At 42.2% G+C, this 57,671-nt stretch carries 64 protein-coding genes and 1 tRNA gene (2 of these 65 cut by a window edge); 38 read left to right on the plus strand and 27 right to left on the minus strand.

From position 1 onward, the window contains the following. From PLF31_00305 to PLF31_00415, 23 genes are all read left to right on the plus strand, one after another. A protein-coding gene (locus PLF31_00305) for a hypothetical protein (GenBank protein ID HRH25905.1) crosses the window boundary here: on the plus strand, positions 1 to 427 show its final stretch. Its footprint begins 938 nt before the window's first position; 427 of the gene's 1,365 nt are visible here — the last part of the coding sequence; the start codon falls outside the window, past its left edge; it ends in the stop codon at positions 425 to 427. 46 nt (positions 428 to 473) lie between these two features. Beyond that, positions 474 to 845 carry a hypothetical protein gene (locus tag PLF31_00310; GenBank protein HRH25906.1) on the plus strand — a complete coding sequence of 124 codons (372 nt, stop codon included), beginning with the start codon at positions 474 to 476 and terminating at the stop codon, positions 843 to 845. Continuing rightward, the gene (locus PLF31_00315; GenBank protein ID HRH25907.1) at positions 842 to 1,894 is read left to right on the plus strand and encodes a formyltransferase family protein; all 1,053 of its coding nucleotides are present in this window, start codon (positions 842 to 844) and stop codon (positions 1,892 to 1,894) included. Before PLF31_00310 ends, PLF31_00315 begins: the two co-directional genes overlap by 4 nt. Continuing rightward, a complete protein-coding gene (locus PLF31_00320) occupies positions 1,891 to 3,633 on the plus strand; it encodes an ATP-binding protein (GenBank protein HRH25908.1) in 1,743 nt (580 codons plus the stop codon). The genes PLF31_00315 and PLF31_00320 overlap by 4 nt, the downstream gene beginning before the upstream one ends. Positions 3,634 to 3,892: 259 nt before the next feature. Further along, positions 3,893 to 4,186 (plus strand): hypothetical protein, encoded by a 294-nt coding sequence (locus tag PLF31_00325; protein ID HRH25909.1) that lies wholly within the window; start codon positions 3,893 to 3,895, stop codon positions 4,184 to 4,186. 111 nt (positions 4,187 to 4,297) lie between these two features. Continuing rightward, positions 4,298 to 5,740 (plus strand): ABC-F family ATP-binding cassette domain-containing protein, encoded by a 1,443-nt coding sequence (locus tag PLF31_00330; GenBank protein ID HRH25910.1) that lies wholly within the window; start codon positions 4,298 to 4,300, stop codon positions 5,738 to 5,740. Between the two features lie 2 nt (positions 5,741 to 5,742). Next, positions 5,743 to 6,246 carry an NUDIX hydrolase gene (locus tag PLF31_00335; protein HRH25911.1) on the plus strand — a complete coding sequence of 168 codons (504 nt, stop codon included), beginning with the start codon at positions 5,743 to 5,745 and terminating at the stop codon, positions 6,244 to 6,246. 9 nt (positions 6,247 to 6,255) lie between these two features. Then, positions 6,256 to 7,302, plus strand: coding sequence for an ATP-grasp domain-containing protein (locus PLF31_00340; protein HRH25912.1), 1,047 nt, complete (start codon positions 6,256 to 6,258; stop codon positions 7,300 to 7,302). Between the two features lie 67 nt (positions 7,303 to 7,369). Continuing rightward, complete coding sequence (locus PLF31_00345; GenBank protein HRH25913.1) at positions 7,370 to 7,630, plus strand: hypothetical protein; 261 nt, start codon at positions 7,370 to 7,372, stop codon at positions 7,628 to 7,630. Positions 7,631 to 7,701: 71 nt separating this feature from the next. Continuing rightward, positions 7,702 to 8,553 carry a hypothetical protein gene (locus PLF31_00350; protein HRH25914.1) on the plus strand — a complete coding sequence of 284 codons (852 nt, stop codon included), beginning with the start codon at positions 7,702 to 7,704 and terminating at the stop codon, positions 8,551 to 8,553. 410 nt (positions 8,554 to 8,963) lie between these two features. Continuing rightward, the gene (locus PLF31_00355; protein ID HRH25915.1) at positions 8,964 to 9,362 is read left to right on the plus strand and encodes a hypothetical protein; all 399 of its coding nucleotides are present in this window, start codon (positions 8,964 to 8,966) and stop codon (positions 9,360 to 9,362) included. A 78-nt stretch (positions 9,363 to 9,440) separates the two neighbouring features. Next, positions 9,441 to 10,397: a tryptophan--tRNA ligase gene (gene trpS, locus PLF31_00360; protein ID HRH25916.1), complete on the plus strand. Its 957-nt coding sequence runs from the start codon at positions 9,441 to 9,443 to the stop codon at positions 10,395 to 10,397. Positions 10,398 to 10,463: 66 nt separating this feature from the next. After that, positions 10,464 to 10,733, plus strand: a complete 270-nt coding sequence (locus PLF31_00365; GenBank protein HRH25917.1) for a hypothetical protein — start codon at positions 10,464 to 10,466, stop codon at positions 10,731 to 10,733. A gap of 85 nt (positions 10,734 to 10,818) precedes the next feature. Further along, the gene (locus PLF31_00370; GenBank protein ID HRH25918.1) at positions 10,819 to 11,589 is read left to right on the plus strand and encodes a segregation/condensation protein A; all 771 of its coding nucleotides are present in this window, start codon (positions 10,819 to 10,821) and stop codon (positions 11,587 to 11,589) included. Between the two features lies 1 nt (position 11,590). Then, on the plus strand, positions 11,591 to 12,160 hold the full coding sequence (locus PLF31_00375; GenBank protein ID HRH25919.1) for an SMC-Scp complex subunit ScpB: 570 nt from the start codon (positions 11,591 to 11,593) through the stop codon (positions 12,158 to 12,160). Beyond that, on the plus strand, positions 12,138 to 13,307 hold the full coding sequence (locus tag PLF31_00380) for a serine hydrolase (GenBank protein HRH25920.1): 1,170 nt from the start codon (positions 12,138 to 12,140) through the stop codon (positions 13,305 to 13,307). Before PLF31_00375 ends, PLF31_00380 begins: the two co-directional genes overlap by 23 nt. A 15-nt stretch (positions 13,308 to 13,322) precedes the next feature. Further along, on the plus strand, positions 13,323 to 13,658 hold the full coding sequence (locus PLF31_00385; GenBank protein ID HRH25921.1) for a hypothetical protein: 336 nt from the start codon (positions 13,323 to 13,325) through the stop codon (positions 13,656 to 13,658). Positions 13,659 to 13,668: 10 nt separating this feature from the next. After that, complete coding sequence (locus PLF31_00390) at positions 13,669 to 14,739, plus strand: hypothetical protein (GenBank protein HRH25922.1); 1,071 nt, start codon at positions 13,669 to 13,671, stop codon at positions 14,737 to 14,739. A 296-nt stretch (positions 14,740 to 15,035) separates the two neighbouring features. Further along, positions 15,036 to 15,257, plus strand: coding sequence for a hypothetical protein (locus tag PLF31_00395; GenBank protein HRH25923.1), 222 nt, complete (start codon positions 15,036 to 15,038; stop codon positions 15,255 to 15,257). A gap of 71 nt (positions 15,258 to 15,328) precedes the next feature. Further along, positions 15,329 to 15,829 carry an NUDIX domain-containing protein gene (locus tag PLF31_00400; protein HRH25924.1) on the plus strand — a complete coding sequence of 167 codons (501 nt, stop codon included), beginning with the start codon at positions 15,329 to 15,331 and terminating at the stop codon, positions 15,827 to 15,829. Positions 15,830 to 16,475: 646 nt separating this feature from the next. Next, complete coding sequence (locus tag PLF31_00405) at positions 16,476 to 17,402, plus strand: hypothetical protein (protein ID HRH25925.1); 927 nt, start codon at positions 16,476 to 16,478, stop codon at positions 17,400 to 17,402. A gap of 13 nt (positions 17,403 to 17,415) precedes the next feature. Further along, positions 17,416 to 17,913: a MauE/DoxX family redox-associated membrane protein gene (locus tag PLF31_00410; protein ID HRH25926.1), complete on the plus strand. Its 498-nt coding sequence runs from the start codon at positions 17,416 to 17,418 to the stop codon at positions 17,911 to 17,913. Beyond that, complete coding sequence (locus PLF31_00415) at positions 17,897 to 18,757, plus strand: prepilin-type N-terminal cleavage/methylation domain-containing protein (GenBank protein HRH25927.1); 861 nt, start codon at positions 17,897 to 17,899, stop codon at positions 18,755 to 18,757. The genes PLF31_00410 and PLF31_00415 overlap by 17 nt, the downstream gene beginning before the upstream one ends. Positions 18,758 to 18,952: 195 nt before the next feature. Here the strand turns inward: PLF31_00415 and PLF31_00420 are convergent, their stop codons facing one another. Then, complete coding sequence (locus tag PLF31_00420; protein HRH25928.1) at positions 18,953 to 19,243, minus strand: hypothetical protein; 291 nt, start codon at positions 19,241 to 19,243, stop codon at positions 18,953 to 18,955. Positions 19,244 to 19,375: 132 nt separating this feature from the next. Between PLF31_00420 and PLF31_00425 the strand changes: the two genes are divergently transcribed. The 6 genes from PLF31_00425 (at position 19,376) to PLF31_00450 (ending at position 25,912) form a co-directional block, all read left to right on the plus strand. Then, complete coding sequence (locus PLF31_00425; protein ID HRH25929.1) at positions 19,376 to 20,503, plus strand: FtsW/RodA/SpoVE family cell cycle protein; 1,128 nt, start codon at positions 19,376 to 19,378, stop codon at positions 20,501 to 20,503. 23 nt (positions 20,504 to 20,526) lie between these two features. Then, positions 20,527 to 21,657, plus strand: a complete 1,131-nt coding sequence (locus PLF31_00430) for a UDP-N-acetylglucosamine--N-acetylmuramyl-(pentapeptide) pyrophosphoryl-undecaprenol N-acetylglucosamine transferase (protein HRH25930.1) — start codon at positions 20,527 to 20,529, stop codon at positions 21,655 to 21,657. A 1-nt stretch (position 21,658) separates the two neighbouring features. Further along, complete coding sequence (locus tag PLF31_00435) at positions 21,659 to 23,029, plus strand: glutamate--tRNA ligase family protein (GenBank protein HRH25931.1); 1,371 nt, start codon at positions 21,659 to 21,661, stop codon at positions 23,027 to 23,029. Continuing rightward, positions 23,004 to 24,344 (plus strand): peptidoglycan DD-metalloendopeptidase family protein, encoded by a 1,341-nt coding sequence (locus tag PLF31_00440; GenBank protein ID HRH25932.1) that lies wholly within the window; start codon positions 23,004 to 23,006, stop codon positions 24,342 to 24,344. Before PLF31_00435 ends, PLF31_00440 begins: the two co-directional genes overlap by 26 nt. 3 nt (positions 24,345 to 24,347) lie before the next feature. Then, the gene (locus PLF31_00445; protein HRH25933.1) at positions 24,348 to 24,509 is read left to right on the plus strand and encodes a hypothetical protein; all 162 of its coding nucleotides are present in this window, start codon (positions 24,348 to 24,350) and stop codon (positions 24,507 to 24,509) included. Positions 24,510 to 24,571: 62 nt separating this feature from the next. Beyond that, a complete protein-coding gene (locus tag PLF31_00450; protein ID HRH25934.1) occupies positions 24,572 to 25,912 on the plus strand; it encodes a hypothetical protein in 1,341 nt (446 codons plus the stop codon). A gap of 398 nt (positions 25,913 to 26,310) precedes the next feature. Here PLF31_00450 and PLF31_00455 read toward each other — a convergent pair whose 3' ends face one another. Both PLF31_00455 and PLF31_00460 read right to left on the minus strand, forming a co-directional pair. Next, complete coding sequence (locus tag PLF31_00455) at positions 26,311 to 26,820, minus strand: hypothetical protein (GenBank protein ID HRH25935.1); 510 nt, start codon at positions 26,818 to 26,820, stop codon at positions 26,311 to 26,313. Positions 26,821 to 26,978: 158 nt separating this feature from the next. Next, positions 26,979 to 27,224 carry a hypothetical protein gene (locus tag PLF31_00460; GenBank protein HRH25936.1) on the minus strand — a complete coding sequence of 82 codons (246 nt, stop codon included), beginning with the start codon at positions 27,222 to 27,224 and terminating at the stop codon, positions 26,979 to 26,981. Positions 27,225 to 27,731: 507 nt separating this feature from the next. Here PLF31_00460 and rpmA point away from each other — a divergent pair. Then, positions 27,732 to 28,004, plus strand: coding sequence for a 50S ribosomal protein L27 (gene rpmA, locus PLF31_00465; protein HRH25937.1), 273 nt, complete (start codon positions 27,732 to 27,734; stop codon positions 28,002 to 28,004). A gap of 55 nt (positions 28,005 to 28,059) precedes the next feature. Here rpmA and rplI read toward each other — a convergent pair whose 3' ends face one another. Both rplI and PLF31_00475 read right to left on the minus strand, forming a co-directional pair. Continuing rightward, positions 28,060 to 28,503: a 50S ribosomal protein L9 gene (gene rplI / locus PLF31_00470; GenBank protein ID HRH25938.1), complete on the minus strand. Its 444-nt coding sequence runs from the start codon at positions 28,501 to 28,503 to the stop codon at positions 28,060 to 28,062. Between the two features lie 58 nt (positions 28,504 to 28,561). Continuing rightward, entirely contained in the window at positions 28,562 to 29,812 is a 1,251-nt protein-coding gene (locus PLF31_00475) for a S41 family peptidase (GenBank protein ID HRH25939.1), read from the minus strand. Between the two features lie 28 nt (positions 29,813 to 29,840). Between PLF31_00475 and PLF31_00480 the strand changes: the two genes are divergently transcribed. From PLF31_00480 to PLF31_00495, 4 genes are read left to right on the plus strand one after another with little or no spacing between them, the layout of a single operon-like run. Then, the gene (locus tag PLF31_00480) at positions 29,841 to 30,734 is read left to right on the plus strand and encodes a CorA family divalent cation transporter (GenBank protein ID HRH25940.1); all 894 of its coding nucleotides are present in this window, start codon (positions 29,841 to 29,843) and stop codon (positions 30,732 to 30,734) included. Beyond that, positions 30,727 to 32,148, plus strand: a complete 1,422-nt coding sequence (gene cysS, locus PLF31_00485) for a cysteine--tRNA ligase (protein ID HRH25941.1) — start codon at positions 30,727 to 30,729, stop codon at positions 32,146 to 32,148. Before PLF31_00480 ends, cysS begins: the two co-directional genes overlap by 8 nt. 20 nt (positions 32,149 to 32,168) lie before the next feature. Next, a complete protein-coding gene (dnaB, locus tag PLF31_00490; protein HRH25942.1) occupies positions 32,169 to 33,560 on the plus strand; it encodes a replicative DNA helicase in 1,392 nt (463 codons plus the stop codon). A gap of 9 nt (positions 33,561 to 33,569) precedes the next feature. Beyond that, positions 33,570 to 34,214, plus strand: a complete 645-nt coding sequence (locus PLF31_00495; GenBank protein ID HRH25943.1) for a toprim domain-containing protein — start codon at positions 33,570 to 33,572, stop codon at positions 34,212 to 34,214. Positions 34,215 to 34,262: 48 nt separating this feature from the next. On the opposite strand, the gene PLF31_00500 is transcribed toward PLF31_00495, so the two are convergent. From PLF31_00500 to PLF31_00510, 3 genes are all read right to left on the minus strand, one after another. After that, positions 34,263 to 34,451 carry a hypothetical protein gene (locus PLF31_00500; GenBank protein ID HRH25944.1) on the minus strand — a complete coding sequence of 63 codons (189 nt, stop codon included), beginning with the start codon at positions 34,449 to 34,451 and terminating at the stop codon, positions 34,263 to 34,265. A gap of 126 nt (positions 34,452 to 34,577) precedes the next feature. Beyond that, positions 34,578 to 34,895, minus strand: coding sequence for a 50S ribosomal protein L21 (gene rplU / locus PLF31_00505; protein ID HRH25945.1), 318 nt, complete (start codon positions 34,893 to 34,895; stop codon positions 34,578 to 34,580). Positions 34,896 to 34,952: 57 nt separating this feature from the next. After that, a complete protein-coding gene (locus PLF31_00510; protein ID HRH25946.1) occupies positions 34,953 to 36,080 on the minus strand; it encodes a DNA recombination protein RmuC in 1,128 nt (375 codons plus the stop codon). A gap of 41 nt (positions 36,081 to 36,121) precedes the next feature. On the opposite strand from PLF31_00510, the gene PLF31_00515 reads away from it, so the two are divergent. Continuing rightward, positions 36,122 to 36,586, plus strand: a complete 465-nt coding sequence (locus PLF31_00515) for a GatB/YqeY domain-containing protein (protein ID HRH25947.1) — start codon at positions 36,122 to 36,124, stop codon at positions 36,584 to 36,586. A 287-nt stretch (positions 36,587 to 36,873) separates the two neighbouring features. Here the strand turns inward: PLF31_00515 and PLF31_00520 are convergent, their stop codons facing one another. Beyond that, the gene (locus PLF31_00520) at positions 36,874 to 38,082 is read right to left on the minus strand and encodes a YibE/F family protein (protein HRH25948.1); all 1,209 of its coding nucleotides are present in this window, start codon (positions 38,080 to 38,082) and stop codon (positions 36,874 to 36,876) included. 55 nt (positions 38,083 to 38,137) lie between these two features. Here PLF31_00520 and PLF31_00525 point away from each other — a divergent pair. Both PLF31_00525 and PLF31_00530 read left to right on the plus strand, forming a co-directional pair. Continuing rightward, positions 38,138 to 38,209: transfer RNA gene (locus tag PLF31_00525), tRNA-Glu, on the plus strand. 77 nt (positions 38,210 to 38,286) lie between these two features. Continuing rightward, the gene (locus PLF31_00530) at positions 38,287 to 39,141 is read left to right on the plus strand and encodes a hypothetical protein (GenBank protein ID HRH25949.1); all 855 of its coding nucleotides are present in this window, start codon (positions 38,287 to 38,289) and stop codon (positions 39,139 to 39,141) included. A 492-nt stretch (positions 39,142 to 39,633) separates the two neighbouring features. Here the strand turns inward: PLF31_00530 and murF are convergent, their stop codons facing one another. The 18 genes from murF to PLF31_00620 all read right to left on the minus strand — a co-directional run bounded on the left by murF (position 39,634) and on the right by PLF31_00620 (position 57,400). Further along, on the minus strand, positions 39,634 to 40,965 hold the full coding sequence (gene murF / locus PLF31_00535) for a UDP-N-acetylmuramoyl-tripeptide--D-alanyl-D-alanine ligase (GenBank protein ID HRH25950.1): 1,332 nt from the start codon (positions 40,963 to 40,965) through the stop codon (positions 39,634 to 39,636). A gap of 21 nt (positions 40,966 to 40,986) precedes the next feature. Next, a complete protein-coding gene (locus PLF31_00540) occupies positions 40,987 to 42,702 on the minus strand; it encodes a penicillin-binding protein 2 (protein HRH25951.1) in 1,716 nt (571 codons plus the stop codon). Positions 42,703 to 42,721: 19 nt separating this feature from the next. After that, a complete protein-coding gene (locus tag PLF31_00545) occupies positions 42,722 to 43,036 on the minus strand; it encodes a hypothetical protein (protein ID HRH25952.1) in 315 nt (104 codons plus the stop codon). Positions 43,037 to 43,054: 18 nt separating this feature from the next. After that, positions 43,055 to 43,945 (minus strand): 16S rRNA (cytosine(1402)-N(4))-methyltransferase RsmH, encoded by an 891-nt coding sequence (gene rsmH, locus PLF31_00550; GenBank protein ID HRH25953.1) that lies wholly within the window; start codon positions 43,943 to 43,945, stop codon positions 43,055 to 43,057. A gap of 18 nt (positions 43,946 to 43,963) precedes the next feature. Beyond that, positions 43,964 to 44,398, minus strand: a complete 435-nt coding sequence (gene mraZ, locus PLF31_00555; protein ID HRH25954.1) for a division/cell wall cluster transcriptional repressor MraZ — start codon at positions 44,396 to 44,398, stop codon at positions 43,964 to 43,966. Positions 44,399 to 45,203: 805 nt separating this feature from the next. Continuing rightward, on the minus strand, positions 45,204 to 46,676 hold the full coding sequence (locus PLF31_00560; GenBank protein HRH25955.1) for a lysine--tRNA ligase: 1,473 nt from the start codon (positions 46,674 to 46,676) through the stop codon (positions 45,204 to 45,206). Beyond that, positions 46,677 to 47,153, minus strand: a complete 477-nt coding sequence (gene greA / locus PLF31_00565; protein HRH25956.1) for a transcription elongation factor GreA — start codon at positions 47,151 to 47,153, stop codon at positions 46,677 to 46,679. Between the two features lie 28 nt (positions 47,154 to 47,181). Continuing rightward, positions 47,182 to 48,840, minus strand: coding sequence for a penicillin-binding transpeptidase domain-containing protein (locus PLF31_00570; protein ID HRH25957.1), 1,659 nt, complete (start codon positions 48,838 to 48,840; stop codon positions 47,182 to 47,184). Further along, positions 48,841 to 49,002: a hypothetical protein gene (locus tag PLF31_00575; protein ID HRH25958.1), complete on the minus strand. Its 162-nt coding sequence runs from the start codon at positions 49,000 to 49,002 to the stop codon at positions 48,841 to 48,843. Between the two features lie 103 nt (positions 49,003 to 49,105). After that, positions 49,106 to 50,014, minus strand: coding sequence for a hypothetical protein (locus tag PLF31_00580; GenBank protein HRH25959.1), 909 nt, complete (start codon positions 50,012 to 50,014; stop codon positions 49,106 to 49,108). After that, a complete protein-coding gene (locus PLF31_00585) occupies positions 49,986 to 51,047 on the minus strand; it encodes a rod shape-determining protein (protein HRH25960.1) in 1,062 nt (353 codons plus the stop codon). Before PLF31_00585 ends, PLF31_00580 begins: the two co-directional genes overlap by 29 nt. A 9-nt stretch (positions 51,048 to 51,056) precedes the next feature. Continuing rightward, entirely contained in the window at positions 51,057 to 52,310 is a 1,254-nt protein-coding gene (locus PLF31_00590; protein HRH25961.1) for a His/Gly/Thr/Pro-type tRNA ligase C-terminal domain-containing protein, read from the minus strand. After that, positions 52,307 to 53,425 (minus strand): site-2 protease family protein, encoded by a 1,119-nt coding sequence (locus PLF31_00595; protein ID HRH25962.1) that lies wholly within the window; start codon positions 53,423 to 53,425, stop codon positions 52,307 to 52,309. The genes PLF31_00590 and PLF31_00595 overlap by 4 nt, the downstream gene beginning before the upstream one ends. Beyond that, a complete protein-coding gene (frr, locus tag PLF31_00600; GenBank protein ID HRH25963.1) occupies positions 53,425 to 53,976 on the minus strand; it encodes a ribosome recycling factor in 552 nt (183 codons plus the stop codon). The genes PLF31_00595 and frr overlap by 1 nt, the downstream gene beginning before the upstream one ends. Further along, a complete protein-coding gene (locus PLF31_00605) occupies positions 53,969 to 54,610 on the minus strand; it encodes a hypothetical protein (protein HRH25964.1) in 642 nt (213 codons plus the stop codon). Before PLF31_00605 ends, frr begins: the two co-directional genes overlap by 8 nt. Positions 54,611 to 55,465: 855 nt before the next feature. Then, positions 55,466 to 56,476, minus strand: a complete 1,011-nt coding sequence (locus tag PLF31_00610) for a rod shape-determining protein (GenBank protein HRH25965.1) — start codon at positions 56,474 to 56,476, stop codon at positions 55,466 to 55,468. A gap of 88 nt (positions 56,477 to 56,564) precedes the next feature. After that, positions 56,565 to 56,894 (minus strand): hypothetical protein, encoded by a 330-nt coding sequence (locus PLF31_00615; GenBank protein ID HRH25966.1) that lies wholly within the window; start codon positions 56,892 to 56,894, stop codon positions 56,565 to 56,567. A gap of 116 nt (positions 56,895 to 57,010) precedes the next feature. Next, positions 57,011 to 57,400: a hypothetical protein gene (locus PLF31_00620; protein HRH25967.1), complete on the minus strand. Its 390-nt coding sequence runs from the start codon at positions 57,398 to 57,400 to the stop codon at positions 57,011 to 57,013. Positions 57,401 to 57,502: 102 nt separating this feature from the next. On the opposite strand from PLF31_00620, the gene PLF31_00625 reads away from it, so the two are divergent. Next, a protein-coding gene (locus PLF31_00625) for a UDP-N-acetylglucosamine 1-carboxyvinyltransferase (protein ID HRH25968.1) crosses the window boundary here: on the plus strand, positions 57,503 to 57,671 show its beginning. It continues 1,343 nt past the right edge of the window; only the first 169 of its 1,512 coding nucleotides appear in the window; it begins with the start codon at positions 57,503 to 57,505; its stop codon lies off the right edge, out of view.

Consider the following 57,671-nt stretch of genomic DNA (forward strand, 5'->3'; position numbering starts at 1 on the left):
TGGATATGGTATTGCTGTTATGATCGCAGTTCCTCCGTTTCCATACGCACATAAATTGGGAAGATACTCACTAACTGGAGCAAGTATTTTTTGCAACTATAAACAAGGTACGAAAGAGGCCACACATATCCATTTTGAAGAAGTTGGCATTAAAGATCACAAGCAATTGTACATTGCCGATTCTAGGGGTTACATTATGTATGCTACAAACATGGGCGACTCCGTAGAACAAGCAAGATCAAATGTATACAAAATCATTAAAGGGGTAAACATTCCACAAATGTTTTACCGAAACGATATCGGTTATAAATTTATCGTTGAAGATAAGATCAAGTTACAAAAATGGGGATACTTAAATAAGATTGAAAAAGTTGGGCATGAGAAAGTTAAGGGGGGAATTGAGTTTGATATATCAAAACTTTATTAACCTTAAAGCACCTATACTTCTACAGTATGGTGGTACAATTTAATTTGTGGAAATTAAAGATAAAATTTTTATAATCCTACTATTTGTTGCTTCAGTTTTAACTATTTCTGCTGCATATAGTAGAGTGTACATAACAAAAGATTTTCTATTTACGATAGAAAGAGAGTGTTCTCCAGAGACAGAAAACTGTTTTGGATATGAATCAGAGGAAGGGGATACTATTTATTATAAGATACTTGAGGCCCCTGCCACACTCATAAACAATCAATGCGGAAACGATATAAGTAGCTGTGAAATTAGCTGCGACGAATCAATTAAAAGTTGCAGATATATTTTTTGCACAGATCCCGATGCAGGAAAATATGGCGAGTGTTATTTAAATGAAGAAAACACAGATACACCTGAAACTTCTTTATGATAGATAAGGAATATGTAACTAAGATTTTATATATTGGATTAGATCCAGAAACTCCAATAGTAATTAATAAAAGGCCAATTCAAGTAATAGGTGTTTCAAGCTTAGAATATTTCTCTTATCGTACCCTAAACCCGGCAAATTTATTATTTACCGCAACGTACAGGGCTCAAACAAACAAGATTAACAAACGATTCACTCTATTTCTTTTTTGGCTATGGAAAGCAATTAGTTTTCTTTCAACATATCCATATAAAAAATATTCTAATTACCTATCTTTTTGTGTACTAAATTCTGTTCACATTATAGATGTATCTAACGAAGAGAGTACCCTAGATTACATTACTGAGAATCGCATTGAACTAATAGTAGTTAATAGTTGGTCAATATTACCTCAAAAAATTGTTACAGCACCAACATTTGGCACATTAAACATACACCCATCAAAATTACCAATGTATAAAGGTGCATTACCTACACTTTGGTCTTTAAAAAATGGCGATTCCAAATCAGCCGTAACGTATCAAAAAATTGGCACGTTAATTGACGGTGGAGACATTATTTCTCAGTATGAATTTAATATCGATCCTACCGACACTTCGCTGTCAATTGAGTTGAAGATTAGTCAAATTATTAAAAAAACCCTCTTTCAGGATATCCTTAACTATACAAATAAGAAAATTATTCTTAGACAACAACAAGGAATTGAATCGTGGACTGAAAAATATTCCCAATATATGCAAATTGATTGGGAACATGAAACATCAAAAGAAATTGCAGATAAAACAATTTTATACCCTTTTCTGGAGCCTTTTTGTTATTGTTATAGCAGCATAAATGCTAATAAAGTTTACTTTAAGCGTCTTCGTGTACTACCAACACAAGGGAGAGGTACTTTTCAGCCTGGGCAATATATAATAAGAAATATGGGCATCGTTGTCACTACATATTCAGGAAATTTATTTGCAAGATTATTTATTGATGTACCTTTAAAAGATAGTCTTTTGCTGCTATTTAACAGTAATAGAAGGTTCGAAAAAACCACATTATGACAACTTGCAACTTTCTTCCAGATCCAACATATCTTTTTTTTAGCTCAGAAGCACCAGTATTACTGTACTATTCACATTTTCCAGCAATAGCAATCACATTACTTCTTGGGTTGTTTGTATTTTTAAGCAATCGTACACTTGCAAGTAAATTACTACTTACTATCTCGGTCTTACTTTCTGGATGGACATTACTTAATTTAATTGCATGGACAAACAATGTTGTTGAGAATGTATTATTTGTATGGTCACTGTTTGGATTAATGTATGGATTAATTTCTGTATTTTCTATATATCTTACTTATGTGTTCATACACAAGAATGATATTCCGTTAAGATACAAAATTACATTTGGATTGCTCCTTTTACCAATTTTAATATTTACTTCAACAAAATTTAACCTGAGTGGTTTTTATTATGATCTTTGCGGAGCGTCAGGACATGAAAATGTTTACTTTTTAACGTACTACACTACACTTGGCATCATTTCGATGGTTTGGATTTTTGGACTACTTTTTAAGGCAATTAGAAGGTGCGATACGCTTTTTAAAAAGCAAATTTTGCTATTTGGTATCGGTATAGAGTTATTCCTGTCATCTTTCTTTGTATCAAGCTTTCTTGCTAGTTACCTGAACGAGAAAGGACTTGTGTCTGACTACAGTTTAGAATTCTATGGTTTATTTGGAATGGTGCTGTTTATGGCATTTATTGCATTTATAATTGTTAGATTTAAAGCATTTAACGTAAAACTTCTTGGTGCACAAGCCTTGATTGTGGCGCTGATAATTCTTATTGGATCGGAATTTCTATTTGTTGAGAACACATTAAACCAAGTATTAGTTTCTATTACATTAATTGTTACAGGAATAATCGGCATCGTATTGATTCGTAGTGTTAAGAAGGAAGATTTAGAAAAAGAGAAAATTGAGATGTTAGCAATAAGTCTTAAGGCAGCAAACGAAAGACTCGAGCGTCTCAACCAAGAGAAGACCGAATTCATCTCGCTTGCAACTCACCAAATCCGTGCTCCACTATCTGCAATCAAAGGATACGCTTCACTCATCCTTGAAGGAGACTACGGAGAGACTTCTGATGATATTAAGGACGCAGTTTCAACCATGTACTCTTCTGCGCACAACCTTGTAGGTGTCGTTGGTGACTATCTCGATATCTCACGAATCGACCTTAACCGGATGAAGTTTAACTTCTCTGATGTTGATCTGAAGCAAACACTCTCAGAGATCGTTAAGGAACAGCAACCAAACCTTCGTGGTAAGGGTCTTGAGCTACTCTGGCACCCAGACTCAAGCCTCGCAAAAACTGTTATTTCAGCCGACATTGGAAAGATTAAGCAGGTTATTAGTAACCTAATCGATAACGCGATTAAATACACTCCAAAGGGATCAATCACGCTTTCTCTTGCTAATGCTGCAAAACTTGAACCTGGCACTAAGGGATTCAGGATCACGATCCAAGACACTGGTATCGGACTAAACGAACAGACAATACCTAAACTATTTAAGCGTTTCAGTCGTGCAGACAGCGCTCATGAGGTAAACGTACATGGAACTGGTCTTGGACTATACCTCGCACGAAAGATGGTAGAGGCTCATAGTGGAAAAATCTGGGCTGAATCAGATGGAGAAGGAAAAGGTTCACGATTTATCATTGAACTTCCAGTAAAGGCAGAGCTTAGAGAGAATAGTTTGGCTGATGGAGAAGAGGAAGAAGGCAAAGTATAATTGCCTTTGAAAGATTTCGGCAAGAATAATGCTGATAAAGATGCCAAAATATTTTTTACAATTAGGGTTCAGTTTGTATGCGACAATCGACAACATAAAACAACCACAGTTTAGAAAATTGCTGTTCATTTTACTGTCTAAATATTTCCAAATATTGTTACTAGTTGCACCTTCTAGAAAATTCTCTATTTATCATCGATTAGGTATCATTTCTCTTAGAAATAAGAATTTCAACAAAGCAGCCCATTACTCATCACGTATGGATACTCTTATTTCCTCAGAAGATGAGCATTCACGGTCATTGCTTTTTCATGCAAACGTTTTATTTGAGAAAGGAGAGTATCATGTGGCACTAAACGAATATTTTAACCTAATTAAAGTATCTAGATTTAAATCACTAATTCTTTCAAACATTGCATTTACATATGAAATAATTGGCGATGTTAGTAATGCTCAACTTTATGCTAAGAAATCAATTGAATTTTCAGCTTTAGAAAAAGATTTAGCACATACGATTGATCCATCTGAAAATCTAAAAAATTTGATCCAATAACTTGACAACGTCTTTTGTAAAAGCTTTACTAATTCCAATCCATACTCCAATGAAGACACGAAACTAGTTTAATAGCTAAACCACCACGCAAGACGCGTTGGTATTTCGTGTATGTCCATTAAGAACCCCAAACAATCCCTCATATCAATCAAGGGAATCAGTAAAAAATTTGACCAACTAGAAATCCTCAAGGATGCTAGTTTTTCTGTGCTACCTGGAGAGAAAATTGGCCTTGTGGGACCAAACGGATCAGGGAAGAGCACACTATTCAAAATACTTGCAGAGCAAGTTGAAAAAGACGCTGGTGTAATTGAAAAGGCTAAAAGTATAAAGATTGAATACCTTCCTCAGACTCATGAAAATGATCCTAGTTATACTAACCAAAGTGGAGGTGAAATGGCGCGACAAATTCTTGCACCGATTATTGCCTCTAATGCCGACTTATTTCTCCTCGACGAGCCGACCAACAACCTCGATGCAGAAGGACTCGAGATGATTGAATTGTTTGTATCCAAAAGTAACAAAGCATTTATCATCATCTCTCACGACCGTCGATTCCTGGATACGGTTGTTACAAAAATTCTTGATATCGATGTAGAAACAAAATCCATCATGATATATGACGGAAACTACAGCTCGTATGCTGAGCAAAAAGAAGCATTTCTCGAACGTCGATGGAAAGAATATACAGATAAAATAGAGGAAGTAGACAGGCTTAACACCTCGCTTACACAAAGAGTTTCGTGGATTAAAGAGATCGAACAAAAGCGTTTTAACATAAGGAACCTCCCAATCCACGAAAAGGAAAAGTCTCACGCTGCATATTTACGTGACAAAGAAGCCAAGGCGGGAAGGCGAGCTCGTGTCATGAAAGACAGGTTAGAAACATACAAGCAAGATGTTGAATCAGTTCGTAGACCAAAGGAGTTACTACCACTCAAAATATCGTTTGATTCAAAGCGGGGCAGCACAAAGGTATTTGATCTCATCAAAGTTGAGAAGGAAATTGGTGATAAGCGAATAGGCCCTATTGATATGCACATCCAGCACGGAGACAGGATTCACATCACCGGTCCAAATGGGGCTGGAAAGACTACGTTTATCAAAATGTTGCTTGGAGAAATCCAACCAACCAATGGAGCAATCGAACGCGGAGAGACAGTTCATATTGGATACGTCCCACAAGAACGTTGGATACCGCGTGGAGACAAGACAGTCATAGAAGAATTTCTAGACACCTCAACGGCAAATGGTGTAGACATTTCTCAAACTGATGCACGAAAAATCCTCAATAGGTTTAGAATCACTGCTGAAGATGTATTAAAGCACCTTCGAGAGCTTAGTCCTGGCGAATACTCTCGACTAGTCATTGCTGAACTTGTTGCTCAAAAACCAACATGTATCATCCTGGATGAGCCAACAAACCACTTAGACCTTGAAGTTGCGACTGAAATTGAAAAAGCACTTTCGACATATTCAGGAGCATTAATAATCGCGAGTCACGATAGGTATTTTGTTGAAAAAGTGGGACTTGATACTATGGTGACACTATAGCCATGAACATTAAATCAACATTCACAAATCGGTTTGGAGACACACTTCACGTATCCTATTTTGAATCTGATCCGTATCAAGACTTAGAAGGAAAGCATCTGAAAAATATTCATGCGTATTGTTTCCATAAAAGCAACCTCATCCTTGTTAACCACCCAAAAAGCGGATGGATGCCACCCGGAGGCGGGATTGAACCTGAAGAAACTGTAGAAGAAGCCACAATTCGTGAAGTAAAGGAAGAGACAAATATGAACGTACTTCATCAAGAGGTAATTGGGTATCAAGATGTAGAAGAAAAAGACGGCAAAATTATACGCCAAGTACGGTGCCTTTGTATTGTTGAGCCACACGGAGAATTTGTCTCAAATCCTGATGGAGAAATCATGGAAATAAAAGCCATTGATCCGTCTGAATACAAACAGTATTTTGATTGGTTACAAATTGGAGACAGGGTCATGGAAAGGGCTTTATACTTGAAAAGGTTGTACGAAAATGAATTGATATAGTGTACTTCAATGAGTGAGCCAGCAACACATCAGAATATAATCACTCTCTTTGGTGGCTCAAACGCTGAGCGACTAGTTTCAATTGCATCCGCACAAAATGTATCAAGATTTATTGGCGGAGAAATTTGGTTCTGGGCAACTTCAGGAGAAATCTATAGCACACCACAGGAAGAACTTGAAGGTCACAAAAACCCCTTTGTTTCAGAATTTCACCCGAAAGGAAAATTGTTATTCACTTCACTTGAGTCAGCATTAGATGACCCATCACTACAAAAACAGAAACCAACTTTTTTCCTCGCCCTCCATGGAAAAGTCGGAGAAGACGGTGATGTTCAAAAGTTACTTGAAGAACGCGGGTATTCTTTTACTGGATCAAATTCAGTAGCGAGCAAGAATGCTTTCGAGAAAACAATTACAAACTCGATTGTTAAAAAGATGGGCATTAGAGTTCCACACTCTGCTACACGTAACACGAGCAACCTTACGCAATGTGCTCAGGTAATCACACAGATGTTACTGGCACACCAGTCACTCGTCCTTAAGCCCGTTGCAAGCGGATCAAGTGACGGACTATTTTTTGTTTCAAATTTAGAACAACTAGAAGTAGCTATGAAGTCTCTTGCCCTTCGCCACAACGAAGAATTTCTTATTGAGGAAAGAATTTTTGGTACTGAAATTACAGTTGGGGTAATCGAAAGAAGTACTGGGCAAATTGAAATACTTCCTCCCACAGAAGTACGTGTAGATCTTGAGAAAACATTTGATTACGCAGGTAAATACCTAGGGCACGGTGCGGTAGAAATTACTCCAGCACAAATTTCTAATACTGATACAATAACCGCGCAAAATATCTCAAAGGATATTCATATCGCACTTGGCTGCAGAGGGTACTCACGAACAGATTTAATTTTGGACACAAAGGGTTTTGTATTCATCGAATTAAACACATTACCTGGACTAACAAACCAATCTTTTATTCCTCAACAACTCGACGCTGCAGGCATTCCACTTCAAGCATTTATTGAAGAGCAAATTGCAATAGCACTACGTTCATAACCTGGACAAAGTGCGTTTTTAATGCCATTATATTGACAGGCGTTATTTAACAGAAAGGAGGTATCCAATGTCCGACACGCCAAACAAGCAAACCAGCCCGTATGACTGGTTTGCTCTAGAATTCACCAAGCATGTAGAGCGTGGTATAGAGTTAGTTGAGCGAGGTGGTACATCGGAAGATTACACTACTCAACACTACAATCTCATGCATCTAGAAAGTGCGGCGAAGGAAAAAGGACTTAATGATCAAGCGATTAGTATCGTGAAACATGAAGTCTTTGTGAAGTATGGCTTGATTGGAAAACGAGGATGCCATGGATGCACCTGATCCAGCATAACCGGTTCTCTTTGCGGAGCACCGGTTATTTTTTCCAAATTACTTATTTGAAGGGAGTCTCTATGGTTAGGTTCTTAACAAAAGCAGGTACTGTTGAACAACATCTTCTAACACTTGTTCGGTATTGTGGCATCCAAGTGCAAAACAACATTGCACCAGTTTCACTTTCTCGAACCCTTCAGGAAAAATGGATTGTACGCAATGGGTCTGCACGTGACGGACTACCACCGAAAATGGAAGAGTACGATTTACTCGCAGATCTTGGTTTTTACTCAGACAGCGTAGTTCCATTAAGGCGGAAAAACGGTGAGGAAATCATCTTCGATCGTCGCATTTTAGTTCTAGGAACCACTCATCTACCTACCGCAAGGTCTCGGATCGAGTTCCTGGATCACCAATATTCGAAAATTCCATCCGTTCCTGAAATACACCTTCTCACAAGTAGGAGGCCGATTTCAAAAGAAACAGTAATTGAAACATCCGAAACCTTCTTCGATAAGTCTCTTCAAACCATCAACGAGTTTCACGAAGACACATTCATGGAATTTGTGAGTAGAAAATTAATGTCTCACAAGACATGTATGTTCACACCGATAGTTTCCGAAGGAGCTGATGTTGGCGATGATCGCGCGTACGCAAACACAGGCGACACCATCCTTACATGGCAGCGAAAAAGTGCGGTAGTTAAAGGAAATTTCTTAATTTTCTCTAGCCAACCAACACTTGGGTATCAACTACTTCTGTGTAAGCGACTTCTACACAATCTGTGCCCAGACGTCAGATTATACGGAATTGGACCAGCTGCTCATCCACTTATCCCGATGAAATATTTCCTTGATGTAATCGCTAGACAACTGTTTGAAGAAATTCAATACAGAGACTGTCTAGGGACACAAACAACATCTGCGAAGTAAGATTCGAAGCAAAGCCCCTGAAACACCTGTTTCTAGGGCTTTTTCTTATACTCAGTTTTCCCTTGGAGAAAACTTGCTTTTTTAATACAAGTGTTGTATAATTTCTTGTCAGAAGCTGCCACAATGTGTGGCTGCAACATTCCTTGTCTTGAAAAGGAGCTCCCATGTTTCGACAGATCGTATCCGTTGTGACCTGCGTTGCAGCCACTATATTCTCGTTCCTCTCGACCCAGTCTGCGCACGCGGCGCCCATTACGGCAACCATCACCGGTACCGGTTCTGGACAGCTCAAAACATCAGGTCCAGTTCCTTTCACTTCATTTACTCAAAAAGCATTTGAAGTGACACTTATTGGCGATACCTCCAGTGTCGAACTGGAAATATTGCCACCGATTGGACCCTGGCCGGCAATGAATGTGCAAATCATGCCAGCACTTGAAGCGACGCTTCGACTCAACAATGGCACCCCGTACGAGATCTCGAACCCAACTCAAGCATTCTACAATGAGCACTTCGGCATCGTTGGTTTCAGCAAGCTGACACCAGGCGGCGTAAACGACTTCCTCAACGTCGAAGCCGGGAGCGCATTAGTTGGGTTCTCATTCAATTCCAACGTGCTCGTGACTGACCCAACTCCTCCCGAGTGGACACTCGATTTCTTTGACCTGCAATTTTCAAACGGCGGTCGAATCATTATGGATGACTTTACTGGATCCATGACGTTTCGAACAACCGGCGTCTCTCCTGAACCCAGTTCAGCACTTTTCGGGATTATGTGTGTACTCTTTACCCGCCGATCGAAGCGTTGAATCCTCAAACGCACGACTGGTACAGAACCTAGAGCCGACCATGGATGGTCGGTTTTTTTGTTGTATTATAATCAGACCATGAAAGACACCCGAAAAACCCTCCTCTCAGGCGTAAAGCCGACTGGTAGACCACATATTGGAAATTACTTTGGAGCAATGAAACAGTTTGCTGATATGCAGCATGAGTTTAACTCGATCTACATGATCGCTGATTATCATGCACTAAACACAACACAGAGCAAAAATGAGATGCGAGAAAGCATTCTTGATGTTGCGCTTGATTACTTGGCAATTGGACTTGATCCAAAAAAGTCAGTTATCTTTAAACAGTCAGATGTTTCAGCACATACTGAGCTCGCATGGATTTTTGACACTCTTACAACCATGCCATATTTGATGCGCGCGCACGCATTTAAAGATGCTGAAGCAAAAAACAAGGAAATTAATGTTGGTACATTTAATTATCCAATGCTCATGGCTGCAGATATTCTTCTATACGATGCAGATGTTGTACCAGTTGGACAAGACCAGAAGCAACACATTGAAATTGCACGCGACACTGCTGAGAAATTCAATCGAGTGTTTAAAGAAGATGTGTTCACAGTGCCTGAGCCGTTAATAATGGAATCAGTGGCTGTTGTTCCCGGAACTGACGGACAGAAGATGAGCAAGAGTTATGGAAACACAATTCCACTTTTTGCAATACGCGAAGAGATTACTAAAGCAGTCATGAGTATTGTTACTGACTCTTCAGGTGGAGTTCCACAAAACGTATACGCAATTCACGCACTTATCAAAGACAAACCATCACTTGATGCACTATATGAAGAGAAAGCAGGGAAGTATAAGGACCTAAAGGAAGCATTGATTGAAGACCTGGATGCCTTTATTGCACCCTTACGTGCAAGACGAGATGCACTTGCACAAGACGAACAATCTGTCATTTCTATCCTTACTGAAGGTGGAGAGCGCGCAAAAGCTATTGCGGAAGAGAAAATGAAGTTGGTCAGAAAGGCTATTGGTGTGACTTTATAAAAACTTTATCAAATCTTCATTTCTGATTTGGCAGAATATCTGGATTAGTAGTGTAACGATCGTACAATGCCAAGAAAAAGCACCGAGGAGCAAATTGAAGAACTAGCTCTAGCTGTCGGGAGAGGATTTGAGCATATGACAAATCTTTTTAACCAAAAATTTAAAGAGATAGATTTAAAATTTGCTGCTATTGATTTAAGATTTGATGCAATTGATAAAAGATTTGCTCTTATGGATAAAAGGTTTGAGGTGATAGAGATAAGACTTGATAGCATTGAAAAGCGATTGGATAACATAGAAGAGCGTCTTGAACAACTAGAATTCAGATATAGCTAGCAATTGACGATTATTACGATTGAAACCCCTCCAGACATACATGGAGGGGGTTTTTCTGTACCATTAGGCTATAATTGCAACACAAATGGCAGCATATAGCATTAAAACTGATGTATACGAAGGTCCACTTGAAGCACTCCTTGACCTCGTTGAAAAACGTAAACTGTTCATCAACGACATATCACTTGCCTCAGTTACTGACGACTTTATCGCATACGTAGAATCTCTTGGTGGTGGGAAACAAGAAGACGGCACTATGGTTTCTCCATATCCAATTGAAGAGACATCTGAATTTCTGGTCATTGCCTCAACACTTTTATTAATCAAATCACGATCACTCCTTCCAAACCTTTCTCTTACCGAATCAGAAGCAGCAGACGTTGAAGACCTGGAGGTACGGTTAAGGCTCCTTCAAACATTTAAAGAGGCAGCACAGGTATTAGGAAGTCATCTGAAAGGTGCTGGATATTGCTATGCACCACTAAACACCCGTGCGTTTCGTGCAGAACCACGCTTTTCTCCCCACAGCTCCTTGACCCTCCCTGGGCTTCTAGAAGCCGCCTGGAGGGCCATTTCCCTTGTGCCTAAGGTAGAAGAGCGGCCACAGGTAAATGTCAAAAAGGTGATCTCTCTCGAGGAAACAATTAGCCGGTTAGCAGAACGGGTCACCGCTGCGCTTTCAACAAGCTTTAGGGAATTCTCTGGGTATGGTACAAAGGAAAAGACTGATGTAATTATTGGCTTTCTTGCACTTCTTGAGCTTGTGAAGCGAGGGGTTATAATTGCCAAGCAGCACGACCATTTTGCTGACATAACACTTGAGTCAGAAAAAGTATCAGTACCAAACTATGCATAATATGAAAGACGAATCACAAATTAAAAACATTTCCCAACTTGTTGAAGCATTGCTCTTTTGGGCTGCAGAACCAGTTCCCAAAGCAGAGCTACAGAAAAAGGTTGGAACATTTATTAATTCTGAAGTTACCGAAGAAGACCTTGCGCTTGCGCTTGCTGACATGGAAAGCCGTCTTTCTGCAATCGGATCTGCAATACGAGCAACAGTGAGTGAACAAGATGTAGAACTTCGTCTTTCAAGTGATGTCTCAGATTTTATAAGCTCCCTTGAGTCAGGTGAGCGAGACCGCGACCTCGGAAAAGCTGGACTTGAGACACTTGCAATCATTCTCTATGAAAACGGAGCATCAAGAAGGCGTATTGAGCATGTGCGTGGAGTAAATGCACAATTTACCCTCCGTAGCCTACTCATGAGAGGATTGATCGCGAAGACTGAGAAAGAAGGGGAGCGAGGTGCACGATACATTGCAACCCCTGAGACATTTGCCTTTTTAGGTATATCATCAGCGGCAGACCTTCCAGAATTTACTGCTATTAAAGAAAAACTCAATGCCGTCTCGGATAAGGAATAAGATTAGGAATCAGAAATTAAAATTTCCTAAAACTATTATTGATAGTGCATTTGTCTTGGGATTAATTATCGCTCCCGCAATTATCTTTGCATCTGAAAAAGTTGGTGGTATGGATAGGCTCGCTGGAGCATTTGGTTCACAAGCGAATATTCAAAATATTCAAACAGTATCTCAAGAACCTGAGATACAAGGACCAGAGACAATTATATACGTAGCTCCAATACAAGACATTGCGGAACAAACCCCGGTTGATCCAACACCTCTTCCAAATATTGTTGTCGAGAATCAGGAACCACATTCTCCTATAATTCCCAAAAAGGAAATTGTTACAGAGGCACCCACAAAACCAACAGATCCATTTTCCAGTATCACCCTACGTGCCGCTTCAGCAATTGTCTTTGATGTTGAGCACGACAAAGTAATATTTGAAAAAAACGCAGATACATCACGACCACTTGCGTCGATTACAAAAGTAGTTACTGCACTCGTTGCAGCTGAAGAAGCCAAGCGTGCAGAGGAAGCGGGTATTCCGGTACAACTTGCAATCCGTGCCGAAGACTTAGCACAAGATGGTGATAGTGGATTACTCCAAGGAGAATTATGGAATGTGGATAAATTGAGTGATTTAACACTCGTTGTTTCATCAAACGATGGTGCTGAGGCTCTTACACAAGTAGCGGGAGATAGGGGGACGTTTATTCAGCATATGAATGAATTAGTTTCGCGACTCAAGCTCTCATCAATGAGTTTTTTCAATCCATCAGGACTCGATGAATCTACCAGTCGTGCGGGTGGCTACGGAAGTGCCCGAGATGTCGCAACATTATTCACTCACGTAGTTCGGTCAAAGGATCCGATTTTAGACGCAACTCGATACAAGACATTCTCTGTGGCAAGCGACACAGCTGCACATGATGTGAAAAACACAAACGCTGCCATTGGCTCAATTCCTGGCCTAATCGCCTCAAAAACAGGCTACAGTGACCTTGCTGGAGGAAACTTGGCAGTTGCATTTGATGCTGGAATCGGAAGGATAGTTGTTGCAGTAGTGCTTGGTTCTACATATAGCGGCAGATTTGATGATATGCGTGCGCTCGTCGATGCGGTACTTCGCACGAGGGGTGAGTCAGTAGAATCAGGTATATAGGCGTATAATCTCACTATGGAAAAATTTGAGCACATGGGCGAAAACGAAAGATCGGAACAAGATATTTTGATTGATAAATTTATATTCGACGACATCTCTGAAGATGAAATCGTTGCACTTATTGTTGAGAGAAATAGCCCTGATTTTAAAGAAAAGATACTTAAAGAAATCGATTTTGTAATCAGTGTTTATAATAAATCGAAAGACTTACCTCTAGATGGAGGGATTGCACTTCCAAGTGATAACCCCGAGGAAGATGAAATGGCAACACAGGCCTGGGAAGAAGAATCGGAAGAGACGACTGAAAAACTCAATCGTCTCCGTGCACACTTAGAAAGAATAGTATTGTAACTAACATTTTATGATTTCAGACGTCGTCAAAGTATTCCTGCCATTCATCATTTCATTTTGTATTGGTATTGCGATCACTCCATTTTGGACACACTATTTGTATGCAAATAAACTATGGAAAAAGAAGGCGGGAAAACTAGCGTCTGATGGAACATCAGCAGTAGTCTTTAATGAAATCCACAAAGACAAAGAAGTTGGAACACCTCGTCTTGGTGGAGTAATTATTTGGGCAAGTGCAATTATCACCATCGCACTCTTTTGGTTATCAAGGTACGTTCTCCCTGAAGGATTAGCAGCAAAGATAGACTTCCTCAGCCGAAGTCAGACATGGATTCCACTCGTTGCACTCATCATCGGAGCACTCATTGGATACGCTGACGACATGATGGAAATCAAAGGAAGTCGTGATCATCACGCTGGAGGACTATCACTTCGAAAGCGCCTCGCTATTGTTACCGCAATTGGACTATCTGTTGGAGCATGGTTCTTTTACAAACTTGATGTCGTTTCAATCGGCATTCCATTTTATGGACCACTTTTTGTTGGATTTTTAATCATTCCGATATTTATTTTCGTACTCCTTGCCATTTACGCGTCAGGTGTGATTGATGGAATTGATGGACTTTCTGGTGGAGTATTTGCATCTGCGTTTGCTGCATATGCTGGTATCGCATTCTTCCAAGACCAATATGACATTGCAGCATTTTCAGCAACCATTACAGGAGGAATACTTGCATTCTTATGGTTCAACATTCCACCAGCCAGGTTCTACATGACAGAGACAGGTAGCATGGCACTCACCATTACCCTTGGAATTGTCGCCTTCATGACCGACTCACTTGGAGGGGGGATAGGTCTTCTTATTCTACCTATTGTTGCACTTCCACTTGCTGTCACTGTCTTTACAAACGTCCTTCAGGTACTTTCAAAAAGGATCAGAGGAAAAAAGATCTTTCATGTTGCACCCATTCACCATCATTTTGAAGCTCTGGGCTGGCCTTCGTATAAAGTGACGATGAGATACTGGATTATTAGTGTTGTTTCAGCGATTTTCGGTATTGTGATCGCTCTTTTGGCGTAAATGGATGTTTAAGGTGGGTTCGAGTCCCTGACCCCCCAGCAAGCAAAGCTGAGCGGGTTAACAAGACAGGTGGTGGTGTAACGATTAGAGGTGAGCACCGTCTGGATCAACAAACTGCATCCAAATCAACAGATCGTTAGGTGAATCAAAGTTTTGGTTGTGGATAGCCCAATCTTTCTCCATACTGGAGATATCACACACTGTTTATTCCCAAAAGGCATGTAGAAAATTTAACAGACATCACTACCGAAGTGTTCCTGGACCATCAGTATTTCCACAGATTGATCATAAAACACATGTTGGATTTAGGATTAAAACATTCAGATGGGAAACCAATTGATCAATTTAATACTATGATCAGAGAAAGGTTTGAGGGAATTCCAGATGGTTCAAAATGCTATAAGCCAAAACACCTACACATACACCTTGTTCCTGACAAGGAAGGAGTTGATAGGTTTGTACTCGATGAAAGTGCAGTACACATTAATATTCAGAAAATTTCGCTATCTGTAAAGTGATTCTAAGAATAACTACACAACGCATTCCCAAATTAACACTACGTAGAAAAGGTATACTACCTGGACCACACATGCACCACATACAACTTATTAACTTCGAACATATCAAAGAGAGCGAAGCGTCAACATACACCTTTCGTGAAGCTGTCCGGGCAATAGTATTTGATGCAAATAAAAAGATAGCGTTACTTCATGCAAAAAAAGATAATTATTTCAAACTACCAGGTGGTGGCATAGAAAAAGATGAGGAAAAAATTGAAGCTTTAAAACGTGAATGCAGGGAAGAGCTGGGATGTGAAATTGATATATTTTGTGATCTTGGAATTGTTACCGAAAACAGAAGTAAAAACAAAATGAAGCATATCTCATACTGTTACATGGCACATGTTATAGGAGAAAAAGGAACACCACATATGACCGAGAGTGAAATTCGAGAAGGATTCCATGTTATCTGGATTCCAATTACAGAAGCTATCTTAAAGTTAGAATCTGTTACAAACACCACATATCCTGGGTCATACATGGTCGCACGAGACCTCGCGTTTCTAAAAATAGGTTCTCATATTTCTTAAGCACTTAGGACAAGAACTTCGAGTAAGCTGTTGCCAAGATTGGTAATATCTGGTACTGTTTTTGCAGCATATCGTTAAATTTTTGGTTACGTTTGTAGCCGATTAGCGAAAGCTGTCCTTTGTTTGGAGGCCTGCTATGATTCGTCGCATTCTTGCGTCTCTGTGCATCTCCGTCCTTTCTGTCCTCTTCATCGTCGGCGCTACACCCTCAACGGCTCAAGCAGCTGCGACCCAGGGGTATAACTACTCCTGTGGGGTTGATAATCCCAACAGCACGCAGTGTAGGCGCCAACTGTACCGTGAAATGCGGAGTTGCCAGCAGAAGATCGTCCAGGGTACACTCGTGTACTCCTGCGAACCAGTCAAAAAGGCCCTACTCGTATCAAATGATGTCGAGATAATGTTGAGCACGTTCGGCAGTGAAAACAGCAACACCGACGTTACCCCGGCCAGTTAGTCTCGGCGCAAAGCCAGGCCAAGCCTGGAAGTCAGTAGTTATTCCAAACTACTGACTTTTTTGTTCGCAGGACAAACAGTGTAGATATTGCTTTTTTTAATATTTGTGGTATAAATATTTTAAGAGTTCTCTGACAAACGTCAGGAATATACGTTGAAATTGATTCCACCCTCTAACTCGGGAGTTGTCATGTACAACCAGAAACCAGTAATTGTTGCTGTAATTCTCTTTGTGATATGTGCCATAACAATAGGTATGGCAACAGTGATGAGCTACCGCCATAGACCCAAACTTACACTCTCAGACAACTCAGTTGTTGTCGGTAAGTCTGTGTCAGACATCGGTCGTTATGGCGAACCTGGATATGAATACCTACAGGTTCGCGACCTGGAAGCCAAGCGAGTGTATAAGACACTCACCATGTCGCCCGTAAGTGCAGATCCAGCGAAACTTGCACCATTGTTTGAGGACTTGATTCGTAGTGAACTTAAGAAGCGTCCAGCTGTTGCACACTATGTAACAGTGAAAATGTTTCAAGAGCTACGATCAAAAGTTGCCCTCGTCATTGCAAGTGATAGTGGAATGACACGAGAAAATTATGTCAGCCACTTTCCAGGAGCAAGACCACTACCACCAGAATCTGTTGTGATGCCGGAAGGCAAAACACCTGAAATGCTTTTCAACGAATTTTACGATGAGAAGTTATCCTCAGGCGTACAACTGCGTTCAATCTGTCTCGATCCAAAGTCCGTTGCGCTATCTTTCAATTGGTATCGTCTTCCAGATGATGTCCGGCAAGGGTTACTCGATAAGAGTGACCAATACCCAGCATCATTTCTTGGAATGAACGTTGCGTCAGCGCGAGGTTTCGTGTTTTATCGAAACCCAAACTACGAAGCGCTCATGAAAAAGCAAGCTGAGGTTCTATGCTTCAGTGGTAGCTTCATTGTTGAAAGCAACGCACTCGTAACTGGACCAGACGGCAAAGAAAATTATGACAGATATCCTCTGAACATGACCTTTGTGTTTGATCCTGAGACGAAAGAATGGTGGCTGGAACATGTCGAGCGAACCGTAAGTGTAGTTGCGAGTAACCAAAAAATCATGGTCAATTAAGGAGGTCATCGTGTTGAGACAGAAACTCAAGTCTCTCTTCTTCATGACATTCCCAATCCTGATTGGATTATTACTATTTGGTGTTGCTTTATACAAAGCATCCCACCTAGAAGAATTCGGTCGGTCGGTCGCTGAATTACCCCTCATTACAAGTGAGACCTTACCAATCTTAACGATTGGAGTCCCAATGGTTGAAGGGTTTCTCGGGATACTGATTCTCATAACTCCCGCTCACAGGGGAGTGTTAGTCGGTATACCGACCAGCGCACTGTTTCTTGTATTCATTACGTTTCACTTTTGGAGGATTTACGCCGGACTTATAACACCGTGCAGCTGTGGAATTCCATTGTTTGGCATTCCACCAGAATACCAATCGCATGCGATGATCATCTTCTGCACTATTGTTTTGAACCTCTGCCAACTGTGGTGGTGGTTCAAAGAAACACCACCCTCAAAGAGCACCACGAAAGAACGTGGTACTCAGAAAGGTCTCTATGAAGGTGCGGTGTAATAAACACGCGTTTACACTTTCTGAACTACTTGTTGTTATCGGAATCATCGGAATTCTTTTTGCGCTCGTCGTACCTGCACTTGGCATCGCACGACGACACGCACAAAGAACCAAATGTTTGAGTAATTTAAGGCAGATTGCTCAGGCCACGATGGTGTACGTAACAAATCATCGTAGACTTCCAGTTGGTTCGATGATGATCAATTGGCCAACAAATGATCCGCCGACCACTGCACAGTTCGACGCCTTACCACTACCATTCTTCGAGAGTCTGCTCCAACAAACAACCACCTTGGATTTGAAAAAAATCCAACCCTGGTCCGAGGTGACGAAGAATGTCCACACTGCAAAGATCCTGCTCTGTCCGAACGACGAGCTGGAATCTAAGTCAGTAGATGAACAGGTGAGTCAGTTTGTGTATGCATACACATCTTCCAGGCCTACACTCTTTGACTCACACAGGAAAAACGTAGTGAGTTACGAAGTTAATTATGGTCTGGTGAACACCACATCCAGAACTGAACTCCAGGATAAGTGGTACAACGGTAACCCATCCAAAGTTAAGCGCCCTACATCCATGGTTCTCTGTGGAGAAGGAATGGGGATTGGTGAGTTTAAACACACCTGGGTTCCTGATGTGCAATTTCCCGAAAAGAGTTTGACGTTTGCTGATGTATACAAAGGTAACGGAGTCATGCAGTATTCAGAACTCCGGACAATAAATCCCTTTGATATGAAACGACATGGAGGCAAGAGTAATTTTGTCTTCCTGGACGGTCACGCTGAAACAGTGACTATTAACGAGAAGGATCTCTCACAGTATGATCTGCTTCAGGAAAGATGACCACGTCAGTTCTTGTTTGTTCTTTTTTACAGCTTAGGCCCCAGACGCATATGCGCCCGGGGCTTTTCTTTTCTTGTAAACCCAATCTTTTTGCTAGTATATCGAACTGAAGATTTAGATGTATATGTAAAGGAGATAATAGAAAAAGACCCATACGCGATTGTGTCATAAACACTTCGCATACGGGTCAATTTGTTAGTTGGATGCCGCGGTTGACATCCATGAGAAATCGGGCGGCACTTTAACGAACACCATTTCACCAGGAATTGTCGATCCATTAATTTCCTGGATCAGGTCAGTTACTTCTCCATCGGTAACCATGTTGTGTTGTCTTGCATCTCGCAATGCTGAGACAAACTCAGCCTTAGACCAACATTCAATGGTGCAATTACGATTTCGAAAGCGAATCCACCCATGCAGACCACACGATTCACATATTTCCAGTCGAGCAGGGTACTTAGATTCACGATTGTCGTATCCTTCCATTGGGATCTCCTTGTTGATTTTTTTGGTGCGATCTAAGTATATTATAGCATAATTAAGCAATTTGTCAAATATAATACAACATAAAATCTGTGGATTTTTAAAGTTCTTACATAATGCCGTACAATAGTGCAAATGGCCCGTTCAGTAACAAAGGCAGTACAGAAGAAAGGAGCCGATAAAGGCTTGTTCTTTTTAGTTATCGGACTTGTTGTTGTTGGCTATATTATTTTCTTTTCTGCATCACTTGGACTCCTTGGGCGCGACGAAACAACCATTGGTGGCATCGCACTGAAACAAGCAGTTGTGGGTATCCTCGGTGGGGCAGTAGCACTCTTTGTCTGTTCAATTATTCCCACAGACCACATTAGGAGGTTTTCGCCTTGGATATTCATCGGAGCGATTTTTGTAAACATGCTCATATTTATTCCTGGTATGTCTATTAGCGCTGGAGGTGCAACACGTTGGCTTGATTTGGGTTTTATCTCATTCCAGCCAGGAGAAATGCTCAAGTTTGCAGCTGTCTTGTTTTATGCAGCACTCCTTCGTCGTAACCGTGACGAAATGGATACATTTAAAGGAGGATTACTACCACTCCTTGCAATTGGAGGCATTACAACCGGCATACTTCTTCTCCAGCGAGACACGGACCCAATTATTGGACTTGCACTAGTCCTCATGTTTTTCGTCTCAGGTGGTCGTTGGAAAGATCTTATAATCGTTGCACTAATCGCTTGTGTTGGTATTGGAGGATTGTTATATACCCGTCCGTATGTTTTGGATCGTGTAAAAATATTTATTGACCCATCACAAGACTCACTTGGTTCCGGATACCAAGTACAGCAATCACTGATTGCCATTGGTAACGGAGGATTTTGGGGCCAAGGATTTGGCCAAAGCGTACAAAAGTTTAAATATCTTCCAGAGCCTGTCGGAGACTCGATATTTGCTGTTGCGGGAGAAGAATTTGGCTTTGCTGGGGCAGCATCCTTGGTAATTCTATATCTGGTACTTTCTGTTCGACTTTCAACACTTGCGTCACGCACAAGAGATGCTTTTGGAAGAGCTGTCATTATCGGCTTCTTAACCCTGATTGTCGGCCAGTCATTTATGAATATTGGGGCTATGGTCAGCATTTTGCCACTAACCGGAGTACCACTTGCATTCATCAGCCACGGAGGAACAGCCCTTCTATTTGCTCTGGCTGAAATCGGCATTATATTAGGCATTTCTAAGGGGAAATCGTCGAGTTCTGCCGCATAGCGACTGGATGATATACTTGGCCAATGAAAATCGTTCTGACAGGAGGGGGAACTGGTGGCCACTTTTACCCACTGATTGCTGTAGCTGAAGAAGTGCAACGGATCGCCAAAGAAAAGAAACTCCTCACACCTCAGTTGTACTTTATGTCGCCCCATCCATACGACGAGGGCATCCTCTATGAACACGGAATTCGGTTTATTAAAATTCCTGGCGGAAAAGTACGTCAGTATTTCTCAATCAGAAACTTTTTTGATGTGTTTGTAACTGCATATGGTGTTATTAAGGCATTATGGGATATGTTGGTCCTGTATCCTGATGCGGTATTTTCAAAAGGTGGGTATGGTAGTTTTCCAACACTCATCGCTGCCCGCTTTTATCGCATTCCAATCATTGTCCATGAATCAGATACGGTTCCGGGAAAAGTGAACCTGTGGTCTGGAAAGATTGCATATCGAATTGCTGTTTCATATCCTGAAGCTGCACAATATTTTCCTAAAGATAAAGTTGCTGTGCTTGGAAACCCGGTTCGACCATCTATCTCCATCGCATCAAAAGACACTGGAAAGGAGTATTTTGGCATCCCAGCCGCACGAAAGACTGTACTTGTCCTTGGAGGCTCACAAGGAGCAAAAATCATTAACGAAGCCATTCTAGAAGCTTTGCCTGATCTTGCAAAAGAGTATTCGGTCATCCACCAAACTGGTACGGCAAACTTTGAGGAAATTAAAAACACTTCCTCTGTGGTCGTTTCGGATCCAAGTATTCTTGCAAACTATAAGCCATTTCCAAACCTCGACCCACTACACTTAAAAATGGCAGCGGGAGCAGCGGACGTGATCATCACTCGAGCAGGATCAACCCTCTTTGAAATTGCACTGTGGGAAACTCCAGCGATTGTCATTCCAATTACTAAATCAAATGGTGACCACCAAAAGAAAAACGCTTTTGCGTATGCAAGAGCTGGCGCAGGATTAGTCATTGAAGAAAATAACTTAACTCCACACGTTCTCGTCTCAGAAGTTCGGAGAATTGTTGAGACTCCTGCAATTTCAGACAGCATGAAAGCAGCAGCAAAAAGCTTTGCGAAGCCTGACGCTGCTGCAAAAGTTGCGGAAGCCTTGCTTGCTATTGGTCTAACCCACGAAACAGAATAATATGTCTGACACAAAAATAGTAACGAGGTTCGCACCAAGCCCCACAGGATTACTCCACGTGGGTTCGGTCCGTACCATGCTCTTTAACTACCTCTATGCAAAAAAGCATGGGGGCAAGTTTATTCTTCGCATCGAAGACACTGACAAAGAACGCTCAAAAAAAGAACACGAGGAATACATCTACGAGAGCATGAAATGGCTCAATATTGAAGCCGACGAGACATACGTACAATCAGAACGTACTGACATTTACATAAGCTATATTGATAAATTAATTGCAGAAGGGAAGGCGTACACATCAAAAGAAAAAAACGAGGAAACAGGAGTTGAACGAGAATTGATCCGATTCAGAAACCCTAAAACAAAAGTCACCTTCAATGACATCATTCGAGGAGATATTTCATTTGAGACAGAAGAACTTGGAGATTTCATCATTGCTCGTACCCGAACAGAACCGTTGTATCACTTTGTAGTTGTAGTTGATGACTTTGAAATGGGCGTAACACACGTCATCCGTGGGGAAGACCATATATCAAACACTCCCCGACAAATCCTCATTCAAGAAGCAATCGGAGCACCTCGACCTGCATACGCTCACTTGCCACTCATTCTTGCTGAAGACCGGTCAAAGCTTTCGAAGCGAAAGCATGGGGAACTTGTTGCAACCCTGCACTATCGTGACAATGGATACATTGCTGACGCCTTTGTTAACTTCCTCTGTTTACTTGGTTGGAACCCAGGAACAGACCAGGAACACTTCACCCGCGAAGACCTTATTAACCAGTTTACACTCGAGCGCATTAACAAAGCAGGTGCAATTTTTGATGTCACAAAACTTCGCCACGTAAACAAAGAACACATGCTCAAACTGAATCCAGCTGTCCTTGAACACACACTTAGAAGTTGGATTGAGAAAGGCTCAATGGTCCGTGGCATGACTATTGCATCAGATCAGTACGGTCCAATTGCAGGAATACTTAAAGACCACATTTCAGTATTCGGAGATGTTGTTGAGGAATTCTCAAGCGGAGAATTCGACTTCTTACTTTCAGATGATGCCTCTCCTGCATATAAACTCGACGTGGCTTCAATCCCATGGAAAAAATCTACACCTGAAAAAGCAATCGAACACCTTACGTTTGCTGAGAAATCTCTCGGTGAATTACCCGATAGAGCTTTTACTGCCGAGTACGTAAAATCATCACTCTGGCCGTATGCAGAAGAGCACGGAAAAGGAGATGTTCTCTGGCCAATCAGGTACAGTCTTTCCGGAAAACAAAGTTCACCTGACCCCGTCACGCTAATCACGCTGCTTGGAAAAACAGAAGTCTTAAAAAGAATACGTAATGCAATTACAAAACTTGGAGCATAAAAAGGCGCTTTCAACTCTTTTAGTAACAGCAATCTTTGTTGGTCTTTTTTGTGTTGCACACGTATTTCTTGCGGAAACTTCGCACGCACAAACTGCAGTTGATCAAGCGAAAGTGAAAGAGCTGGAGCGAGAGATCAAGGCACGTAACGAAGCACTTGCTGAACTTGAAGAGGAAATTAGTAAGTATCAAGGACAACTTACCGAAACATCACAGCGTGCTCGCACACTACAAAATACGGTTAACGAGCTTAATGCGTCAATCAATAAACTAACCAAAGAAACTCAAAAGACTCTTACAAATATCGACAAGACAAACTTAACGATTGAGAAGTTAACAATTGATATCAAGACCAAGGAGCAGATTATCGGCGAACACAGACGGGCGCTCCGAGACATTATTTTCCAGTCGAGCCAACAGCAGTCTCAGTCGTTAATGGAGACAATACTTAAAGATACATCACTTGCTGCAGCATTTCAGGCAATTGATACAGGTCGCCAAGTACAAAACTCTATTCAACAAAACCTTGACCTAATTTATGATACAAAGCGATCACTTGAAGGATCGGTAAATGAGAAGGAGAGTGAGAAAGTATCTCTTCAAAAATATAAAGATCAACTACTCGACCAGCGCAAACTTGCCGAATCAAGCAAGGGTGAAAAAAGCAAAGTCCTCTCACAAACAAAAAGTGAAGAGAGCGAGTATCAACGTCTCTTGAACCAAAAGATTGCAGCGAGAAAAGCATTCGAATCAGAACTCGCACAACTTGAAGCTGCGCTGAAAATTGCAATTGACCCAGCAAGTATTCCTCAAAACGGAGACAAGGTACTCTCATGGCCAGTTGCCTCTGTTCGCATTACACAGCAGTTCGGAGACACTGAATTTTCTCGAAGTAACCCATTTGTATATAGTGGACGAGGTCACAACGGTATCGACTTAGCCGCAAGTATCGGTACACCAATTAAGTCAGCTGCTGCTGGTACTGTTATTGGAACAGGAGACACGGACACAGCGTGTCCTGGAGGATCGTATGGAAAATGGGTGATGATCGAACACTCAAGTGGTCTTTCAACCCTCTACGCTCACTTATCTATGATTAAAGTTGCCCCCGGACAAGCGGTTTCAAACGGCGGACTGATTGGATACTCTGGTAACACTGGATACTCAACCGGTCCACACCTACACTTCACCGTATACGCTTCACAAGGTGTAAAGATCCAGTCACGTCCATCAACTGCCTGCGGAGGAAAGGTGTATACAATGCCGATTGCTGACCTTAAGGCATACCTCAACCCACTTCTGTATATCAATCAATAACGTATGATCAAAACTGTATTTTCACTCATCGTCTTAATGGCAGTCCTACAGTTATATTTTAATATTGATGTAATCGCGTATGCAGAACATGGACTTGCAACAGCGAGAGCAAAAGCTCCTGGAGTAATTGAAGACATACAAGCGTCATGGCCATTTACACGTTAACGAAGGCCGCGAGAATATTTACATCCGCGACAACAATAACAGCACTACTATGGCACACCGTAATGCCATGTTCACTTCATGCTGCAATAAATATAAAAAAGTATGAACACATGCGTGAGTTCATCGAACAAGGACAAGGCACAGGTGAGTACGCAACATTTGAAGTTCCTTCATCAGTCTTATCATCGATAGATTCTCTTGCTGAAATTACTGTTGTCTCAAAATCTGACACGGTTCCACTGCCCCTCTCGTTTGAGCAGGGAAGTGTGAAGAAAAGTAGAAACCAAGTATATGCACGCGATACGTTTTCAACTGATGGAAAAATCGTCCACATGGTCCCCGCAGGATCATTTCCAAAGGGGAAACTGATGGAATTAGTGTTTGGAGATAAGACACAAGTGAGTGGAACTGTGTCAATTTTCTATACAAACGCAAATGCTGGAATGGACTTTAGCTTCTGGCAAATAGTTGCAAAAGATATTCCTGTGTATTCAAGCGCAAATTACCGAGACATTATCCGCATGCAAAATACGATTGATGTAGATAAGTTAATGACAGCAGCAAGAATTTATCGTGGGGAAGACGCATTCGTATACGATCCACAGTACATGATTGTATTTAAAACTGGTCCAGTATCTCCTGAGCCGACTTCCCTGGTATTATTTTCAATTCCGAAAGGGGACAACATTGGACTCCTCTACCGGTATGCATATGAAGAAGAACGGAATGATACTGAAAAAACATACATCATTGATTTCAACCAAGCGGGTGTTATGCATGATGGAATCGAACTTACCGTCCGTGACCGAACATACGCGTCATATGTAAAGCTCTACACAAGCTCTGATAAGAATGCTTGGACTCTTCGTGAAACAGATTCAATCTGGGGCGACCCGACTGCAGCCACAGGAACCTCAAAAGAAAAGAATCGGGTTTCATACACACCAACCCCTGATAGATACATCAAGTTGGAACTTGATTCGAGTGTACAAATTCATTCATTAGTAGGTATCAGTCACGCACCGGTCCACGCTTTTGTGAAGCTCAAAAATGACCCACAAGCCTTTTCAGGAACTTCAACTGATACATCTACCGCTCGCAAAATATACCAACCGTCGAACCTTCGCATGTATTACAGTGTTCCAGATATATATAAGATGGATGAGACAAAGATAAAGGTTTTGGACTCTGGAACAATCGTACGTACAGGTGCAATCGAATTAACAATTGGTCCTGAAACAAAAAATCCTGAATTCAATGATACGTTTTCAATAAGTGCAACTCGAGGCTCAGGAGAGAGGGTAAGGGAAGTTATTAATGTATACGGACAACTGATTGCATCATCAATCGCAGCACTGGGAGTTTTAACTATTGTATTAATGATTATTCGAAGCAAGTCATAACCTCGGCTAGCCCAAGGCATAGGTCGTAAAAGATATATTGTGCGACACTCTCATACCACTTCCCCAGGGCATCAAAAAGTTATCCACAGTTGAGATTTTTTACACCTCTCTACTCTACTTAGTAATTACAGATAAAAATATCGCGCGAATTTTCTCGCGCGATACTGACATCCATTTCTATTGAGCAGAGGACGGGTCGGCATCCATGCCTAGACTAGGATCACCTCCCTTCTACGAGGTTATCAGGGAAGCCTCGTACGACATGGTCCGGTAAATAAGTGGCATTTGCATAAGCCCACCAACCTTCCTGCTTACCAAGCAAAGGAACTTGCACAGAAAACCCCCCGAACGTTCGGGGGGTTTTCTTGATGCTTACATGTGATCAGTATACTGCGAGATTATCGCTTTGACCAACATGGCTTGGAAGCACTCCAAGGCTGGGAACCACTCTTCTTATATAGGTACTCAGCGTAGGCTAGGTTACCTTCAAGAGTAAGGAGGTCGAGTCCGAGCTTTTCAGCGGTCTTCTTATGGTATCGCTCGTTAATCTGCATAACTCCTACGTCAGCTGAGTCAACCTTTCCACGAAGCACCTTACCGCTACTATCATAGTGACGGAGAGTTGATTCACAGAATGCGATCTCGGCAAGAATAGGTGTTGCGGCGAAATACGCCTTAACAGTTTGTGCAATATCTTCTGACTGCTTTTGCTTCTTGTTAGAAGTTAAAGCGTCTGAAGTATTTGGAGCGTCAGATGTAAGTAGGCTTTCAGTAGTAGCAATAAGGACAGTATCGGCAGCAGTAGCAGGATTTGATAGTGCAAGTGTCACGTCCATTGGACCCTGCGCGTTAATAGCAGGAGCAACGGCGATAACGAGCACTGATGCGAACTTTGCAAGTGATGTCATAAAAAAACCAGTTGAGCAACTTACGAAGTCACTTAACTGATTAGGTACTAATTATAGCATTTTTATACGCCATTTGTCAAGTACTTAAATCGATTTTAAGGGTGACCAACACAATAAAAATGCCTCAACTGAGCCATTTTAAACCGAAGTCGGTTGACTCATTCCGGGAGGTATTTTGTAATTTTTAGGTCAAAAGATAGCCAAATTTTGCTTAGTCGTGGAAAACGAGAAAGACTGGCGTTTATTTTGTTCTTTAGGACAGGAATTACGTGCGCAATGAGATACACACCGACAACAAGAAGGACAACTCCTGGAATAACTGGAAGTAAGAGACCTAAAGCACCAACTGAACACAATACAACCCCTGAAGAGAATACTGCTGTTCGTTTGATTTTAACCTTCACCTTTCTATTATACCTTTTTATTTACCACAACTCACCGCTTCTCCCCTTTTGCTTCAGTGCTCGAACAATTCTTCGCCTTTTCATACCCTGCACTTATCGCCTCCCCTTCACTTATAAACGTCTTCAAGTTTTCTTTCTTGATCGATGAGTATCCGCTGCACCATGGAAAGTAATACTTCGTTCCACTTCCTGAAGCATAGACAGGGCTATTTGAAGCGGGCCTAGTTGTAGCTTTGGTGGGGATTTCGACCGCTTCCCCAACTAAACCCTGGCTCTCTATAACCAAATCCTCTAGGAGCCCAGGTGGTGGTCGTGGGGGGCGGGTTAATAACCCCTACACCATACCCAATACACATTCCCACTATGCCTGAGGCGGCAGTAAGGTACAGAGGCTTGATTTTTGTTGAAAATTGCTGTATATTCATCTGATCTCTATATCAGTCACACCGAGGTATCTCGATGTGCGGCCAGCATATAGGAAACCATATTAAGAAAAAGTAAAAATCAATGGCATCCAAAAAGGCTGGCGGAACAGCCAAAAACCTCCGCGACTCTAAACCGAAGTTCCTCGGTATCAAGATCAACCACGGTCAAACAGCAAAGACCGGTATGATTATCGTGCGTCAGCGCGGTACTAAGTACATGGCTGGCCGAAACATCGGTATTGGAAAAGACCACACGCTCTTTGCTCTCAAAGACGGCGTAGTTAACTATGCTGATCGACGCAAAGAGAACTTTGATGGTTCACGAAGCGTTCGAAAAGAAGTGAGCGTAGCCTAAACTACACACAAACAAAAAACCGACCACATGGTCGGTTTTTTGTTACCTACACTTTCTACTGCTTAACAATATTAACCTTAAAGATAAGTGTCTCATCCCCAATCTTCACTTCTACCTTGTGATCCCCTGCTTCCTTGATTGGCTTTTCCAGCTTCAGTGCTGACTCAGGAATTTTCTTTCCAGTCTGGACTACAATCTGCTCAGCAATTTCCTTAACATGGATCGCCTTAAATAAGCTACCCTTCTCGTTTGTTGCAACGTGTAATACTGGAGGCTCCTTTTGGAGTGTCCTGATGACTCCAACTAGGACTGCATCCTCTGCCTTTTGCGCAGCCAGGCGAGCAGAGTCGTCTGCTTTCATCTTTTCAAGTACCTCAGGAGTAGCGATAACCGCTAGTCCTTGTGGAATGAGGAAGTTGAGTGCGTATCCATCCTTTGCGTCCTTAATGGTGTGTTTCTGTCCGTATCGAGGCACATCTTTCAGAAGAATAACTTTCATACTGTATAAATTTAATTAATTAGTGTATTTCTACTCTTTTCTTGTCTCTTTTACCAGTCTACTTTCCAGTATTCAAGAATTCAATTGCTCGCTCAAATTGAGCGTCCTTTGTTCCAGAGAGTGCTCCAAACCCTGATCGAACATCGTCTGGTCGAGGAGTAACTTCAATTGTCGGTGTTAATCCTTCCTTTGAGATCGAGTTATTTTTTGGTGTTAACCATTCTGCCACAGTCACTTTAAGTGATGTGTTTGAGGTTACGTTCAAATACTCTTGTACAGAGCCTTTTCCGAAGCTACGGGTACCGATAAGGGTTGCAATACCATATTCCTGGAGTGCGCCCGCAAAGATTTCTGATGCAGATGCTGATCCTCCGTCAATGAGTACAACTACACGTGAGTCACTAGGGATCGTAGCGTATCCACGACTTCTATAGAGGTTATCCTTTTTGCTCTTAAAGCGTTCGGTCACAATTACATCCCCTTCTTTGACAAACCAGCTCGCAGCGTCAACTGCTGCATCGAGGTATCCTCCTGGATTTCCACGAAGGTCTACAATCAAGCGCTTACTTCCTGAGGCATAGAACTGCTGCATTGCACGAGAGAATTGGCTACTTGCAGTTCCTGTGAAGTTATAGAGTCTAATTACGAATGTTCCGTCTGGTAGACGCTCAGAATCAAGTGTAGGGATACTGATCACATCACGAACAACTTTAAGCTCCAAAGCTTGATCATCTTCACCTCGCAATACTGAGAGTGTCACCGTTGTTCCTTTCTTTCCCTTAAGGTTCTTAATGGCACCATCAAGTGTCATGTCAGATACAGTCTGACCATTGATTGAAATGATTCTGTCTCCTGACTTGACCCCCGCTTTTTCTGATGGACTATTTTTAAGTGGAGCCACAACTGTTAGGTATCCATCCTTAAGCGCAATTTCAGCACCAATTCCTTCAAACGATCCTGAAATTTCTTCCTGGAAAGACTTTGTCTCTTCTGGTGGGAAGAATGTTGTATACGGATCACCGTACGCAGCTGAAAGTCCCTGGATTGCTGCGTAGATCTTATCTTGATCAGTTACATCTTGCCCTTTTGTTCCTCCATACTTTTCATCAAGCAAGTTCCACACCTTCCAAAAGACTGCGAAATCCGCACCTTCGTCAACCCCAGCTGGTACAGATGCTCCAAGAATATTACTTGGAATCTGTACTGCCTGCGCCTCACGTCGGCCGTACATATACCCTCCCGAAACCGCTGTAATTACCAAAACAGCAGATATAAGCCCTGAAATCCAACGTGAATATTTTTCTGTCATAGCAAGCATTATACTGTATAATCTTCACATGATCGAAGTCAGGAAAATTGGCTCCCTACAATGGATTGATGTCGTAATGCCGACTCATGATGAGGCGCGACAACTGATTAGTGTCTACGGAATCAGCCCTGAAATTGTTGATAAAAGCATCCTCCCTTCGGTTCGTCCTGATGTTGCACATACTGCCGACTCTATATATACCGCCCTTCATGTTCCTATATTGGAGAGAAGAAAGAATGAAATTACTATCTCTAAAGATGAGATAGATTTTATTGTTCGAGAAAAGGATGTGGTCACCATTCATTATGCTTCCTATGAACCACTTGTAGAGTTTATAAAAATCCTCGAAGTGAATGAGGTTACCGAGCGAAGGAAATACAACCACGGAACAGATCTATTCTTTGAAATGCTCCGTCATATTATTGATTCAGAACGACACATTGTAACCATCCTCATCTCTGAACTTGAGCGTGTTGAGAAAATGATTTTTTCTAGCAAGGAAAAACGAGCTGTTCACCTCATCTCTAACCTTGCACGTGCCATCCAACACTTCAAACGTACGTTCCGTGGGCAAAGAGCAGCACTCGATCAGATCAACTTCTCTTCCCCGCTCTTTCAATACATTAAAGATGAACACGTTCGCATTTTAGAAGACAGTCATTTAGCAGAAGAAATACTCCACGAGATGCAAGACGCAAATACCGCCATGCTCCACTCGAAAGAGCACGATAGTATTCAAATTCTTACCATTGTCTCCTGTACCCTACTCCTTCCAACGTTTGTGTATGATGGTGCCCACATCATTTCTTCCCTTATGACTGGTAACGCAACAACTACACAAATTGCCTGGTTAATCCTTACACTTTCAGGCTTTGCAACCGCAGTATATCTACTACTCCGACCAAAATCTTCCCATGAATAACCCCACACCGAATTCCAGAATTACTGTATACAACACACTTTCAGGAAAAGAAGAACAAATTAAGCCCATAACACCAGGTGTTATTTCCATGTACCACTGTGGCCCTACCGTATATGACTTTGCCCACATTGGTAACTTGCGAGCATATATATTTGCTGACACACTCAGACGTACTATTGAATCTGCTGGATACGATGTAAAACAAGTGATCAATATCACTGACGTTGGACACCTCACCTCAGACGCCGACCAAGGAGAAGACAAAATGGAAGAAAGTGCTCGCAAAAAACACAAAACCGCCAAAGAAATTACTGAAGAGTACACCGCTGCTTTTCTTAACGACCTTACGCAACTCAACATCCGTACAGCTGGTACGATATTTCCAAAGGCAACAGATCATATTCCTGAACAGATTGCACTCATTAAAAAACTTGAAGAGAACGGATATACATACACAACATCTGACGGTGTATATTTTGATACATCAAAATTTTCTGACTATGGAACACTTGGCGGTATTGATTTAGAAGGATTAAAGTCAGGAGCACGCGTCGAGGAAAATCCAGAAAAAAAGAATCATACTGATTTCGCTGTATGGAAGTTTTCAAAAGAAGCTGGAACACGACAACAGGAATGGGATTCTCCATGGGGAGTTGGATTTCCAGGTTGGCACATAGAGTGTTCTGCCATGTCAATGAAATATCTTGGCGAAACATTTGATATCCACACAGGAGGCATCGATCATATTCCGGTCCACCACAACAATGAAATCGCACAGTCACAATGTGCAACAGGAAAAACATATGTGCACACATGGATGCACTCAGCATTCATGACGGTTGATGGGCACAAGATGTCTAAGTCTCTTGGAAACACGTATACACTTTCTGATTTACAGAAAAAAAATATCGACCCATTGGCACTTCGATATTTTTTTTTAAATGCATCATACCGACTACAAGTTAATTTCACTCTTGAAGCTGTCGAAAGTGCCGGGCAAGCATTACATAACCTCTACGCACTTGTTGAAACACAACCACAGCTACTTCGTCATTTTGGAAAAGCACCTACAAGTGAAACATCATCTGATATTCCTGCACTTATCGAGGCAATGAACTCTGACCTAAATACTTCTAAAGCCCTTTCAATCCTGTGGCAAGGTCTAAAGAATTCCACAGGTTCTCCCCAGTCAAAGATCGAACTTATTACCATTGCTGACAAATATCTTGGATTAGGACTCACTGATGCCTTAACGCTTCCACCCCTCGAAGTCCTAAATCTGGCTACAGAACGAGAGTCTTTGCGTGCAGCGAAAGATTTTACTGCTTCTGACACACTAAAGGTAGATATCAGAAATGCCGGTTACGCAATACAAGATAGTCCCTCTGGACCAATACTCCTCCGCATACGGTAGCGTGATAAAATCTACTGCATATGGCAGTCAGATCTCAACAACCAACTCGATTACCATCTTTGCGAATTCCACCTCAGAGTCTTGAAGCTGAGATGGCACTTCTTGGCTCAGTGATGCTTCGTGCGGAAGCAATGTACGAAGTTATGGATAGCATTGCAGCAGAATGTTTCTACGCAGAAAAACATGGAATTATTTGGAGCTGCTATCTTTTCCTGTTAACAAAGCGCGCACCGATTGACATCCTTTCAGTTTCTTCTCACATCAAAGAATCTGGTGACCTTGAAAAAATTGGCGGAGCAAGTTATTTAACAGAACTTGTGAACTGCGTTCCTTCTGCAGCAAACGTTCAATATTACGCTGAGCTCGTAAAGAAGAAACACATCATGCGTGAACTCATTCGCGCATCCGAAGAAATTTCTTCTATTGGCTTTGACGAAGGACACGAAATCGACCAAGCGCTCGATATTGCAGAAAAGAAAATCTTTGATATTTCTCACAAAGGTTCAAAGTTTACTGCTACATCAATCAAAGACGCACTCTCTGGGGCGCTTGAGCGTATTGATCGCCTACACCAAAATACCGACGAACTCCGCGGGGTACCATCTGGGTTTGCTGAGCTCGACGCAAAACTGTCCGGCTTCCAGAAGTCCGACCTCATTATCCTTGCTGCTCGCCCATCAGTGGGAAAAACCTCGCTCGTACTTGATATGGCGCGCAACGCTGCAATCAGACATGGAGTTCACACAGCAATCTTCTCACTTGAAATGAGCGCACAGCAGCTTGTAGATAGAATGCTCGCAGCTGAGTCACGAGTTGATGCATGGAAACTTCGTACTGGAAAACTAACGAATGATGAAGATTTTGAGCGTATCAGGGACTCACTCGAGACTTTGTCTGCTGCACCGATTTATATTGACGACCAACCCGCAGCAAGCATCCTTCGTATGAGAAGCACTGCGCGACGCCTTAAGGCTGAAAAAGGTCTTGGACTTATCATCGTAGACTACTTGCAGCTGATGGCGCCATCTACAACAAGCAGTAAGGACAACGTCGTACAACAAGTGACGGAAATCTCACGATCCCTAAAGCAACTCGCCCGTGAAATGGATGTGCCGGTTATTGCACTGTCACAGCTTTCTCGTGCCGTTGAACAACGTGGTGGTCGCCCTCGTCTTTCTGACCTTCGAGACTCAGGTTCTATTGAACAGGACGCCGATGTAGTTATGTTCATCCACCGAGAAGATAAGACAAAGGAAGACTCTCAAAAGCCAAACATTGCTGAAATTCTCATCGAAAAACACCGTAACGGTCCAACTGGAAAAGTGGAACTATTCTTCGATGACAAGAAGTCATCCTTCCTTTCTATTGATAAGACATTCGGCGCTGCAATTAGCGGAGGCGACGATTTCTAATTCATTTCTATGAACGCCATCGACTCACTGCAGGAAATCATTGCGAGGCTTCCTGGTATTGGCCCACGACAAGCACGAAGGATTGTCTTTAGTATTGCTCAGCAAGGCTCTGACTTCCGTGGTCGTTTTATACGAGAATTAGAGAGACTTTCTGACACCACAGCAGAATGCACTCTCTGCCGAAGACAGACTCTTAAAGCTGATCTACACAGTGATGGAGCGTGCTCAATTTGCTCTGATTCAACGCGTGATACTTCAACAAGGATGATTGTCAGCACCTCACTTGATCTTGAGGCAATTGAGCGCACCGGGGCATATAGAGGCGTCTATTACGTGTTTGGCCCACTCGTTCCCCTCTCCCCTACTTCATTTCAAGAAACTTCTGCAGAGAATCGTATCAATACCCTTTTGAATTTCCTTTCAAGAAATAATAATGTTCTACTAAAAGAAATTGTCATTTCATTTTCAGCAACAGCTGATGGACAACACACCTCGCATGTTATTGCAGAACGTATCCGAAACTCACAAGAACAGACACTAGTCTCAGTTCCAATAACTGTCCTTGGACGAGGAATGTCCACTGGTACTGAAATTGAATATATTGATGAAGGGACATTTGCTGCAGCTTTCAAAGGAAGAAATCCCGCGGAATAAAAAATGCCACACGAGACTCGCGTGGCATAATGTATCTCATTGGAACCATTACGCATCATTGGTTTGAACATACACAACCAACCCAAGAAACAAGAACAGCACACCGATGACTTCGAGAAAAAGCCCAGTGAAGGCATCGGTAAAGTTAATTTTCTTACCCCGTAAGAAATTCATGAATGTAGCCGGGATAATCAACCACAACCCAACTACAACAATAATAATTCCAAATACCAACATGAAGCATGACTCATTCCTGCTCATGTAACACCTCGACTTTGAGATAAAGAAAAAGTTCTAAGACTTAAACTACACCACATTTCTATATAATACAAAATCCCGCCTCTAGGCGGGATTTTGTATTGATTAGGCGATCTTATCGATCTTTACCTGTACGAATAGTTGACGGTGACCGTTACGCTTCATGTATCGGCTCTTTTGCTTATATTTAACAACCAAAATCTTTGGGTGTCGTCCAATCTTTTCTACAGTTGCATGAACTTCAGCACCTGAAACTGTTGGAGTACCAATTTTTGAATTGTCACCTTCAGTTGAAAGGAGGACTTCACCGAAGACAATCTTGTCGCCTTCTTTTTGCTCATCAGCAAGCTTCTCTATCTTAAGAGAGTCGCCTTCAGCAACAAGATACTGCTTGCCACCGGTCTTAATAATTGCGCTTTTCATAGGCGTCTATAGTACCGTATATAGGGCTTTTTGGCAACTATTACAGATATTAACCGACTATTCCTCTCCGTCGAACTCAATTGGCTTATCAATCAAGGGTAGTGCAGCAGCAAGTTCGTATTTATCACCAGTAATCCTCATTACATCTTTATCAATTTTTTTAAATTCCTTGGCTGAAGATGTGTAATGATTCACAACAGTACCAAGGGAGTTACCAAGCTTCTCGTGGTACTGCTCAAAGGCTTTGAGGTGCTTTGCGAGTTCCCCCACATGGATTGCAATCTGCTTTGCAGATTCTTCAATCTTAAGCGCCTTCAAGCCCTGCATGACGGTCTGGAGGTATGCAAGAAACGATGTTGGAGAAACAATGATGACGCGCTTCTCTCTAAAAGCATAGTTAATGAGGTCTTCGGTATTAATCTTTAGTGATCCAACCTTGTTAATAAGGAGGTCGTAATAGATACCTTCTGAAGGGATGAACATGAACGCAAAGTCCATGGTATTTTCGTCCGGTCGAATATACTTTGATGTTTCATCGATTCGCATCTTAAGATCACTTTTGAACATCTTCTCAAGTCGTTCCTTTTCAACTGGGTCATGCTCACCGATAGCACGATTATAGTTTTCAAGAGAAAATTTGGAATCAATTGGAATAATTTTTTCTTGAATGATTACAGCCGCATCGACAATTTCACCATTCTTAAATTTATACTGCATTTGATATGAGCCCGGTGGAAGAACGTTCTTAAGAACATTCTCAAGGAAATATTCGCCAAGAACACCACGTTGCTTTGGGTTTTTAAGTACATCTTGAAGAACCCGAAGTTCGGTTGCCACATCACTTACCCGTTTATTTCCTTCCTTCACCTCAGTGAGTTCTTTTGTAATATCCTTAATCAGTTTCTGTGACTCACCAAACTGGAACGTTACGGAGTCACGCACCACCTTTGAAGATTCACTGATTTTTGTGTCCATTGTGCGCTGGAAATCACCCATTTGGCTATTGAGAACTTTACGCATCTCACCCATCTCTTGGAGGACAATTTGCACCATTGGGGCACCTGTATCTTCATCTTCTTTCTTTGAAGACTTGATTGTTTTGTAGATAAAAAATATAGCACCCGCATTAAGCGCTAAAAAAGCAATAACTGCGATGAAAATACCGATAAGAATAGTTGGTGACATGCACGCATTATACCCGAAACCATCGTGCTATACTCCCCTCCATGACAATGCAAAACATCCAAGCAACTATCAAATCACAACTTATTGAGGCAATGCGAGCAAAAGACGCCGTACGAACCGGAGTTATCCGCGGTCTCATGAGTGCATTTACAAACGAGCTTGTAGCAAAAGGATTAACTCCTCAGACTCCCCTTCCTGATGAAGATGCACTTCGTGTTATCGAACGTGCAGCAAAACAAAGAAAAGACTCAATACAACAGTTTATCGACGGTGGACGACCAGAACTTGCTGATACGGAAAAAGCAGAACTCGATATTATCGAAACATACCTCCCTGAGATGATGTCTCAAGATGAGATTCGTGTTGTTGCAGAAGCAAAGAAAGCAGAACTCGGAATTACTGATAAATCAAAGGCAGGGCAATTTACAGGAATGCTCATGAAAGAGCTAAAAGGAAAAGCTCGAGGAGACGACGTGAAATCTGTCGTAGACCAACTGCTTGCATAAAAAATCTTGCAATAAAAAACCCGGCCACATGCGCCGGGGAAACAACCCTTGTTTTATTTAGAGATTCGCAGCAATCGTTGGCTGCAGGGTTATCTCTATCCTTCTTTCTTAATATCAGTACGTCCCTGAACCTTCATTATTAATGGAACGCACCTCACTCGAAAAGGTAAAGGAGTGTGCCCAATGACATCTCAGCTTGGTACCGGCCGATACCTTGCCAAAACCGGGATAACCTCTCGAGAAACTTACAAATTTTATTATACTATATCAGTTTTAATTGTCAACTACTAGTGTGCGTGTCCTCCGTGTGCATGCACATGCGAATGTTGTTCAGAAGCAGCTTCAACTGACGCGATTTCTTTCTTTACCGTCTCTGAATTTTTTGGTCCTACTGGCATTTTAATGAGTAGCCACACAGCGATAAGCGTTGTAAGTGGTACAGCAAGCACAAGACCAATACCGCCTAGCATTGTTCGTACTACTTCCGTTGCAAATACTTCCCTGTTAAGTGTAAATCCGAGGGACGACTCTGAAGTTGAGATGAGTAACAATAGCGGAAGCGACGCACCGGCATACGCAATGGCGAGTGTGTTAACGAGCGCACCAATGTGTTCTCGTCCCATACGTATTGCTCGCGCATAAATTACGTTACGTGGAACGTGAGGACCAATTCGATGCAACTCTTCAACAGCAAGAGACTGTCCAATTGCAACATCATAGAGAGCTCCAAGGAGACCAATCAATATTCCACCAAGAAGTAGCCCTTGGAAATCAATAATGCCTCCGGTATTAAAGTTTAGATACACCGCTTCATCAGAATCAAATCCTGAAAGCGAAGTAACATCTACGCTAAACGCAGTGAGAAACCCAACAGCAACGACCGTAAGCACCATTCCTAACACTGCTGATGTTGTCATCTTACTTATCCCATGTGTCACATATGATCCGACGATGATAATAATTGCTGAGACGGCTACACTCACCAACACAGGTGAATATCCAGCAAGTACTCCTGGGAACAACACGTACACAATCAAGAGCAAGCTTCCAGCAAGTGTGATCAGTCCTCGTAACCCTTGCATTCCGCCAAAAAAGAGTACTGCTGCTATAAAGAGAACTGTAAAGAATACAAGCCATGGCAGACGATACGGTTCAGCGATAGACCAGTATTCATTTCCTTCAAACTGACTTATCGTATGTGTGAGATATATTTTCTGTCCAACTTCTACAATTAAGCGATCGTTTTCAAACGTAATTACTTTTCCAACATTCTCTCCATCTAACAACCTCACTTCAATAGTTTGAATTCTTGCAGTTACAGGAGTATCAGCAATGGTTTCAGTTCGTTCTTCAAGAATCCGTACCACTTCCCCTTTACGGTGCTCAAAAGAGTCTTGGACCAGAACAGCATCACCTGCGTTTACGACACCAGAAGTGAGGAAGGGTGCTAATAAAAATATTAGTGAGAATACTGAAATATGAAGAATTTTTCTCATGCGCAAAGTCTAGCATATTGATAAATCGCCGTTTTCGATTAGAATGGCAATGTCCGGCGCTATCGTCTAACGGTTAGGACGAGGGCTTCTCAAGCCCTAAATCGGGGTTCGATTCCCCGTAGCGTCACATATATTGACATTATTAAAGATTAGTGTTATTTTTAAAATGGATCGAAAGCTACATTTTGCACGAAAGGATACATCATGCGGAAAAAGCAAATAGCACCTTTAACATCTACCAGACCAACAATTGAAACGTCATGTCCTGGTATTGGACTAATGCGCTATGCTTACACAGAGGAGAAAGAGCGGAGCGACATCTCCACAATTGAAGAGGCACGAAAAAATGGCAACGTCTGTAAAGATGCACTCCATCTTTACAGCAATCTACAAAGGACAGCCGCACATCTAAAGATCTGCTTCACAGAAGAAGAGGCTCAAGGGATGGAGTTAAAGTTCCATCTTCAAGAGATGTGCAATGCGTCCACAACCCATCACTTGCTCTCTGAGTGTGCTGAAGTATGTCAAGGAGCTATTCCTAACCAACTGAGAGCAGATGAATGGGCACAGTGGCATCCATACCGCAGTAGGACATTTCTGTTACCAGACAAGAAGAAGTTAAGTCTTCTTGGTGAGACTGAATCATCGGTTAGACAAAAATTCCTAGATTGCATCGCAGGGATCTCAGAGGCACTTGTCCGTAAACTACGAAATAATTTCGAAAAGGAGGACTGCACGGACATTCTCACCAGCCTCAAAGAAGCAATCATGATTTCAGGAAAGGGTTGGTCTTCATTTGGTATTACTCCAGCCGAAGCGATAGACCTAACTCAGAAATCAATCATGTTCACGACAAAACGTCTTGTGCAAAATGCATGTGCCAAGAAAAATTTGGCTGATCTTTTAAAAGCCCTAAACCTACGCAAGGAATGGGGGTTCAGCTGGTCAGACATTGGAATCACACCGCAGGAAGCATACCGGGTAATAACTGATATGTATATCCGATCACTTGAAATACCCGAACTAATTGAAGAGCTACAACTTCTTCCCCGGCTGTAAATCCCAATTATGCGACTTAACAACCCCAAACCGAAAGGAATGGGGTTTTGTTTTACTTTAATTCGTAATAAGACATTAAATATAAAATGACTTGGTTCCAATTCCATCCCACTTGGGTCACAACAGAAAGAGTTACCCTAAATACAAAGAAGCCCACAACCTTTCGGTGTGGGCTTCAAATTGAAATGTTCAAAGGTGTCCTTAGAGCAGGACAACGAACGGCCTTCCGTTGACTTTGACCACTGTCGTTCGACATGTGGTACGTGTGGACGGACGAACGTTCAAGCGAAGGTTTCTTCCGCGGGCAAGCTTGTGGCTACCTGCTGAAGCAAAACACCAACGCGATTTGGAACTTGATGAGGACATGGGTCCCTCGTGTAAAAAGAACGATACCGGTAGCGGATAACCAACCCTGGTACACCGTACTCCACCTGTATCTGATATATATTATATAACTTTTTAGACCACTGTCAAGTACCCGAATGTATGGCCTTATTCCTTGCTTTTCCAGACTGAATCTTGCCGCACAAGTAACTCACTCGCCTGTTCTGGTTGATCCATGACTTCTAGGACTGCTCGCTCCATACGCATACTTTGAGAGCCTTTTATGAGTACAACATCACCTGCTTCAATGATAGTTTCTACAAACTTCCCCGCTTTCTTAGAATCTTCATACTGAAAAATGTGTGTCTCTGCCATTCCGTGCTCAAGTGCTCCTCGTGCAATTTCTCGCGCTCTAATTCCAACCGTAACAAGTACATGTGCAGCACGTGCAACTTTTTCACCAACTGCATAGTGAGCTCCGGGCGAGTGCGCACCGAGCTCCATCATGTCACCAAGCACAACAATCTTCTTTCCTTCTGCATGGACTGATTTCAAAGCTTGTAGCGCTTCTTGGACAGCAATCGGTGATGAGTTATATGTGTCATCGATAATTACAGAATCTTTAATGCCATCGATAAGACGCATACGTCCACGACTGGGTGTTGTTGTAGCGAGCGCCTTTATTGCATCAACAAGAGAAATGTCAAATGTCTGCGCGACCGCAATAGCAGCAAGTCCTGAAAATGATCGGTGTGTTCCGATTGTTCCTGGGAGTGTCAGTGTGTACTCGGTTCCCATTCCACCTCCGGCTACAAAGCGCGCCTCTTCACCGATAGGAAACTTTGTTTTTTGCTTTCCACTGCTACTTTCTGCGTACATTGGCTTTGATCCTAGGAGTTGAATATCTGCGCCTGATTTTTTTCCATAGGTAATGAGCTTTTGGTTTTCAGCCATTACATCTTTTGCTGACATTGAAAATATACTGTCCGCGTCAACAATGAGGGTTCCGCCAGATTTAAGTGCTTTTGCAAGTTCAATTTTCTCAGCTGCAAGTGACGCAGCGTCTGGAAAGAATTCAACGTGTACGGGAATTTCAGGAATGTGAGTAATGACAGTCACATCAGGTGTGAGCCATGTACCAATATTTTTAATATCCCCTGGATGATCTGCACCAACCTCAACGACAATGATTTCAGGATATTCATTAGAAAAGAAAGCGATCTTGAAGCCCACGATAATATTCCACAGCCACCCAATAGGATTTGCCCATGCATTTGGAAGTCCCAAAATAGTGAGTGGTACTCCAATTTCTGAGTTGAAACTCTTATCGCTTTTTCGTGCGTGATACTTTGTTGAAATCACCGCATAAATTGCGTCTTTTGCAGATGTCTTTCCAACATTACCGGTTACTGCAATTATCTTAGGCTTCTTTCTCTTAAGAAGAATTGCTGACTCTTTAGATAGTATCTGGGTGACAACGCGCTTAAAGTATTCTTTCATGTGGCTATAATACCAAAGCTATTAGCGATCTGGGGGTATTTCGTAATAATTGATCAAATACTGTGCAATGGTGTGGAATGGGTATGACAGTGTGTGTGAGGCATAGTCTTCTCCTTGAGGCTCAAGGGTATACATGAATACGAGGAATTTAGGGTCATACGCTGGGAAATATCCAAAGAATGAGTGGAGATATCGGTCGTCATAGTATCCTCCTCCTGGCTTGGCAATTTGAGCTGTTCCGGTCTTTGCAGCAATGCTATACCCCGGGATTACCACTTCTCCACCCAACAATGCTTTATCCACCACCGTCGTCAACATAGAAGAGATTTTACGAGACGTTTCAGCAGAAAATACTCGTTGCTTTTCTGTATACGTTGGAGTTTTTGTCGTGCCTGATGTGTATTCAATTCGCTTCACAACATGCGGTGTGATTAGTTCTCCACCATTTCCAAGCGCAGAAAGTGCTCGGACAAGAGAAACTGGTGTAACGGCAATACCTTGTCCGAATGACGCTGTTGCATAGTTAACATCTTCACGAGTTCGAAGGTTCTGTGCCAAGTTTCTTCCTTCGTGTGGAAGATCAATTCCAGAGTAGCTATCAAGCCCAAGCGCAAAGAAATAATCTGCAAAACGCTTGTTGCCGAGTTTTGTTGCGATATACGACACACCAGTGTTGAGAGACTGGTTTAGAACTTCTTGCATTGAAACTTCTCCGCGAGCACGTTTGTCGTAGTTATAAATAGTTCGTCCGTTTAAGGTAAGTGATCCGGCATCAAAATATGTTGAGGTTGGTTCAATGACCCCAGCATCAAGTCCTGCTGCAACAGTAAGTGGCTTAATAATCGATCCCATTTCGTACACATTTTGTACGTTTGGATTGGTAAATACTGCAGCATCATCGACAGTTTGGAATGTGTTTGGATCGAAATTAGGAACGGCTCCCATTGCGTATATTTCCCCGTTTTGTGGATTAATAATGATTCCTCCCGTTAATTTTGCATTATATTTTTCTTGTACTCCTTCAAGTTCTCGTTCAAACAGCAATTGAACGTTTGGTTCGATAGTTGAAACAACATCACCTTCACCACCTGATGAGTATGTGATTTTTTTATTAATATTTGAAAATACTTCTGCAAAGAAGTTTGAGTACACATTCTTTGTGCCGCGCCCGAGTATGTCTTCAAATTGTCGCTCCAAGCCGTATCGTCCACCAAAATCATCCCCGTCGTATCCCAAAAATCCCAAGGCGTGTGATGCAAGGGTGTTTCCTGGGTATGTCCTCCATCGCTCGGTAAACAAGCGAACCCCAGGAAGATTAAGTGCTTCAAGCTCTGCCCCAGCTTCTTTAGTGATTCGTTTACCAATTTCTTCATACGGATCTTCTTTTTTATCCGCCTTCTTCATGAATATCTCTCGATCAAGTGGGTAGATTGCATTTAACTTGTCATACGTTCCCTCTTCATCAGTAATAAGACCTGGGTTAATGGCGAGCGTGTATCCGGTTTGAAGAGCTGCAGCAGAAAATTTTTCACCATCTTTAGTAGTGAAATAAATTGAACCGCGATCGAAAATCTTTTGATCAGGATTTGTGTACTGCCTATCAGCACGCTCTCGAAACGCTTCTGCGTTTACAATTTGTAACGAATACAAACGTGCAATAAGTACACCTGAAAATAAGAGAAAGCCAAAGGCAATTAGCCTTACTCTCCAACGAAATTCATCCTTGCTGCCCTTCATCGTGCGATAAGTATACGACCTACCGGTTGCCTAGCGCTATACCCAATGAGTGAACATCGATAATACTTCTGTTCTCTGAGAGGTCAGAGAGTGTATATGTTGAAGGGTCTTCAATTGAAACACCTGACTTAATAGCAATAAAGTCTTGTTCGAGCATATTAATTTCTGCAGAAACTTCTGCCTGCTTTTCTGAGAAATGCTGCTTGCTTGCAGCTACTTTAACTACTCCCACCACCAGGAAACCGTATGAAATCACTGAAGCTACGAGTACTGAAATTGCAATCTTACATGCAAGTACTGCATACGTTTTCCTGATTTTGCGAGTATAGTTCATTTATTTTAAAAGTTACTGCTAATGTGTTTTTTCTACGATGCGAAGTTTGGCACTTCGAGATCGTGGGTTTTCCTGTACCTCTTTCTCTCCTCCTTCAATCGGACGCTTTGTAAGCAGCTTTCCTGATTGTGCGTCCGAAAGCTCTCTAAAATATCTCTTTACAATTCTGTCTTCTAAACTATGAAACGAGATTGCAGCGATTCTCCCTTCAGAACTGAGTACGTCCCACGCCACGTGTAGCCCCTTCGCAACTGCATCAAGTTCCCTATTAACTGCAATGCGTAGCGCTTGAAACGTTCGTGTAGCAGGGTGAATGCGACCATGTCGATATATTGCTGGAACTACTCCTTTGATGATGTCTACAAGCGTTGCAGTGCTATTGATTCGCCCTTCTTCCCGTGCCGATACAATTGCTCGAGCAATTCGCTTTGCATACTTCTCTTCTCCAAAGCCTGTGAGGATCGCAACAAGTGTATCTTCTCCCCATTCGTTAACGACATCAGCTGCAGTTACTGGATAGTTTCCACTGGTTGTGTCAAAACGCATGTCGAGTGGTTCGTCTTCGGCGAATGTAAACCCTCGCTCTGAACCTTGTAACTGGTCTGAGCTTAGTCCGAAATCGAAGAGTACACCGACCACAGTTGATCCAGGTGTAACAAACTCTTTCATTCGCTCATATGACGCGTGATACACCTTCGCTCGATCCTTGAAGCGTTCTAGTGCATGTGTTGCCCTCTCCATCGCTCCACGATCAAGATCAAATCCGATGAGATGTAATTTTGGATACCGCTCAAGGATTTCGATTGCATGTCCTGCGTTATTTACCGTTCCGTCAATGACAACACCCTTTGCAAAGCGTTCAAGTCCTAGACTTTGGATTGTTTCTTCTAAAAGAACTGGTATGTGCATAGATATTTGCTTTGTGCGTTATATTGCTCCGACTTCACCTAGCTTTTCAGCCAAGGCATCAGCCTTTGAAATGACAGCACTCTTATATTCCATCCATCGTTCAGGATTCCAGATCTCAACTCGATTATGAACTCCGGCAAACACCATCTTTCCAGATAATCCTGCGAACTGTCGCAAGAATTCTGGAATGAGGATTCGACCAAGGGCGTCCACATCGACTTCTGCTGCACCGGCGAGCATGAATCGGTTAAAACTTCGCATATCTGACTGACCGATTCCCATTCCTCCGAGTTTTTCAGCGATCTTCTTCCATTCCTTAACGGAATATAAGAACAAGCAGTTATCAAGCCCGTGAGAAATAACAACCTTCTTCCCTACTTCTGAGCGAAATTTCATAGGCAACGATACCCGGTTTTTTTCGTCTGCAGAATGAGTATATTCGCCTATGAGCATGTTTTGTTGTTTCCCACGTTATACCACTTCTTACCATTATAGTGCAACGTATTACATTCGCATTCCACTTATCCCCAAAAAACCCATATAGGACACGGATTTTTACAAAAGAAAAGCCGCCACGGAAAGTGGCGGCCATACGAATGAAGTTTGCTATGAGAGCGGTGGCCTGGCGTAGATTTTTGTGTATCCACAACCAGGATGTACACAACGCTTCATTTCTTCAGATTGATCACTGTCCAAGAGTATCAAACTTTGAGTGACAAGGGAGTTGTGTCTGCATTGAGGACATCGTCGCCGAAACACAAACAAAAACAGTGTTGCGCACATAAGCATAACGAATATCACAACCGAAAAAGAAGCAATGATTGCCGTGTCGGAATTTGCTGCAGCAAGCATGGAACCCTCCACGTAAAACAATAAGAACAATAGTGAACGCCGAATAACACAATGCCATATACCGCTTTTTTTGTCAAAAAAATAGCGCCCACGTTTGAGCGCCATAAAGAAATAAAATGAGTCACTAGTATTTTCTCCACTTAAATGAACAATTCCGACACGTGTGCACCCACTCAAAGTCTACGCGGTTATCTGCCAACTCCTGAGTTCGCACAACCGAATATTTCTTGCATTGAGGACACAGTCCGAACTTATCTTGAATAACGTAACAAACAGCACCCACCACAATGAAAATCACATCACGGATCCCGAAAGTGCCAGGCACAGCTAACATAATCAACACTAGATACTCCCTTCGAAAGAAGAACTGGGCTAAGGGTATACCATAAAACAAATAGGTCAAGTGTTATTTCTCTTCTTGCTTTGGCTTCACCAATGGGAACGTCTGGAGTTCACGAAGTGTAATACCTAAAAGGAGCGCAATGAGTCTCTCACCAAAGCCCATTCCAAAGGCTGGTGGCATTCCATGCTCGAGCATTTCAACAAATTCCCAGTCAGGCATCATCGCTTCAGTATCACCCGCTTCAAGGAGTGCACGTTGTGCTTCAAATCGTTCTCGCTGATCAATTGGATCATTTAATTCTGAAAATCCATTGTTTGCTTCAGATCCCGCGAGGATAAGTTGTGCGCGTTGCACTTTACGTGGGTCAGACGGCAATTCTTTTGCAAGTGGTGAGACAAGCTTTGGATGATTAATGAGCCACACTGGACCTGCAATTTGCTTACGACAATATTTCCATAATGTATCAGTGAGTCGTTCGCGGTTTTTTCCTTCATACTCCACTCCGAGCTCATCTAATCGCTTCTGCATTTCTTCTTCAGTTGCCTCTAGAACATCAACACCAGTCATGTCTTTAACTGTATCTGTGTAATCAATTTTCTTCCACTCTCCTGCGATTTCGATTCCCTGAAATCCTTTGATATCAAATGTATCTTTTCCAAACGCAGTCTTGATAGCGTGTTTTAAAAGTTCTTCTGTAAACTTCATTCCCTCTTCGTATTCCATGTATGAGGAATAAAATTCAAGGTTGGTGAACTCTTGTGCGTGCTCTGGGCTAGTTCCTTCATTTCTGTACGCCCGTCCAATTTCAAAGGTACGTGGAATACCACCCGCAAGAAGTCTCTTCTGCCATAGTTCTCCTACAGAGATACGTAGAAACATATCCATATCAAAATCATCGTGGTGTGTTCGGAATGGGTTGGCTTCTGCCCCTCCCGTTGTCACTTCAAGTGTTGGCGTATCAACTTCAATAAAACCTCGCTCTAGGAGAAAGTTTCGGGCAGCGTTCCAGAAGCGAGACTTTGTTCTAATTATTTCTTGTGCGTTTGGGTCAAATAAAATATCGAGGTATCGCTTTCGAAGCTTCTCTTCAGGATCCTGTAGTCCGTGCCATTTATCAGGAAGTGGAAGAAGTGATTTGGTGAGCATGTTCCAGCTTTCGACAAGAACAGTTTTCTCACCTCGGTTTGTTGTAAACACGGTTCCTGTGCACTCAATAAAATCACCAACATCAACAGTCTCTACAAAAAGCGCAAATAGTTTCTCATCGAGGGGTTCGTTCTTCTTTAGAAGTACTTGAAACTTTCCTGTGCCGTCAAATAAGTTACCAAACGCAAGTGCGCCTTGTGGCCGAAGTGACATCAAGCGTCCCGAAATAGTTACTTGTGTCTTTGCTTCCTCAATAGCTACCGCTGTTTCAATAAGTGAGCTAATTGTATGTGTACGACTTGAGCGTGCTGGGTACGCCAAACGACCAGCTTCTTTTAAAAGCTGTATCTTTTGGATGCGTACATCCTTGATCTCTTCGGCTGATGCCATTTAATCTATTCGAGTAATCTTATAAACCATTTCGCCTTTAGGCATTCGTACAGAAAAGGTTTCACCTTTCTTCTTCCCAATCATAGCAGCTGCAAGCGGAGAATCGATAGATAGTTTGTTTTGTGAGATGTCCGCCTCTTCAGACCCAACAATTATGTACGCCTGTTGTGTTCCATCACCTTCTTTTGTAACTGTCACCTTGTTTCCAATAGAAACAATATCCGTAGTTGGCTTATGTCCCTCAGCGATAATTGTTGCATGCTTAAGAAGTATCTCAAGTTTGCTGATTCTCTCTTCGAGATTCATCTGTGACTCACGTGCCTGGTGGTATTCAGCGTTTTCAGAGAGGTCACCAAGTGACTTTGAATATTCAAGTTCTTCGGCAACTTCCTTACGCCTAACCGTGCGTAATTCTTCGAGTTCGCGGGTCAACTCGTCGAATTTCTCTGAGGTTAAATAGTGAGTGTCAGTGTTCATGAGCGTTAACTATATATAAGAATTAAAGTTAGTCAAACTGGAAATACTCAGGCGCCTGAATCATAGCAGCATCAATGAATTGCCTAACTAGCCACGGCGCTCCAAGTGTGTTTTCACGTGGCCCTTTTTCCATAAGCAAAACAAAAGCATATTTTGGTTTTTCGTAAGGATAGTACCCAATTGCCCAAGAATTCACATATTCTTTATTAGCACCCACTTCAGCTGTCCCTGATTTTCCTGCGGCTTCAAACGGAAGACCGTTTAGAGCGATCATTGTTCCCTCTTCAACTGCTAAATGCATCCCTTCACGAACAACATTTAAGTCTTCTGGGGAAAACGTGATCATCATAGATTTTGCATATGTGTCTATATCTCCTTTTATAATGGTTGGCTCAACAAGACGGTCACCGGTTGCAATACCTGAAATCGCCCGTACCGCTTGAGCTGGTGTTATGAGTGTGCCGAACTGACCAATTGCCGTGTGATACGTATCTCCGAGTCTCCACGGGTCACCGTCAAATGTCTTCAGTTTCCACTCAGGAGTTGGAATGACACCACTTTGGGAACTGAAAAATGGTGAAACAAGCGGCTTTCCAAATCCAAATTGCTGCATGTACTCATCAATCCGAACAATACCTAATCCCTTCTGGTCTTCATATCCCCCGCCAATGGCGTAAAAATACACGTCAGAGGAGACTGCGATCGCTCGACGCATGTCTACATACCCGTGGGCTTTCCAGTCTCTAAAAACTGATGGTTTATCAGGAAAGTATGGATTGGGAATACTAATAGCTCCTGTTGAAAGGATACTTTTCTCTGGTGAGATTAAATTTTCGTTTAACGCACCGAGTGCAATAAATGGTTTGATAATAGATCCAGGAGCAAAAAGGCCAACCGATGCTCGATCAAGGAATACATTTCGAGGATCAGATAGTTGTGCAGCGATTGAAGCGGAAGTTCCATTTGTCATCACATCTGAAGAAAATTCAGGATACGACACATGTGTGATCACTTCTCCTGTTTCGATGTCCATAAGCATTCCTGCTCCACCATGGAAATCTCTTTCTTCGACCGCTTTTTGTAATGTATCGGTAAGTATTTTTTGCAAACGCGAGTCGACTGATAAATAAACTGAATCACCATGGTCGGGCTCATCAACCGTACTTTCTCCCAGAAGTCCACCTGAAACATCTGTCTCACGCAACTTCACTCCATTTTCACCTTTTAATTCTTCATCAAACAACAATTCAGCACCTTCACGTGCATCAAAATCATGTGAGTAATAGTTACCGCTCGAATCTTTTCCAGGATATTTAACGTACCCTGTTAAATGTGAAATACCTGGAACAGTTGAGTACATTCGGCGTGAAAAATCTCCATCCACTCGTTCATTCCACGCAAGCGGCACACCATTCCTATCAAAAATCACACCTCGCTCGGCAAATACAATTGAACGCTCAAGTCGGTTCTTTTCACTTCGTTCAAATAAATCACTGCCTTGAACGATTTGTAGCGATGCAGACCGATACAAAAACGCTCCAATCATCAAAAACAAGATTGTAGCGACTCCAATAATCGTTGGGCGCGAGAGTGATCGTTCCATCCGTCCTTCAAATTGGTGTGTATCTAGGCCGGCCAGATTATGCGCATCAAGAAATATTGCATCTGGATCGAGGTGTTGATTCATTTAACTGTATACTATCAATTTCTGCTTAATCCGTTCAATAACGAGGAGAAGAATGAAACCTACGACAGCAATTTGAATCTGCGTAAACACTGGCGCTCCGTATATGAGCGCAGCAAGAGTAAGTGCTGCAACCGCCTCAGCGTATGCGGTAAATATAAACATATAAATAAGCGCTACTAGCCCAGCCAATAAGTAGTGTATTGGAGCAAGAATAAGAATCAGGACCAATCCAAGTGCCCTGTATATCCAAGAACTATTTCGTTCATCACTCGGCAACATATATATCCTTCAATTCAAATAATGAAACAGGAAGCATAAATGTAACTGTGACCAATGGATCAACATCCGAACCATCAATATGATTTATGTGTGAAAAAACTTCTGTCGGATGTGTTGCAGCGAACACTTCAAGTCCTTCAGTTACAAGTAACCCCTTAGGGATTTCAGTTTGAAACATACCCCCACCTTTTCCAAACGCAACATGTGAAACCGTACTTGTTCCAAATGTTACCGGAAACGTCGTGTTTGGTTTTGAAAATAAATCTACTGTTACCGTCTTTCCAGAAAGAGATGTAATTGTACCGATTGAAACTGGTGCACCTCCCGCTGTCACCACATATATTTCTTTTCCTTGAGAAAGCACAGAGTTTTCTATACCAGAATCAATAAGTGCAACGATAGTATCAAATGGAGAAAATGGTGGTTTTGAAAGTACACGACCAATCTTTTTCATGGGGGCGTATTGTTTTCTTGACACTTCAAACGTTGGAGCTTCATATGTCGGAACAGATGATGAGGCGACGGTTGGCGGAGCATCAAATAACGTACTCGATGCGGTTATTTGTACCTCCTCTGGCTCCTGTAAGCCTCTAATTTGCTCCTGCATCGACAATCGAAACGTTTCCGTACTTGATGCGAGCGCAGCATATTCGGCCCGTAGGCGGGCATTTTCATCCTGTACAGCCCTATTCCCTATCCATTCTGATACAAACGGATTTACCGTTCGAAAAACATAGTCTCTACTTACAACTATTGGATACGTTGCGTACGCAAGAAGTGTATGTGCAAGACCTTGAAATACGATAAGTGCCAAACAAAATGCAGCAAGCACACCAAGTGCAGCCATTTGCATTGACCGGAGTCGCCTATCTTGTCGGCGGAAGCTCGTTTGCATCCTGTATGAGTACTTCACGATATATATCTATGTTTTCTAGAATTATACCTGTTCCACGCGCAACTGCAGTAAGAGGCTCGTCTGCAATGTGTACAGGAATTTTTAGATATTCAGAAAGCAACATGTCGAGACCTCTAATGAGTGCTCCACCGCCAGTTAAAAATACACCGTCTCTCATTACATCAGCCAACACTTCTGGAGGAGTTGTTTCAAGAATTTCTTTGATTGATTCAATTAAGGCGTCGATCGACTGACCAATTGCCTCACGAATATCTGCGTCAGAGACTGTCACTTCACGAGGTAGTCCTGTAATGAGGTCACGTCCTTTGATTTTAGTTTCCCGAGGTTCTGCTCCAGGAATGACTGAACCAATTAAAATCTTTGCTTCTTCCGCAGTCTTTTCTCCGATTAAAATCTTAAACTCGTTTCTTACATACGCAATAATGTCTGAATTGAATCGATCTCCTGCGATTCGCGCGTTCCGAGACTTCACAATTCCACCAAGTGAGATGACGGCAATGTCGGTTGTTCCACCTCCGATGTCAATAATCATGCTACCAACTGGCTCATGGACTGGAAGCCTGATTCCAATTGCTGCTGCCATTGGTTCTTCAACAATAAATACTTCGCGCGCTCCTGCATTCATTGCAGCATCACGTACGGCACGAGTTTCAACGTTTGTTATTCCCGATGGAACTCCAACCACAATACGAGGACCGAGTAACTTCTTATGTTCAGCTTGGGCACGTCTAATTAAATACCGAAGCATTTCTTCGGTAACTTCAAAGTCTGAGATAACACCATCAACAATAGGACGCACTGCGACAATGTGTTGCGGTGTCCTTCCGAGCATGTTTTTTGCTGCCTGACCAACAGCCACGACCGTGTTAGTTCGTTGGTTTAAAGCAACAACTGAAGGCTCATTTACCACAATTCCATGGCCACGAAGATATACCAGCGTATTTGCCGTTCCCAAGTCTATTCCTACATCGTTAGAGAGAAATTCGCGTATTTTCCGGAATAATTTCTGCATGACAACGCATTATACACAAATATCCGAGATTGCCGAGATGTCAGTTCCTATGATTTGTGTTTCACCAGTTTTTCGATTTCTGTACTCAATACCACCTGCTTTAAGGGACTTTTCAGAAATGATAAGAATGTGTGGCATACCCATAAGTTCTGCGTCAGATAATTTCTCTCCAGGACGCAAATCTCGATCATCGAGGATAGCAGTAACACCAGAAGATTGTAGCTCTGTATATGTTTTTAATGCAGTTGCTTGTACCTCTTCGCTATTTCCAAGTTGTGCTATGTGCACACGAGCTGGTGCAACGGCTGATGGCCAGACAATTCCTTTATCATCCGAAAATACTTCTACAATCGTGCCCATGAGCCTTCCAGGACCAATTCCATAACTTCCCATGACTACTGATTTTCGCTCTCCTGTCTCGTCTGTGTATGTAAGCTCAAGTGGATCTGAAAACTTTGTACCAAGATTGAAAATATTTCCAACTTCTACTGCCTTAATTTCCTTTAAGGTGTCTTTTGATAATCCGAGCTCAGACAAGACTTCATCTGTATACACTTCTTTGTTAACGGCAACTTTTTTCTTTGTATCAATATAAATAGTATCTTCACCAGCTTCTGTTATTGTCTGGAACTCTTCTGAAAACTTACTGAAAATTCCTCCTGACGCGAATGTTGGGTATGTAACGTCTCCTAAACCAACCGCATCAAAGATTCTGATGTATGCAGCCCTCACTTGTGCATAAAAAGCATCGTGCTCTTCAACTGTTTTTGAGAACGAGTAGAGGTCTTTCATTAAAAATTCCTTTCCACGCATGATGCCGCTTTTTGCGCGCGCTTCATTTCTAAATTTAATCTGGAACTGAAATACATATCGAGGCAAGTCACGGTATGACGAGATGTGATCTCTCATGAGGTTTGTGAGTGGCTCTTCGTGAGTAATACCAAGACCGGTTTCACCGCCTGACTTGAATGTAGTCTTAAACCAGTTATCAACTTTTGCATCGTCCCAACGGTCGGTCTTTTTCCAAACCTCTTTGTCTTGAAGTGCTGAGAGTGACACTTCTTGTGCGCCAAGTCCAACCATTTCCTTGCGGATAATTGAGACAATATTTTGAAGGACAATATTTCCTAGCGGTAAAAACGAGTAGACTCCTGCAAGGTTTTTATGAACGTAGCCTGCACGCTCTAGAAGAATTGCATTCTTTGACTGCTCATCAGCAGGATTCTCTCTTCGAGTCTTCGTAAATAGTGTCTGTAACCTCATAGTAATTTAATAACGTCATTAACGGTTATAAACAACATCAAACCAAGGAGAATTACAAAGCCACCGATGTTTACCGCATTTGCAAATGTTGGTGAAATCCGACGTCGTGTAATTGATTCAATTATTACAAATAACAATCGTCCTCCATCAAGCGCTGGGAACGGCAAGATGTTAATAACAGCCAGGTTAATTGAAATAAGTGCAGTGAATGACACAAGGTATGCAAATCCCATTTGTCCTGCAGTTGAAACAAGCTTTGCGATTCCAACTGGACCTGACACCTGAGACATGATGTCATCTTCAGTAAAGATTCCTGTAAAGAAATGGTACAGACCGCCAGTAATTGCTACGGTCATATTTGCCGTAAGGTTTGCTCCTTCGATAAACGCCTTATATATTGGAAGTTTGAGTAGTCCAACGGTGCCTAGTCCAATTCCAATCATCGGAGTTGTGGTTGCACTTGATACCACTGGAATAACCGTAGTAGTTGTAGCAGTAGAGCCTCGCATCACTCTCATAGTCAGACCGTCAGATGACGAATCCTTAATGAAGTTTTGTACTGTTTGAACATCACTCGGTGCAACTACCTCAAGACCTCCAACATCTCCTGAGACAGAGCGTTTTGATAGTTCAACAATCTCGTCCCCTGGTAATAGTCCTGCTCGTGAAGCTGGAGAGTCTGGGTCAACAATACTGATAACAACTTTTACATCATCGTATCGTGCACCTTCTATATAGTCTGTTGAAACTGGAAAACCAACCATAAACCCAAGGGATATTGATATCCAGGCAAATAAGATATTAAAGGTTACCCCCGCGAGAAGCACAATTGCCTGCATCCATCGTGGCTTTGACGTGAAACTGCGATTTGAATCAGATCCAGTGAGAGATTCTTCACTTGGATTTTCACCGTGAATTCGAACATACCCTCCAATTGGAAGTGCGTTAAGTGCATATTCAGTCTCTCCTTTTTTCCATGCAAAGATTCGTGGAGGAAAACCAAGTGCAAACTCATCCACTCGCATACCAAACAGTTTTGCGGTAACAAAGTGACCTAGTTCATGTACAAAAATCAGTACAGAGAGGACAATGAGAAAAAGTATTACGGTAAACATTATTGTTCGAGAATTTCCTTCTCTTTTTTAACCATCATTTCTTCAAGCTTCTTCTGGGTCTCTTGAATAATCTTTTCCATCTCGGTCTTGAAACGGAATTTGTCATCTTCGCTCATTCCACCTTCCTTTTCCTTGTTCTGAATTTCTTGCCACGTGTCATCACGAAGACCACGGAGAGAAATCTTCGCTTGTTCAAGTTTATCTTTTGCAATCTTCACAAATTGTGTTCGGCGTTCTGTTGTTAACTGAGGAAACGTAAGTCGAAGTCCTTTTCCATCGTTTGCAATTCCAAGACCCAAATCAGCTGCCTGGATTCCCTTTTCAAGGTCCTTCACAACACTTGCGTCATATGGAGTCACTCGGAGTGTTCGTGCGTCTTCGCCGGTTACTGATGCCAACTGAGAAATTGGCATTTGGCTGCCATAGGCTTCTATTTTTACACCATCCAAAATAGCTGGAGTTGCTCGTCCAGTTCTAATTTGTGTGTTTTCGTTGAGTAACCAAGACTCAACATCTTGGGCTTTTTTCTTCAGTAATGAAAAGTTATACATATTTAGGAAGTATAAGGGATAGGTATTCCAATAGCAATTTAAGCGAGATACCATTTCTATCGAGTGCTGAGCGTGTTTCGTGGATAACTGAGAGTGCGCGTGCAGTCTCTTGTGGTGTCATTGATGTGTCTTCTGACCGAATAACTACTGCTAGTCGCTCAATAAATAGTCCCGCCTCAGCATGGTCTTTACCTTTGATGTATTTCTGGACCAATTTGATTCGTCCTGCTGGACCACTCGCTAAAAATTCTGCTGTTGTGTCTTTCTTTTTTGATGGTCGCTTTGTTTCCTCTTGTTTTTGACCTAATGTATTTACAATATGCGCTCGCGAACGGAGCGTGGGAATAATTGTATGTGGTGACATATGAAGAAATAATCTATTTCCTCCTGACATTTCTTCAGTTAACTTTAAAAGAGCATTTTGTGCTTCTAATGTTACTGTACGGACTCGGATGTGACCTACTTTCCCGTTTCCACCAAATGCATTGGTTGAAAAAAACGTATATACATGTCTAACAACATCAATAGTGAGCGTATCGTCCTCGTATATATATGTATCCAATGGATTCTCCAGGGTTAGTGACTCTTCCGACGGGTGGAGGATTACAAAATGATGTGTGGATACTTCTTCCATAGTGGATATTTTACAGCCTTATTGAAGAATATTTTACCAGGCATATAATTTATTGACGTAATAACTATTATATGATCTAATATATAAGTAAGGATCTTGTATCCTATGTTCATTTACAGGGAGTAGTAATGGTAATGCGTATCAACGCTCTGCTGTCTCTTCTACTTACGATCTCTGTTCTGCTTAACGTCAGCCTCTTACGTTCAGAGGTAGACGCGAAGAAAGAGATCACTCGACTCGACTCCCGCTACGACGACACGTTTAGCATTATTGCTAGACAAGACACTCGCATCAACCAACTGATCAACGAACACCCGACAACGCGTCCTTTGAGTAGCACATACCAAGGCGAAGGGAAATTACGCGCGCTTCAATTTCCGCCGATTCTACACACCGCTCGCGCACGCGCGACACCAAGTACCCGTCCAACCACCGTGCCAACTACCAAGTAGGCACATGTGAACTTTAAATCGCACTTGTTTGTAAGCAAACTTGTGCGATTTTTCTTTACCTTGATTTACTAATATAAAAAACAGTGTTATAGAAAGTCCTGTTCCACCACCACCCCACAAAGAGGTTTGTATGCCAAGGGGTAATACTTCACAGCCACCCGCGAATCTCACCAAAGAGGAATTACTTGCGGAGTACGTCGATCTCGCAGTAAAAACAGTTGCGGAGCTTAGAAACACACCTACCCGAGTACCGGGGTTTGAAATCAAGATTGGCTCATCGGACAGACAACACAGCGATCAATGCCATCCAATTCAGAATGAACTCACTCAAAGAAGAAATGATGCGCCGAATGAGGCGTTAACATTATTCCGTACTAGCCGCCATGATTCATGGCGGCTTTTCTTATCGCTTCGCTACAATTGCACGCTTATATACATCCAAATGTTCAAGTGCAATACCGGTTCCCTTTGCTACACAAAAATATGCTTCATCAGCAAGTAGTGCTTTAACACCTGTCCTTCGAAAAACCAGTTCGGGAAGATTTCTAAGTTGTGATGTACCACCAGTCATAATAATTCCCTGGTCAATAATGTCTGAGGCAAGTTCAGGAGGAGTCTCTTGAAGTACTGACTTAATCGCATTGATCATTTCTCGAAGTTCTCGGGAAATTGCTTTCACTACTTCGTTTGTTCGCATTTCAATAGAACGCGGAAGACCTGAGACAAAATCTCTTCCCTTTACAATCATTGTCAATTCTTCTTCAACAGGAACGGCTGATCCAACTTGAATTTTGATATCCTCTGCCGTCTTTTCCCCAATCGAAAGGTTAAACGTCTTTTTTACATAATCAATTATTGCCGCATCAATTTTGTTTCCAGCAACTTTCACAGAAGTGGATGCCACAATTCCTCCAAGTGAAATCACCGCCACATCAGTTGTTCCACCTCCAGCGTCAACAACCATTCGTCCCATTGGTTCGTGAATTGGAATACCAGCACCAATTGCCGCAAGAATAGGTTCTTTAACAACATACGCATTCTTTGCACCAGCTTTAACCGCAGCTTCGATAACCGCACGTCGCTCGGTTGATGTCACTCCAGCAGGAACTGAGATGAGTACGTCAGGGCGAATAATATTAAAACGGCCGAGTGCCTTATGAATGTAATATCGAAGCATCGCTTCGGTTACACGATAGTCCGCAATCACCCCATCTTTCATTGGACGATACGCAATGATTTCATCCGGTGTTCGTCCGATCATAAACTTGGCTTCAGATCCTACCGCGAGGATTCTATTGTTAGACGAGACCGCAACAACTGAAGGCTCATTTAGTACCACTCCCTTTCCGGGCACAAACACCAGCGTGTTTGCTGTACCTAGGTCAATTCCAAGCTTTTTAGTAAAAAATCCCATGTGGGGTCATACTACGTCGTTTCCTTGTTTTTTTCAATAAAAGAAAAGCCGCCACAGTCTGTGGCGGCAAATAAATTCTGTACTCCCTTTAAACCGCAAGGTGAGCGTCACTCTCAAGGAGTTTGCTATGAACCCGGTCAATGATCATGCCGACCGTGAATGAATCGCGAAAACTCCAATCATGAGCACGTCTCAGTTCTTCATCTGAAAGGAGTTGAAAATGAAATGTTCTTTCAACCAAATACCGAAGTTGGAGAAACCACACCCCGTCATCATAAGAAAGGGGTGGGTCTTTCAACTTGAGCTCAGAGCGCAGTGTAAGTGGATCCCCATCGTAATACACCGCTTGAGCAATGAGGCTTTTTACCAGAGCAGTGGTCGCTTCGACACTAATAGATTTTGCCGATGTGCCAGACACAGCAGACCTCCTTGGTTATGTGGACTAGGAACAATTATTCACATTAAATCACATACAGAAACACTAGACATCCTAAACAAAACTGCCACGGTGTGTGGCAGTGGAGTTGGACTATACTACTTCAACATCTGAGTGATGCCGTGAAGTTCTTTATCAATTCGATTGACAATCTCCTCAACAGTGATCACTGAGCGAGCGTGCCCACTCTGATCGAGGTTGTTAAGTTCGGTGTCATCAAAAATCGTGACATGAAACTCATTTTCAACCCTTTGGTTGAGCAGCCTGTAAAAGAACCGGTCGACGATGCCAATTGGATCGTCTTGCAAAGCCGTTTCAGTGGGCACCTGTTCTGGTCGACCTTCAAATAAGGTCGATTCAGCAACAATCACCTTCACCGATCTTCGAATTGCTTCTTTCGTATGCCATGGTTTCAGCATGATTCCTCCATGTGGTTTGAAATTACTAAAATGTACTGTGCTACAGAGTAACACTGATTCAAGGAACATTATACCATAATTTATTGCAGAAATCAACGATTTTATATTTTTCCACACCACGAACCACTCTCAAGGTGACAAGTTACTATATATCATATATGCTATATAGATATGAATTCATACACAAAAGAGATAGGGGTAATGATCGGTCGATTCAGGGAACACGCGGGCCTAACACAGGGTAAATTGGCAGAAATGGTAGGCACAACACAAAGCGCTATTGCTCGTATTGAAAAGGGTGACCAGAACCTTTCTGCTGAGATGATCATGAAAATCAGCG

This window comes from Candidatus Paceibacterota bacterium (assembly GCA_035438625.1).
In the GTDB taxonomy this organism is placed as follows: Bacteria; Patescibacteriota; Minisyncoccia; order Phycocordibacterales; family DAORIS01; genus DAORIS01.

Coding starts and splice junctions, on each gene's coding strand:
- PLF31_00590 (HRH25961.1), bottom strand. CDS start 52,310: ATGAGGTTACAGACACTATTTACGAAGACTCGAAGAGAGAATCCTGCT.
- PLF31_00510 (HRH25946.1), bottom strand. CDS start 36,080: ATGTCACCAACTATTCTTATCGGTATTTTCATCGCAGTTATTGCTTTT.
- PLF31_00515 (HRH25947.1), top strand. CDS start 36,122: ATGACAATGCAAAACATCCAAGCAACTATCAAATCACAACTTATTGAG.
- PLF31_00495 (HRH25943.1), top strand. CDS start 33,570: ATGAACGCCATCGACTCACTGCAGGAAATCATTGCGAGGCTTCCTGGT.
- greA (HRH25956.1), bottom strand. CDS start 47,153: ATGAACACTGACACTCACTATTTAACCTCAGAGAAATTCGACGAGTTG.
- PLF31_00580 (HRH25959.1), bottom strand. CDS start 50,014: ATGCAAACGAGCTTCCGCCGACAAGATAGGCGACTCCGGTCAATGCAA.
- PLF31_00435 (HRH25931.1), top strand. CDS start 21,659: ATGTCTGACACAAAAATAGTAACGAGGTTCGCACCAAGCCCCACAGGA.
- PLF31_00445 (HRH25933.1), top strand. CDS start 24,348: ATGATCAAAACTGTATTTTCACTCATCGTCTTAATGGCAGTCCTACAG.
- PLF31_00430 (HRH25930.1), top strand. CDS start 20,527: ATGAAAATCGTTCTGACAGGAGGGGGAACTGGTGGCCACTTTTACCCA.
- PLF31_00425 (HRH25929.1), top strand. CDS start 19,376: ATGGCCCGTTCAGTAACAAAGGCAGTACAGAAGAAAGGAGCCGATAAA.
- rpmA (HRH25937.1), top strand. CDS start 27,732: ATGGCATCCAAAAAGGCTGGCGGAACAGCCAAAAACCTCCGCGACTCT.
- PLF31_00450 (HRH25934.1), top strand. CDS start 24,572: ATGCCATGTTCACTTCATGCTGCAATAAATATAAAAAAGTATGAACAC.
- PLF31_00370 (HRH25918.1), top strand. CDS start 10,819: ATGGCAGCATATAGCATTAAAACTGATGTATACGAAGGTCCACTTGAA.
- PLF31_00320 (HRH25908.1), top strand. CDS start 1,891: ATGACAACTTGCAACTTTCTTCCAGATCCAACATATCTTTTTTTTAGC.
- rsmH (HRH25953.1), bottom strand. CDS start 43,945: ATGCACATACCAGTTCTTTTAGAAGAAACAATCCAAAGTCTAGGACTT.
- PLF31_00315 (HRH25907.1), top strand. CDS start 842: ATGATAGATAAGGAATATGTAACTAAGATTTTATATATTGGATTAGAT.
- PLF31_00605 (HRH25964.1), bottom strand. CDS start 54,610: ATGGAAGAAGTATCCACACATCATTTTGTAATCCTCCACCCGTCGGAA.
- PLF31_00570 (HRH25957.1), bottom strand. CDS start 48,840: ATGAATCAACACCTCGATCCAGATGCAATATTTCTTGATGCGCATAAT.
- PLF31_00455 (HRH25935.1), bottom strand. CDS start 26,820: ATGACATCACTTGCAAAGTTCGCATCAGTGCTCGTTATCGCCGTTGCT.
- PLF31_00530 (HRH25949.1), top strand. CDS start 38,287: ATGCGGAAAAAGCAAATAGCACCTTTAACATCTACCAGACCAACAATT.
- dnaB (HRH25942.1), top strand. CDS start 32,169: ATGGCAGTCAGATCTCAACAACCAACTCGATTACCATCTTTGCGAATT.
- PLF31_00420 (HRH25928.1), bottom strand. CDS start 19,243: ATGGAAGGATACGACAATCGTGAATCTAAGTACCCTGCTCGACTGGAA.
- PLF31_00610 (HRH25965.1), bottom strand. CDS start 56,476: ATGGGATTTTTTACTAAAAAGCTTGGAATTGACCTAGGTACAGCAAAC.
- frr (HRH25963.1), bottom strand. CDS start 53,976: ATGTATAACTTTTCATTACTGAAGAAAAAAGCCCAAGATGTTGAGTCT.
- PLF31_00595 (HRH25962.1), bottom strand. CDS start 53,425: ATGTTTACCGTAATACTTTTTCTCATTGTCCTCTCTGTACTGATTTTT.
- PLF31_00480 (HRH25940.1), top strand. CDS start 29,841: ATGATCGAAGTCAGGAAAATTGGCTCCCTACAATGGATTGATGTCGTA.
- PLF31_00365 (HRH25917.1), top strand. CDS start 10,464: ATGCCAAGAAAAAGCACCGAGGAGCAAATTGAAGAACTAGCTCTAGCT.
- PLF31_00380 (HRH25920.1), top strand. CDS start 12,138: ATGCCGTCTCGGATAAGGAATAAGATTAGGAATCAGAAATTAAAATTT.
- PLF31_00405 (HRH25925.1), top strand. CDS start 16,476: ATGTACAACCAGAAACCAGTAATTGTTGCTGTAATTCTCTTTGTGATA.
- PLF31_00545 (HRH25952.1), bottom strand. CDS start 43,036: ATGAACTATACTCGCAAAATCAGGAAAACGTATGCAGTACTTGCATGT.
- PLF31_00560 (HRH25955.1), bottom strand. CDS start 46,676: ATGGCATCAGCCGAAGAGATCAAGGATGTACGCATCCAAAAGATACAG.
- PLF31_00390 (HRH25922.1), top strand. CDS start 13,669: ATGATTTCAGACGTCGTCAAAGTATTCCTGCCATTCATCATTTCATTT.
- PLF31_00475 (HRH25939.1), bottom strand. CDS start 29,812: ATGACAGAAAAATATTCACGTTGGATTTCAGGGCTTATATCTGCTGTT.
- PLF31_00375 (HRH25919.1), top strand. CDS start 11,591: ATGAAAGACGAATCACAAATTAAAAACATTTCCCAACTTGTTGAAGCA.
- murF (HRH25950.1), bottom strand. CDS start 40,965: ATGAAAGAATACTTTAAGCGCGTTGTCACCCAGATACTATCTAAAGAG.
- PLF31_00520 (HRH25948.1), bottom strand. CDS start 38,082: ATGAGAAAAATTCTTCATATTTCAGTATTCTCACTAATATTTTTATTA.
- PLF31_00335 (HRH25911.1), top strand. CDS start 5,743: ATGAACATTAAATCAACATTCACAAATCGGTTTGGAGACACACTTCAC.
- cysS (HRH25941.1), top strand. CDS start 30,727: ATGAATAACCCCACACCGAATTCCAGAATTACTGTATACAACACACTT.
- PLF31_00325 (HRH25909.1), top strand. CDS start 3,893: ATGGATACTCTTATTTCCTCAGAAGATGAGCATTCACGGTCATTGCTT.
- PLF31_00575 (HRH25958.1), bottom strand. CDS start 49,002: ATGTTTATATTTACCGCATACGCTGAGGCGGTTGCAGCACTTACTCTT.
- rplU (HRH25945.1), bottom strand. CDS start 34,895: ATGAAAAGCGCAATTATTAAGACCGGTGGCAAGCAGTATCTTGTTGCT.
- PLF31_00540 (HRH25951.1), bottom strand. CDS start 42,702: ATGAAGGGCAGCAAGGATGAATTTCGTTGGAGAGTAAGGCTAATTGCC.
- PLF31_00355 (HRH25915.1), top strand. CDS start 8,964: ATGAATGTGCAAATCATGCCAGCACTTGAAGCGACGCTTCGACTCAAC.
- PLF31_00500 (HRH25944.1), bottom strand. CDS start 34,451: ATGTTGGTATTTGGAATTATTATTGTTGTAGTTGGGTTGTGGTTGATT.
- PLF31_00350 (HRH25914.1), top strand. CDS start 7,702: ATGGTTAGGTTCTTAACAAAAGCAGGTACTGTTGAACAACATCTTCTA.
- trpS (HRH25916.1), top strand. CDS start 9,441: ATGAAAGACACCCGAAAAACCCTCCTCTCAGGCGTAAAGCCGACTGGT.
- PLF31_00415 (HRH25927.1), top strand. CDS start 17,897: ATGAAGGTGCGGTGTAATAAACACGCGTTTACACTTTCTGAACTACTT.
- PLF31_00620 (HRH25967.1), bottom strand. CDS start 57,400: ATGTTCCTTGAATCAGTGTTACTCTGTAGCACAGTACATTTTAGTAAT.
- PLF31_00440 (HRH25932.1), top strand. CDS start 23,004: ATGCAATTACAAAACTTGGAGCATAAAAAGGCGCTTTCAACTCTTTTA.
- PLF31_00585 (HRH25960.1), bottom strand. CDS start 51,047: ATGCAGAAATTATTCCGGAAAATACGCGAATTTCTCTCTAACGATGTA.
- PLF31_00385 (HRH25921.1), top strand. CDS start 13,323: ATGGAAAAATTTGAGCACATGGGCGAAAACGAAAGATCGGAACAAGAT.
- PLF31_00395 (HRH25923.1), top strand. CDS start 15,036: ATGTTGGATTTAGGATTAAAACATTCAGATGGGAAACCAATTGATCAA.
- PLF31_00400 (HRH25924.1), top strand. CDS start 15,329: ATGCACCACATACAACTTATTAACTTCGAACATATCAAAGAGAGCGAA.
- PLF31_00330 (HRH25910.1), top strand. CDS start 4,298: ATGTCCATTAAGAACCCCAAACAATCCCTCATATCAATCAAGGGAATC.
- PLF31_00345 (HRH25913.1), top strand. CDS start 7,370: ATGTCCGACACGCCAAACAAGCAAACCAGCCCGTATGACTGGTTTGCT.
- mraZ (HRH25954.1), bottom strand. CDS start 44,398: ATGCTCATAGGCGAATATACTCATTCTGCAGACGAAAAAAACCGGGTA.
- rplI (HRH25938.1), bottom strand. CDS start 28,503: ATGAAAGTTATTCTTCTGAAAGATGTGCCTCGATACGGACAGAAACAC.
- PLF31_00340 (HRH25912.1), top strand. CDS start 6,256: ATGAGTGAGCCAGCAACACATCAGAATATAATCACTCTCTTTGGTGGC.